The organism is Streptomyces sp. NPDC014676, assembly GCF_043084105.1.
Lineage (GTDB): Bacteria > Actinomycetota > Actinomycetes > Streptomycetales > Streptomycetaceae > Streptomyces.
This window is the reverse complement of the sequence record NZ_JBIBZI010000002.1, coordinates 248,598-304,524: the sequence shown is the minus strand read 5'-3', so window position 1 is coordinate 304,524 and position 55,927 is coordinate 248,598. Positions and strand designations below refer to the sequence as shown.

The window sequence follows — 55,927 nt, the reverse complement described above, 5'->3', positions numbered from 1 at the left end:
ACCTGACATCGCCGCCGAGTCGGGCCGGGGCCTGCTGCTCGTCGACGCGCTGGCGGACCGCTGGGGAGTGACCGAGGGGCGGTTCCCGCGCAAGACCGTCTGGGCCGAACTGGGCTTCACGCCACCGGAACCCGCGCCTTCGCGCTCCGGTGCCGCCGGCGACTGAAAGACAAAGAACTCCGGGGGAAAGCACCCCACCAAACCCCACCCCTCCCGCCCGTGGTCGCACTCACTCGGGCGGGTGAACATCTCCGGTTCGGCTGGATTTCCGGACCGCCCAGGCCCGACGCTCAGCGCAACGCACCACCGCAACCACAGACATGAGACGGCCCCCGCCGGGAGTGCAATCCCACTGCGAGGGCCTGACCACCGAGGAAGATAGAGGCTTCCCGATGGGTACCCAGCACCCTAGCGTGCCCCCGCACGCCCAGGCCCGCCTCGCGGGCAACAAGCACCCGAACCGGGCCCACCGCACCACCGGCGGGCTCCGGCACGACAACACCCGCCACACCACCCGCTTCACGGTGATCGGCAACCACCTCGCCCAGCACCGGGAACTCTCGCTCCTCGCCATCGGGCTCGGCGTACACCTCCAGTCGCTGCCGAAGGGCGCCCCCGCCGACATCAAGAGCCTCACCGCCCGGTTCCCCGAGGGGGCCACCCGTATCGCCGCCGCCCTGCGCGAGCTGGAGCTCCACGGCTACCTGCGCCGCGAATGCGTCCGTACCTCCACCGGCCGCATCGTGACCCGCACGATCTCGTGCAACCAGCCGACCGCGGCCCGCCCTCACCCCGAGGCCCCCTCCCGGGCCGTCGACCGGCCGGGCCCCTCGGCAGCGGCGGAATCACAGCCGCAGGAGGCCTGCGAAGAGGGCGCACCACAGCAGACGCGTGAGCGACGCGCACCGCAGGAGCTTTGCGAAGAGCGCGCACCGCAGGAGACGCGTGAGCGACGCGCACCCCGCAAACCGCTCCCCGCCGTACCGCGTCCCGCGTGCAACGCCCCCGCGCTGTTCCACGCCGCCACCGACCTCCTCGCGGACCTCCACCGCCACGAGCCCCGGCTGCTCCTCTCCACCGGCGACACGGCCCACCTGGCCCCCGGCGTCGCCGCCTGGCTGGAGCGGGACGTCACCCCCGCCGCCGTACGCCACGCGCTGACCGCCGACCTGCCGCCCGGGGGCGTACGACGTCCCGCCGCCTTCCTGGCCCACCGCCTCGCCGACCAGCTCCCGCCGCCGCCCCCGTTCCGCGCGCCGGCCGCCCCGCCACCCGTGCGGCACCCCCTGCAGAACTGCGACGGCTGCGACCGCGCCTTCCGCGCACCCCACCCCGGCCGCTGCCGCGCCTGCCGGACCGACCTCCAGGAGGCCGCCTAGCATGAACGTGACGATCCTTGCCCCTGGGCACAGACGACGAGGAGCGAGCGCCATGACCATCGCACCCGACGACGCGCGGCGGAGCGCCTCCCACGTTTACCGGGCCATGCGAGACGTCGTTCAGTCCTTGGACGACACCGACACGGTCCCGGGCAAGTTCGAGATCACCAGGAAAGGGATCGTCCACGACATGATGGCGCCCATCGGTCCGCACGAGCTGACCACCCTGCACCTGCGTAAACGCCTCGAGAAGGTGATGCCGGAGGAGGTCGTCGCTCATACAGGGGAGCCCGACGTCGAAGACGAGTACGAGGGCATCATGCGACGCCCTGATGTGATGGTGATCGCGTGGACGGACATGGAGGTACCGGGCAGCTTCGATCCCCGGACGCTCATTGCCGCCATCGAGGTCGTCTCCCGGTCCAACCCGGAGAACGACTGGGTGGGCAAGATGGGCGACTATCCGCTGATGGGCGTGCCGGTCTACGCGATCTTCGATCCCCGTACCGGCACCGGCGCCGTCTTCACCGACATCCACTCCACTCCGGACGGCCCCCGCTACGCGGTGCGCAAGGACTTCGTCTACGGCGAGGACGTCACCATCGGCGAGTGGACCATTCCCACGAGCGGCCTGCCGCGCTACCAGGACGGCGGCGCGGACGGGGCCGAGTCCTGAGGGACGTGCTCAGGACCGGGTGATCGGTTCCGAGGGGCCGGCGGACACTCGGAAAGATCTCGCGCCCGGCGGCCCGTTCCGACCGGTCCGGGCCGACGCCTACGCGTCGGCCCCGTACGTCCCGTACTCCGGAAGGCCCGTCGACTCGTAGACGTGCACCGCGATTCCGCTCGGCGTCGTCTCGCTGTGCAGCAGGCGCAGGCCGGCCGGGGCGCCGCCGTCCGGGAACAGGCGTCGTCCGCTGCCCACGACCACCGGGGCGATCGCGAGCCGCAGTTCGTCGATCAGACCGGCGGCCAGCAGGGACCGGCCGAGCCGGGCGCTGCCGTGGATCTGGAGCTCACGGCCGGGCCGCCGCTTCACTTCGGCGACCTGGGCGGGGATGTCACCGGACAGGATCGTGGTCGGCTCCCACCCGGCCTCGGTCAGGCTCCGGGAGACGACGTACTTCGGCGAGCCGTTCAGAATGCGGGCGCTCGGGTGGTCGGTCATCCGCGGCCAGTCCCGGGCGAAATTCTCGTACGTACGGCGGCCGAACAGGAACGCGTCCGCCTCGGCGAGCCAGGTGGCGGCGATCCGGTCGAACGCCTCGTCCAGGTGCGGCACGAACCAGCCGCCCCGGTCGAACCCGTCGCTGGTGTCCTCGTCCGGGGAGCCGGGCCCCTGGGAGACGCCGTCCAGAGACAGGAATTCCTGCAGTACCAACCTCATCACACACCGCTTTCCCTCGGGCGGGGACACATCCGTCCCCGCCCTTCCGGACTCCGGGCCGTGCGGAAACTCATCGGTCGCCCCGCGGCGCGTCCTCGGACGGGCCCGCGTGACGCCCGGAGCGTCAGGGTTTCGGGACGGTCACCCCGCGGGCCGTGAGTTCGGTCACGAGGGGGTGGGGCGGGCTCTGACGGGTACGGAGACTCATCCTCAAGGGAACCCTGACGGTCTTCAGGGACGGCAGTTCGAACAGCGCGGCGCAGTCTTCGAGGGCATAGCAGTGGGAGAGGTCGATCCTGACGAGGCCGGGCATGCCGGTCACGGCGCCGATGTCCTCCAGTTCGGTCAGATGGGCGACGTCCAGGGTGCGGAGCTGCTTCTGGCCCGCCAGGAGGGAGAGGTCCTTCCAGGACACGTGACCCACCGCGAGCTTCTCGAAGGGCCCGGCGGGGATGTCCGTCACCCGTGAGCACTCCGAGAGGTACAGGGCCCGCAGCCCCTCGCACGTGCCCAGGGCGCGCAGCGACTTCAGGGCCGGCAGCCCGCGGAGGACCACCTCGGACGCCGGGGAGCCGGCCAGGCCGTCGACGTTCCCGAGGGCGTGGCATTCGGCCACGTACAGCTTGTCCAGCGACGGGAGGCCGCCGAGGTGGTCGAGGTCGGCCAGGGAGGGGCAGTTCTCGATGCGCAGCTTGCGCAGCGCGGGCAGACCGCCGGGAGCGCCGGGGGAGCGCAGCAGGCGGCACCCGCTGACCTGCAACTCGGACAGACGGGGGAGGCTGCCCAGGGCCTCCAGGCTGGACAGCCGGTCGCACCCGACGACGTACAGGCGTTCGAGGCGGGGCAGGGTCGCGAGGGCGGAGAAGTCCCCCAGTGCGGCGCAGTCCTCGAGGCTCACCGACACCAGGGTGGTGAGTCCCCCGGCGTCCTCGAGGGACGTGATCCGCTCGCACCCGCGGATCGTCAGTGAACTCATCCGCGTCAGGTGGGCCACCGCGCTCACGTCGGTCAGCTCGGGGCAGCCCTCGATGCGGACCCTCTGGAGGTGGGGGTGCGCGCCGAGTCCGTCGACCGTCCTCAGGCGGGGGCAGTCCTCGATCACCAGGCGGCTGAGGGCGGTCAGCGCGTCGATGCCCCGCAGACTGCGCAGTTGGCCGCAGTCGCGCAGGTCCAGCTCGGTGACCGCGGGGACGTCGTGCAGCCCGGCCAGGTCACGGACGCCGGTCCAGCCGAGGTCGAGGCCGGTGAGCCGGGTCAGCCCGGACAACTGCCGCGCGTCCTTGAAGGACCGGCAGCCGCGGAGCGTCAGCTTCTCCAGAACGGGGAACGCCGCGTCGAACCCCTGAGTGGAACGCACCCTGGTCATGCTCAGGTCCAGCTCACGCAGCCGGCTCAGCGTCAGCAGCGGTGTGACGTCCTCCACGGCCCGGCACTGGCGCAGGCTGAGCCGGGTCAGTGCGGTGAGGCGGCCCAGGGGCGCGAGGTCCTCGATGCCCGTGCAGCCGTTCAGGCCGAGACCGGTCAGTCCGGTGAGGGCGCCGAGTTCGGTGAGGTCCGTCACCTCCTTGCAGCGGTCGATCTCCAGCGTGCGGAGCGTGGTGAGGCGGCGCAGGCCCCGGAGCGACGTCATGCGGCGCAGCCGCAGCCCGGTCCGTCCCTCCTGGGCGAAGGCCGGGGCGAGCAGGTGCTCGCAGAAGCCGTCCGGGTCGGCGGCCGTCGGCCATAACCGCAGCAGCGCGTCGGAGCTGTACGCGGCGGTCCGCGCGAACCGGGCGGCCAGTCCGAGCGCCTCCCCGCCGTCGGTGATCAAGGCGAGTTCCCGGATGGCCTTGCGGGCGCCGGCCTGCTTCGCATGGCCCAAGTGGACGCGGTATTCGTCGAGTTGGGTGAGGGAGCCGTGGGTGTCCGAGGTCATGGGGCGGACAGTAGGGGAGGAAGGTGACCACGCCGTGTCCGCGGCCCGCCCGGCGGGAGGGACGGAACAGAATGACGGGCGCCCGGGGTGCGGGCGTGGAGGGCCCCGCGCCTCATAGGGTGGAACCCATGACGGAACTCCCCGACCGGCGTCTGCTGCTGGTGCACGCCCACCCGGACGACGAGTCGATCAACAACGGCGCGACCATGGCGCGGTACGCCGCCGAGGGCGCCCATGTGACGCTGGTCACCTGCACGCTCGGTGAGCGGGGCGAGGTCATCCCGCCCGGGCTGAGGCACCTGAGCGGGGCCGCCCTCGGCGGGCACCGGCTCGGGGAGCTGAAGGACGCGATGCGGGCGCTGGGGGTCGAGGACGTCCGGCTGCTCGGCGGGGCCGGGCGGTACTGCGACTCCGGGATGATGGGGCTCCCCGACAACGACGACCCCGGCTGCTTCTGGCAGGCCGACGTCGACCAGGCGGCGGGGCTGCTCGCCGAGGTGATCCTCGAGATCCGCCCCCAGGTCCTCGTCACCTACGACGACGACGGCGGTTACGGCCACCCCGACCACATCCAGGCCCACCGCGTCGCCATGCGCGCCGTCGAGCTCGCCGCCGACGGAGGGTGGGACATCCCCAAGGTCTACTGGAACCGGGTGCCCCGGTCCGTCGCCGAGCAGGCCTTCGCCCGCCTCGACGGCGACCTGCCCGGCCTGCCCTTCGAGAAGGCGGGCGTCCTCGACGACGTACCGGGTGTCGTCGACGACGAGCAGGTCACCACCGCGATCGACGGCACCGCGTACGCCGCCGCCAAGGCCGCCGCGATGCGCGCCCACGCCACCCAGATCACCGTGGCCGAACCGTACTTCGTGCTCTCCAACGAACTCGCCCAGCCGCTCTTCACCACCGAGTACTACGAGCTGGTGCGTGGCGAGCGTCCCGGGGGGCGGGAGAGCGACCTGTTCGCCGGGATCGGGGAGGCACTGTGAGAGACCGGTCGCCCTCCGTGCTCGCCCAGCCGCTGCGGCCGCCCTCCGCGGGGCGGGTCGTCGCCTGCCTGGGGCTGTTCCTGCTCGGCGCCGTGGTCGGTACGGCCGGGGCGCTGGTGCAGCCCGCCTGGTTCCCCGGCGGGCTGCTGCTCGCCCTCGCCGCCGAGGCGGGGCTGGTCCTGGGGGCCACCCGCGCGCTCCGCAGCCGGGCCGGGGGCGCCTGGGCCGCCGGCGGCTGGACGCTCGTCGTCATCCTGCTCACCACCAGCCGTCCGGAAGGCGACTTCCTGTTCGCCGCGGGCGGCGGCTCCTATCTCTTCCTCCTCGGCGGCATCGTCGTGGCTGTGATCTGCGCCACCCTCTTCTCCGGGCGGCAACCGGACGGCCCTCCCGCCCGACTTGGCAAGTGACGTACCACTTCGCCGCGTCACGGGCGTGCGGGTCCGGTGTGGGTTTCCCCGGCGGTACTGGGATACGGGCCGGACAGGGCCAGTAAGGTGGTGCGCGCCGCCGAGCCTCCCTCGAACCCTCGGCTTCGCCCGAGCTGGGAGGACTCCCACCGTGAGGTCGTGACGGGCGGCGGAGCCAACCGGGAGAACCTGCCTTGAGTCGTGAAACTGACACTCCGTCCTCCGGGCCCGACGGGCGCGGCGGAGCCGCCTACCCGTCGGGCACGCCGCCCTACGGGATTCCGGCGATTCCGGACGCGGGTACGGACGCGGGCCGTTCGGCCGCGCGGCCGGAGGAACGCAAGACCGAGACCACGCTGACCACGCGGGTCCGCATCAACATCCCCGGATCGCGGCCCATTCCGCCGGTCGTCGTCCGCAAGCCCGTCACGGACGCGGAGGGCAAGAGCGGTACCACCGACGCCGAGGCGGCGGCGCCGTCCCCGGCTCCGGCCGCCGACGTGGCCGAGCCTCCCGCCCAGCCCGCACAGCCCGACCGGTCCGACCGGCCGGCGGCCGAGGAGAAGCCGGCCAGCGACTGGTTCGCGCCGCGCAAGTCGGGCGGGGGCAAGGGCGGTCCGGCCGGCGGCTCCGCCAACGGCGCGGGCGCGCCGAATGGTTCGGGCCCCGCCGCGGGCGGCGCCCCGAAGGCCCCTTCCGCGCCCGGTGGCGCGCGGCCGGGTGGCGGCGTCGGCTCCACGGGCGCGCCGGGCGGTTCCCTTCCCGGCGGCACGCGGGGTTCCGGACCCACCGGCGCGACCGGTGCGACCGGCGGACCCGTGGCCCCCGGGCACGGTGGCGGCACCGGTTCCTTCGACGTGACCGAGGCGCTGGCCGCCGGGCCCGCGGGCCCCGGCACGCGTCCGGGTACGGGGCACGGCGACGAGCCGCGCCGCGACGACCTGCCGTTCTTCACGGACGAGGCGTCCCGGCCCGGTCAGCGCGGCCCGCAGGGCCCCGCGGGCCCGACCACCGGGCCGGCGACCGGATCGAGTCCGGTCGCCCGCCAGGCGGGCAAGGGCTCCGGCGCTCCCGCCGTCCCCGGTGGCCCGGGTCTCCCCGCCCTCCCGGTCCGCCCCGGTGCCCAGTCGGGTCAGACCGGTCAGACCGGTCAGGCAGGCCAGGCGGGCCAGGCGGGCCGGGGCGCACCCGCGCGCCCCGGTGCCCAGGCGTCCCAGGGCGCCCCCGCCGGCTTCACCGGCCAGGGCGGCGGCCCCGGCGCCCCCGGCGGCGGTCTGAGCGACGACACCGCGATTCTCACCCCGCAGCGGCCCGCCCAGCCCGGCACCCCGGGCTACGGCCCCCGCCACGACAACGTCTCCGGGCACACCGTCACCAGCGGCATCCCGGTCGTCCCGCCGGGCGCGGACTTCAACGCCCCCGGCACCCCGGCCGACGGCCCGCGGCCGCACACGCCCCCGAAGCTGCCCGAGCCGGTCTCCACGCCCCCGGCGAGCTCCTCGAAGCCGGCGAAGAAGAAGGGGCGCAACAAGCTCGTCCTGCTCTGTGGCTGCGTGGTCTTCCTCGCCGGTGTCGCCTACGGCGCCGGACTGCTGATGAACCGCTCCGACGTCCCGAAGGGCACCACCGTGCTCGGCGTCGACATCGGCGGCGGCACCCGCGACGAGGCCGTGAAGAAGCTCGACGCGGCCCTCGACGACCGGCTGAACCAGCCGCTGAAGCTGTCGGTCGACGGCAAGACCGTCGAGCTGGAGCCGGACAACGCGGGCCTGCAGTTCGACACCGACGCCACCGTCGGCGGGGCCGCGGGCAGCGACTACAACCCGGTCAACGTGATCGGCTCCCTCATCGGCAACGAGCGCGTCGTCGAGCCGGTCATGCCCGTCGACGAGGAGAAGCTGCAGGCCGCCCTGGAGGCCGCCGCGGGCGGCTCCGGCTCGGTGACCGAGGGCTCGATCAAGTTCGAGTCCGGCAAGGCCGTCCCGGTGTACCCCAAGGGCGGCCAGGGCATCGACGTCGCCAAGGCGGCCGACGCGGTGACGGAGGCGTACCGCACCCAGGTCGAGACCGGGAAGTCCACCACGGTGAACGTCCCGACGACCGCCCAGCAGCCGAAGGTCACCAAGGCCGAGGTCGACCGGATGATGAAGGAGTTCGCCGAGCCGGCCATGTCGGCCAACGTGACCGTGCAGACCGACGCGGCGCACTCGGTCCCGATGAGCCCCGAGAACTCGCTGTGGAAGTTCCTCGGGGTCCAGGCCGTCAACGGCAAGCTGGCGGAGAAGCCCGACCTGAAGGCCCTGGAGGAGCTGTACGGCCAGGCGTTCGACGGGGTCCTCATCACCCGGGGCAACGGCAAGAAGACGCCGGTCACCCCCCAAGACGTCTACGGCGCCCTCCGCCTGGCGCTGACCAGCAAGACCGACCGCGTCGCCGTCATCGAGACGGACCCGAGCTGACGCGACGTCCGGAAGGAAGCGGGCGCCCGGTGATCCACCCGGCGCCCGCTTCCCGCATCACGAGCGGAGCGTTCCTCCCGGCGTGACATCGCGCAAGCGGCGGAACACCGGGGAAAGCCCCGCTCGCTTCACCGAACGGCGGCGGGACGCGCCGGCGGCGTCCGGACCACCGGGCGCCCGCCTCCTAGTTGAGCAGCGCCCGCGCCGCCTGCGCCTGGCCCCGGATCCGCTCCGCCGCCGGCCCGTCCACCGCCGCCACCGTCTCCGCGTACGCCTCCAGCTCCCGCGCGCCGTCCCGGAAATCACCGCGCTGCACCAGGAGCTGCGCCCGCTCGTAGCGCAGCCGTGCCGGGTGCGAGGGGAGGAGCAGGGACAGGTCCACCGCCCACAGCCCCACACCGGAGTGCTCGGGACGCGCCGCCGACCACGCCCGGACGTTGTTCAGGATCCGCAGGACGACGTCCAGCGTCCCCGCCGGCGTCAGCATCGACGCGTCCAGCGGCGCCCCCGTCACCCCGGTGACCAGCAGCTCCGCGTCGGCGCCGGTCAGTACCCGTCCCCCGTCGAAGGGGTCGGCGAGCACCTGCCCCTCCGCCTCCCCGAAACCGACGACGAAGTGCCCGGGCAGCGCCACCCCGTACACCGGCGCCCCTGCCCGCCGGGCCACCTCCATCCACACCACCGACAGCAGGATCGGCAGCCCGCGCCGCCGCCGCAGCACCTCGTGCAGCAGCGACGACTCCAGCCGCTGGTAGTCGTCCGGAACGCCGTGGAAGCCGTACCGCTCGCCCAGCAGCTCCCGCAGCGCCCGCGCCCACGCGTACGGCGAGCCGGGCCGGTAGGGCAGCTCACCGGCCAGCCGGTCCAGCTCCACCTCCACGGCGTCCATGCCCGCCTCGTCCAGCGTGCCGTCCGCCTCCGCGCCGACCAGCAGGCACAGCGTGGACAGGTCCGGCCGCTCGCAGCGGGCCTCCTCGGCGAACCGCCGGCGCAGTTCGGCGGAGCGCTCGGGCGACGGGGGGCGTGGAGCGCGCATACCCGGTTCGTGCCCGCTCACGGCGCTCCCTCACCCGCCGGAGCCGACGATTCCGGAGCGCGGTAGTGGTGGTACGCGTGGTGTGCGGCGAAGCCCATGCGGTCGTACAGCGCCCGTGCCCCCGTGTTGTCGTCCTCGACCTGGAGCCAGGCCGCCGAGGCGCCCTCGTCCAGAGCACGCCGGGCCAGCGCCGCCATCACGGCCGTCGCCAGCCCTCGCCGCCGCCGCGCCGGGTCCACCTCGACCGCCGCGAACCCGGCCCACCGCCCGTCCACGACACACCGCCCGATGGCGGCCGGAGCGTCGTCGCCGGGCACGGTCGCGAACCACACCGAAGGCCCGCCTCCCAGCACCCGCAGGGCCACCTCGCTCACCCCCTTGCGCCGGTACCGGGCCAGCCACGCCTCGTCGGCCTCCCGCGACAGCACGACCCCGGACGGCTCCCCGCCCAGGTCGGCGACCGGCGCCAGCGGACCCGTCCACAGCTCGGCGGTCACCTCCCGCACCCAGCCCCGCCGCTCCAGCTCCGCGCAGAGCAGCTCCTGCGTCCCCTCGGCGCCGGTCGCGGTCTGCGCGTACGCGGGCAGCCCCCGCGCGGCGTACCAGCGGCGTACGGCCGTCAGCGCGTCGTCCAGCGGCACGCCCGGGTCGCCGAGCGGCAGGACGGAGTTGGCCCGCCGCGTGAACCCTTCGGCGGCGCGCAGTTCCCACTCGCCCAGCCGCTCGCTCTCCACGGGCCGCCACGCCCGCGCGGAGACCCGGGCCAGCTCCTCGTACGAGGCCGTCGGACCCCGGCGCCGCGCCGGGGCGGACGGGACCACCTTGCCCGCGACCAGCGAGGACTCCGCGACGCGGACACTCTCGCCGCTCTTCCTTGTGATCCGCAGCACACCGTTGTCCCATGATGTGAGAACACCGACCGTGTCGGTGAACCTCTCACCCGAGGGGCCATGTTCGATCAAGCTCCGTACGGAGACCCGTTTTCCCACGTCAGCAGTGGTGATACGGACCTCGAGGCGCCCGGCGGCAGAGATTTCCACAGGTCAGTTCACCCCTCCTGTTCGGATCATGCCCAAGAACGGAGATACTAGGGGCGGGCATCGACGACGCCGCGCTCCCGCGCGCCAGGCGGCGGAGCCTGAGGAGGCCCGCCAGCGCCCTATCGAGGAGGAACGACAGCGTGACCTACGTCATCGCGCAGCCTTGTGTCGACGTGAAGGACAAGGCGTGCATCGAGGAGTGCCCGGTCGACTGCATCTACGAGGGCCAGCGGTCCTTGTACATCCACCCGGACGAATGCGTCGACTGTGGTGCCTGTGAGCCGGTCTGCCCGGTCGAGGCGATCTTCTACGAGGACGACACTCCGGAGGAGTGGAAGGACTACTACAAGGCGAACGTCGAGTTCTTCGACGAGCTCGGCTCGCCCGGCGGCGCCAGCAAGCTGGGTCTGATCGAGCGGGACCACCCGTTCATCGCCGCGCTGCCGCCGCAGGCGTAGCCGTCCCGCGACAAGCGGCCCCGCATCGACGTGCCGCCCCGGTCCCGTACGGCCCGATCCTCCCGATCGCCGTACGGGACCGAGGCGTTCGCCGGACCAGAAAGTGAGCCCGTAACCGTGTCCGCAGTCTCCGACCGGCTGCCCGCCTTCCCCTGGGACAAGCTGGAGCCGTACAAGAAGACGGCCGCCGCGCACCCCGACGGCATCGTCGACCTCTCGGTCGGCACCCCCGTCGACCCGGTGCCCGAGCCGGTCCAGAAGGCCCTGATCGCCGCGGCGGACTCCCCGGGCTATCCCACGGTCTGGGGCACGCCGGAACTGCGCGACGCGCTCACCCGCTGGACGGAGCGCCGGCTGGGCGCCCGCGGGGTCACCCACCACCACGTCCTGCCGGTCGTCGGCTCCAAGGAACTGGTCGCCTGGCTCCCCACCCAGCTCGGACTCGGCCCCGGCGACCAGGTCGCCTTCCCGCGCCTGGCCTACCCGACGTACGAGGTCGGCGCCCGCCTCGCCCGCGCGGACCACGTCGCGTACGACGATCCGACCGAGCTGGACCCGACGAACCTGAAGCTGCTCTGGCTGAACTCCCCGTCCAATCCGACGGGCCGGGTGCTGTCCAAGGAGGAGCTGACCCAGATCGTCGCCTGGGCCCGCGAGCACGGCGTCCTCGTCCTCTCCGACGAGTGCTACATCGAGCTGGGCTGGGAGGCCGACCCGGTCTCGGTGCTGCACCCCGACGTCAACGGCGGGTCGTACGACGGGATCGTCTCGGTCCACTCCCTGTCCAAGCGGTCCAACCTCGCCGGTTACCGCGCCGCGTTCCTGGCCGGTGACCCGGCGGTCCTCGGTCCGCTGCTGCAGATCCGCAAGCACGGCGGGATGATGACCTCCGCGCCGACCCAGGCGGCCGTGGTCGCGGCCCTGGGCGACGACGAGCACGTCCGCGTCCAGCGGGAGCGCTACGCGGCCCGCCGCACCGCCCTGCGCGAGGCCTTGCTGGGGCACGGCTTCCGCATCGAGCACAGCGAGGCCAGCCTCTACCTGTGGGCGACCCGCGACGAGTCCTGCTGGACCACGGTCGCCCACCTCGCCGACCGGGGCATCCTGGTCGCCCCCGGCGACTTCTACGGCCCCGCGGGCGAGCACTTCGTCCGCGTGGCCCTGACCGCGACGGACGAACGCGTCCAGGCCGCGGTGACCCGCCTGACGTCCTGAGACGACCAGCCTGACTGCGGACCGGCCCCGGCCCGGCTGCGGGCCCGGCTGCCCCTGGCCGGCTGTGGACCCACCCGCCCCGGCTGCGGACTTGCCTGCTCCGACCGGTTGTGGACTCGCTCGCCCCCCGCCTGGCTGTGGGCTTACCCGCCCCGGCTGGGGGCCCGCCCCGGCGGCTGTGGGCAGTCGTTCCGCAAGGCGATGGGGGTTCCCCGCTCGAGCGAAGCCGAGTGTGGGGGAGGGCGGGCACAACCGCCGGCACCGGGCCACCGCCCGGGAAACGCTCACCGCACCCCGGCGCGGACACAGAACGACGGGGCCCGGGAACCCCCCAGACCCCGTCGCCGTAAGAGAAGCCGGCCGCAGGCCGGTCCTCAGCCGACCGGCAGCCCCTTCACGGGCGCACCCTTGGTGAGGGACCCGGCGGCCTTCTTCACGGTCTTGCCGGCCGCCGGCGCCACCTTGTCGGCGTCGCCCGTGGTCTTCGTGACGTCCCGCGTCACGTCGTCCACGGTGTCGCCGGCGGCCCCGTCCACAGCGGTCAGCCCGCCGAGGTTCGGCGCGGCCGGCAGCTCCGGAGCCGCACTGGCGGAACCGGCCGCGCCGACCCCGGCGGCCGCTCCCGCAGCAACGAGCAGCGCGGCACGGGCGATCCGACGGGTCAGGGGGAGGGACATGGTGCTCCTTCGACGGGAGAGAACGCTGACGCCGTGACTACCGTCCGACCGCCGGGAAGGTTGCGGCGGGGCAACGCAAAGAGTTGGCAATGCGTCGCATTATCGGCCGTACGCGACGCCCGCATGACGCCTGCGGGTGACTCCCCGCACGCCTGCACGGTCGTACTCCCGCGCGGCCGCGCTACGGCATCGTCGTGATGGTCACGACCCCCGCACCGTCCGTGGCCCCCGAGCCCTCCGTGTTCTTGCCGTCCACCGGCCGCCACTGGCTGTCGGTGTGCCCGGCCGTCCACTCCCGCCCCGCGTACGACACCCGCTTTATGCGCAGCTCGGAGGCGTTGGCCACGGCCCAGTGGGCCAACTGCCAGCCACGCGCCCCGGCGTCGGCGCCCTCCTCGGCGGTGACCGGAAGCCGCACGGTCCCCCCGTCGGACTCCACCGGAGCAGCGCTCACCGAGGGCGAGGGCGAGGACGCGGCCCCCACCTCCGCACCGGCCGGCTCCAGCGCGTCCCGCCCGAAGTCCCGCGTCAGCGCCGCCCGCACCGCGTCCGCACCCGCCGCCCGCGTCGCCGCCGGCCGGCCCTCGCAGGTCAGCGTCGCCGCCGAGCGCCCGGTGAGGGCGGCGGCCAGCAGCGCGGCGTCCGGCTCGTGCTTGGCGTACGCCTGCGGATAGCCGCTGCGCTGCACCCGCTGCGCGGCGACGGTGAGCGGCAGCCGGGTGTAGCCCGGCACCTCCTCCAGGTGCTCGTAGAACTTCCCCGCCGCGTACGTCGGATCCATGATCTCCTCCGGCGTGCCCCAGCCCTGCGAGGGACGCTGCTGGAACAGGCCCAGCGAGTCACGGTCACCGTGCTCGATGTTGCGCAGCGCCGACTCCTGCAGTGCGGTCGCCAGCGCGATCGTCACCGCCCGCTCGGGCAGCTCGCGCGCGGTGCCCACGGCGGTGATCGTCGCCGCGTTCACCGCCTGCTCGGGTGTGAACTCGTACATCGCCCCGTCGCCCTTGCCCGAGACGACCTTGCAGCCGGGAGCGCCCGCGCGGCCGGTGTCGTACTGGACCACGACGTATCCGGCGACCGCGGACAGGACCGCGAGGCCCGCACTCCAGCGGAGGAAACGGCCACGGCGTGTGCGCTTGGAAGGAAGTGACGGCTCTGACACGCGTACAAGGTACTGGAGAGTACGGTTCCCTGTGCGCCAGGTGCGGACAGGGGTCAGGACACCCGGCGCGCTAGGGTCGACGGCATGGCCGACACCCCGCTTGACCTCACGCTGGACGCCGCACGCCTGACCGCGCGGCTCGTCGACTTCCCCTCCGAGAGCGGCACCGAGAAGCCGCTCGCGGACGCGATCGAGGACGCGCTGCGCGCCCTGCCGCACCTCACCGTCGACCGCCACGGCAACAACGTGGTGGCCCGGACGCGGCTGGGGCGCCCGGAGCGGGTGATCCTCGCCGGCCACATCGACACGGTCCCGATCGCGGACAACGTCCCCTCCCGGCTCGACGGCGACGGCGTGCTGTGGGGCTGCGGCACCTGCGACATGAAGTCCGGCGTGGCCGTCCAGCTCCGCATCGCGGCCACGGTCCCCGCGCCCAACCGCGACCTGACCTTCGTCTTCTACGACAACGAGGAGGTCGCCGCCGACCTCAACGGCCTGAAGCACGTGGCCGAGGCGCACCCCGAGTGGCTGGAGGGCGACTTCGCGGTGCTCCTCGAACCCTCCGACGGACAGGTGGAGGGCGGCTGCCAGGGCACCCTGCGGGTGCTGCTGAAGACCACCGGCGAACGCGCCCACTCCGCGCGGAGCTGGATGGGCTCCAACGCGATCCACGCCGCCGCCCCGATCCTCGCCCGCCTGGCCGCCTACGAACCCCGCTATCCGGTGATCGACGGACTGGAGTACCGCGAGGGCCTGAACGCGGTCGGCATCTCCGGGGGAGTGGCCGGCAACGTCATCCCCGACGCGTGCGTCGTCACCGTGAACTTCCGCTACGCCCCCGACCGCAGCGAGGAGGAGGCCCTCGCCCATGTCCGCGAGGTCTTCGCGGACTGCGGGGTGACGGACTTCGTCGTCGACGACCACAGCGGCGCGGCGCTGCCCGGCCTGTCCCACCCGGCCGCGGCGGCCTTCATCGAGGCGGTGGGCGGCACACCGCAGCCCAAGTACGGCTGGACGGACGTCTCCCGCTTCTCGTCGCTGGGCATCCCGGCGGTCAACTACGGTCCCGGCAACCCCCACTTGGCGCACAAGCGGGACGAGCGCGTGGACACCGCGAAGATCCTCGCGGGGGAGGAGCGGCTGCGGTCCTGGCTGACGGCGTGACGCGGGCCGGGTTTGCGCCGCTGTGTTCCGGACATGCTCAGGTCCCTCGTACGTAACCCCTGTGGATCTACGCTGAGGTGGAACGACTGGCACGACGGAGGGAGCGCACATGGCTACCGGCAACCCCGAGGGGAAGCAGCAGCCGCCGGAGGAGAAGCGCCTGGGGCCGGTCCTCCGCCGGCGGGACCAGGTGCAGGCGAGCACCACCGACCAGCGGCTGCTGGACGAGCGGGCGCCCACCGACTGGGTCCACACCGACCCCTGGCGGGTGCTGCGCATCCAGTCGGAGTTCATCGAGGGCTTCGGCACGCTCGCCGAACTCCCGCCCGCCATCAGCGTCTTCGGCTCGGCGCGCACACCGGTGGACTCGGCGGAGTACGAGGCCGGCGTCCGGCTGGGCCGGGGCCTGGTCGACGCGGGCTTCGCGGTGATCACCGGTGGCGGTCCGGGGGCCATGGAGGCGGCCAACAAGGGCGCGTGCGACGCGAAGGGCGTCTCGGTCGGCCTGGGCATCGAACTGCCCTTCGAGCAGGGGCTGAATCCCTACGTCGACATCGGCCTGAACTTCCGGTACTTCTTCGTCCGCAAGATGATGTTCGTCAAGTACGCCCAGGGCTTCGTGGTCCTGCCCGGCGGCCTGGGCACGCTGGACGAACTCTTCGAGGCCCTGACCCTGGTCCAGACCCAGAAGGTCACCCGCTTCCCCATCGTCCTGTTCGGCACCGACTACTGGGGCGGCCTGGTCGACTGGCTCCGCCACACGGTCATCGCCCAGGGCAAGGCGGCGGAGAAGGACCTGCTGCTGTTCCACGTCACGGACGACGTGGACGAGGCGGTGGCCCTGGTCTCGAAGGAGGCGGGCCGCTAGAGGTCTTTCAAAGGGCGCCTTTTGACGTACCGGGTCGGGCGGCGGGTGGGCGAAGGCGGGGGCCCGGGGGCGGAGCCCCCGGGGACGGGACGGGAAGGGCGGCGGGGGCGAAAAAGGCCCTACGCCAGCCCCCTCCGGGCCACCGCCGGCTCCCGCTCCCCCGCGATGGCGGACACCATGTCCAGTACCTGCCGGGTCTCGGCGACCTCGTGCACCCGGTACACCCGCGCCCCCAGCCACGCGGACACCGCCGTGGTCGCCAGCGTCCCCACCACCCGCTCCTTCACCGGCCGGTCCAGCGTCTCCCCCACGAAGTCCTTGTTGGACAAGGAGACGAGCACCGGCCACCCGGTGGAGACCATCTCCCCCAGCCGCCGGGTCGCCTCGAGACTGTGCCGCGTGTTCTTCCCGAAGTCGTGCCCCGGATCGATCATCACCGACTCCCGGGGCACCCCCAGCGACACCGCCCGCTCCGCCAGCCCCACGGTCACGTCGAGAATGTCGGCCATGACGTCGTCGTACGTCACCCGGTGCGGCCGGGTCCGCGGCTGAGCACCGCCCGCGTGGGTGCACACCAGCCCCGCCCCGTACCGCGCGGCGACCTCCGCGAGCCGCGGATCGACCCCGCCCCACGCGTCGTTCAGTACGTCCGCGCCCGCCTCGCACACGGCCTCGCCGACCTCGTGCCGCCAGGTGTCCACGCTGATCACGACGTCCGGGAAGCGCCGCCGCACCTCGGCGACGAAGCCGACCGTCCGCCGCACCTCCTCCTCGGCCGTGACCTCCTCGCCCGGCCCGGCCTTCACCCCGCCGATGTCGATGATCGCGGCGCCCTCCGCCACCGCCTGCTCCACCCGCGTCAGCGCCGGCTCGTCGCGGAACGTGGCGCCCTGGTCGTAGAAGGAGTCCGGGGTCCGGTTCACGATCGCCATGACGACCCGCTCGTGCGGTGCGAATTCCCGCCTGCCCAGCCTGAGCATCCCCTGTGACCTCTTCCTCGTACGATCCCGTCCTCGAGCCGCCTCACGAACGCCCGGCGGCCCGAGGGCCTGTCTTCCGGATCACCCCGGGGCCGGTGCGCGGACCCGCGGCGCTGTCGTCGGTCGCCGACGCTCCGCGCCGACTCCTTCCTCCGCCCCGCGGCCGCACGCACCCGGGCCCGCTCACCGGTGTGTGCGAGGCTCTGTACCCCGGAGTCGGGTTGATCCGAAGGACAGGCCCCGACTGTCAGACTCGCATGGCACGATCGGAGCCACACATCCGACTCCGACTTACATCCGACTCATCCGACCGTGGGGGCCCCGGCGATGGTTATGTTCCTGTTCCTGGTCGTCGCGCTCGCCGTCGTGGTCGCCGCGGTGACCCTCGCCGTGGTGGGCGGCGGCGACAGCGCCCCGCTGCCCGAGGCGGCCCCCGAGCGCCTGCGGGACGCCCTGCCGCCCGACCGGCCGGTCAGCCGCGCGGACGTGGACGGCCTGCGCTTCCCGCTCGCCGCCCGCGGCTACCGCATGGCCGACGTGGACGACGCCCTCGGCCGCCTCGGCGCGGAGCTCGCCGAGCGCGACGACCGGATCGCCGGCCTGGAGTCCGCGCTGGCCGGCGCCCGCGCCGCCGCGGCCCGCGTCTCCATGGACAAGCCGGCCCCGCACCACGAGGACGAGCGGCCGTGAGCGACGAGGCAGCCGCTCCCGCGGGCCCGGACGGCCTCCCGCGCTGCCCCTGGGCGCTGTCCACCGCGGACTACGTGACGTACCACGACGAGGAGTGGGGCCGCCCGGTCCACGGCGACGACGCCCTCTTCGAGCGCCTCAGCCTGGAGGCGTTCCAGTCGGGCCTGTCCTGGATCACCATCCTGCGGCGTCGCCCCGGCTTCCGCGCCGCCTTCGCCGGCTTCGAGATCGCCAAGGTCGCGGAGTTCACCGACACCGACCGCGAGCGCCTGCTGGCCGACACGGGCATCATCCGCAACCGCGCCAAGATCGACGCGACGCTCGCCAACGCGCGCGAGCTGGCCGGATGGGCGCCCGGCGACCTGGACGCCCTGATCTGGTCCCACGCCCCCGACCCGGCCGGCCGCCCGGCACCGAAGACCCTCGCCGACGTCCCCGCGGTGACCCCGGAGTCGACGGCCCTGTCCAAGGCCCTGAAGAAACGGGGCCTGCGCTTCGTCGGCCCGACCACGGCGTACGCCCTGATGCAGGCCTGCGGCCTGGTCAACGACCACTTGGAAGCATGCGCGGCGAGAAGTGCCCCAAAGGGGGGCGGGGCTGTATAGATGTGCGGCTCCGCCGCGTGGGCGCAATCAACCACACTGAACCCGCGGCCTCCGACGGTGCCGCAGCCCCGAGCTCACCGGAGACTCACCGGCCCAGGTACCGAGGCTTCTCCTTGTTCACGAACGCCCGCACCGCGATCGCGTGGTCCTCCGAGGAGCCCGCCCGGGTCTGGAGCTCGTCCTCCTTCTCCAGGGCCGCCTCCAACGAGTGGCTCAGCCCGTACGCCACGGACTCCTTCAGCGCCGCGTACGCCACCGTCGGCCCCTCGGCCAGCGCCCGCGCCACGTTCTCCGCCTCCGCCCGCAGCTCCGCCGCCGGGACCAGCCGGTTGGCGATGCCCAGCTCGTACGCCTCCTGCGCGGAGACGCTGCGCGGGAAGAGCAGCAGGTCGGTGGCGCGCCCGGGGCCGATCACGCGCGGCAGCGTCCAGGAGATCCCGGAGTCCGCGGTCAGCGCGACCCCGGCGAACGAGGTGTTGAACGCCGCCGTGTCCGCGACGATCCGGTAGTCCGCGGCCAGCGCGAAGCCGAAGCCGGCGCCCGCCGCGACCCCGTTCACCGCCGCGACCACCGGCTTCGCGGCCCCGGCGATCGCCTTCACGATCGGGTTGTAGTGCTCGCGCACCGTGCTCATCGTCTGCCCCGAACCGGTCTCCCGGTCCTCGGTCAGCAGCCCGATGTGCTCCTTGAGGTCCTGCCCGACACAGAACGCCCGGTCCCCGGCCGCGGTCAGCAGCACGGCGCGTACGGCGTCGTCGTCCGCGGCGGACCGGACCGCGTCCCGGAGGGCGACCTTCGCCGCGACGTTCAGCGCGTTCATCGCCTCCGGGCGGTTGAGCGTGATCGTCGCGAGTCCGTCGCTCACCTCGTAGAGCACGGTGTCGGCCATGGCGTATCCCTCCGTGTGGCGGCTCGGGACCTACCGGCCGGTACGTCCCCGTCTGCAGGACAGCATGACGGAGATCACCGGCCGTGGCGGGCGGCCGACGTGTGACCTGCGTCAAACAATCCCTGTCCGTTTCCGATCGGCGGATGTGTGCGCGGTGGCGCAGTATCGCAGTCACATCGCCGAATTGGGTGGTTTTGCTCGCGTGCGTTGCCCAAGCGATGCCGACCGATGTTGGTCATCGGGTCCTGCCATGCGGGATAATGACCTGGAAGCAATGTGTTCGATGCCGGTGGCGTGTGTCCTGCTTCAAGGACCGCAGGTGCCCTTCAGTGGGCCGTCGGCTCAGACGGTTTAGCCGGGTTTCAGGAAGGGGAACGAGCATGGCGGCCATGAAGCCGCGGACGGGTGATGGCCCGCTCGAGGTGACCAAGGAGGGGCGGGGCATCGTCATGCGCGTTCCGCTCGAAGGCGGCGGTCGGCTCGTCGTCGAGCTGACCCCGGACGAGGCCGACGCGCTCGGCGACGCCCTCAAGAAGGTCGTCGGCTGACGCGCAAGCGACCATACCCTTTCGGCCGCCCCGGCACCGCACGCGGTGCCGGGGCGGCCGTTTCACGTACGGGCCGAAGGGCGCGCGGACCGGGTCCGCCGGTCACCGCTTGACGGCGCAGAGCAGCCCGTCCCCCACCGGCAGCAGCGACGACACCAGTTCCGTGCTCTCGCGCACGGTCCGCACCAGCTCCCGCAGGCGCAGCACCTCCGTGGGCTGCGGTCCGGAGTCCACCGTGCGTCCGTTCGCGAAGAGCCCTTCGAAGGCGACCAGCCCTCCTGGGCGCAGCAGACGCAACGATTCGGCGAGATAGTCCTGGTACTCCTGCCGGTCGCCGTCGCAGAAGACCAGGTCGTAACCGGCGTCCGCGAGACGGGGCAGGACGTCCAGCGCGCGGCCCGGGATGAAACGGGCCCTGTTCCCGGCGAAGCCGGCGTCGCGGAACGCCTGGCGGGCGGACTGCTGGTGCTCCGGCTCCTGGTCGACCGTGGTCAGCACCCCGTCCGGCCGCATCCCGTGCAGCAGGTGGATCCCGGAGACTCCGCAGCCGGTGCCGATCTCCGCGACCGCCTTGGCGTCCACGCTGGCGGCCAGCAGCCGCAACGCCGCGCCCGTGCCGGGCGACACCGAGCGCAGCCCCGCGTCACGGGCCCGGTCACGGGCCCGGTGCAGCGCTTCGTCCTCGGCGACATAGGCGTCGGAGAACGCCCAGCTCGTCTGCCGGTTGGCGGTAATGACCCTCTCCTGTCCCCGTGGAAGCCTCGGCGTGACTGTATCCGTTGGCGTCGGGAACCCGCAGATGGGACCGGTCGTTTGAAGGGGTGAGCAAGTGGCGTGTGCCGTGACGGGGGGCAGACAGTGGACGAGGACGCCGAGCAAGTGCTGACGCAGCCGTACGAGCCGTGGCAGCCCAGATCAAATTCTCGTAAAACCGCTTATCCGGAGCTAACGGGCGAGGTGGCTATGGTAGGGGCTCCACTGGACACCACCAGAGCCGATAGGGGAGGTGCGGCTGCGCCTGTGGATCGCGCAGGAGTGCTGCGGCGCTTCCTCGGATCGGCGGGCAGGCCGAAATCCGTGAACAACACCGCTGCTGACCATCACCGCGCCGGCGACCCGGCCCAGACCGCGACCTTCTCCACCGACGCGGACGGGCAGGCGTGGACTCCGCCCACCTGGGAGGAGATCGTCAGCATGCACAGCGGCCGGGTCTACCGGCTCGCCTACCGCCTCACCGGCAACCAGCACGACGCCGAGGACCTCACCCAGGAGGTCTTCGTCCGTGTCTTCCGCTCCCTGTCGACGTACACGCCGGGCACCTTCGAGGGCTGGCTGCACCGCATCACCACCAACCTCTTCCTGGACATGGTCCGCCGCAAGCAGCGCATCCGCTTCGACGCGCTGGGCGACGACGCGGCCGAGCGGCTGCCCAGCAAGGAGCCCACGCCGCAGCAGGTGTTCCACGACGCCCACTTCGACGCGGACGTCCAGCAGGCCCTCGACACCCTCGCCCCCGAGTTCCGCGCCGCCGTCGTCCTGTGCGACATCGAGGGACTGTCGTACGAGGAGATCGCGGCCACCCTGGGCGTCAAGCTCGGCACCGTCCGGTCCCGGATCCACCGCGGCCGTTCCCAGCTGCGCAAGGCCCTCGCGCACCGCTCGCCCAAGGCGCGCGCGGAGCACCGCTCCTTCGTGCCGCGTGTTCCCGCACTGGGAGGAGGGGGCGCGAGCGCGTGAGCGGTTCACGGCCGAAGTCTGCCGAGGGACACCTCGCAGAGCAGCACCTGGGAGACCGACTTTCCGCCCTGGTGGACGGAGAGCTCGGTCATGACGCGCGTGAGCGCGTACTGGCGCACGTCGCCACCTGCGCGAAGTGCAAGGCGGAGGTGGACGCGCAGCGCCGTCTGAAGAGTGTGTTCGCGCAGGCGGCGCCCCCACCGCCCTCCGAGAGCTTCCTGGCCCGCCTCCAGGGGCTGCCGGCCGGGGGCGACCTCGGCGACGGCGGCTCGCCGCTGGGCGGCGGAGGGCTGCCGGGTGGCACGTCGGGGCGGCTCGGCGGGGGCTCCGGGGTCTTCGGGACCAGGCGGGGCGAGCGCTTCGAGTTCGCCTACGAGCCCGTCCGGCGGCACGGGGCCGCGCTGCCGGCCACCCCGGGCGGCCGGGGCTTCACCGTCCACGACGTCAGCCGCCACGAGAGCGACCGGCCGTCCTCCCGCGGGCTGCGGTTCGCGTTCGTCGCCGCCGGGGCGGTGTCGCTGGCAGCGATCGCGCTCGGCGGGGTCACCGCCACGGGCACACCCACCGAAACGGAGGCGCGCGGCGCGGGCAAGGGCAGCAACGTCACGCCGGTGCGCACACAGGGCACGGGCGCGGCGGTGCCCGAGTCCCAGCGGCGCCGCGGCGTGGGTCCGCTGCCGGGCCAGCCGACGGGCCGGAGCGCGCCCGCGGACACCCCGGCCGCCCCGACCGCGGTCTCCGCGCCGCTGCTGCCCGGCATCCCGGCGCCGACGGAGCGCCACCCCGCGCCGGGCACGCCGATGACGGGCGGTGCGACGGCGATGTCCCCGCTGATACGACCGCTCACCTCGACCCCGCCGCTCACCCTGACCACGTGGGCCGTCTCCGCCGGGCTCAGGGACCCCGGCCTCCTCACCGCGGGTACGACACCGGCTCCCACGCCCACGTCCCGCTGAACCGTTCGGTGCGCGGGGGCGCGCGACCTGGTTGAATCCAGGGGGCGCGCCCAGGCCCAGCCGGGTGCCGAGCCTGTAGTTTCGCGGCCACCGCCGTCGTGCGGTGCCGTGTCCAGCCGTGGGGAGAGCATGAACGAGGGGAAGCCGGGCCCACCGGGGGAGGAGCCGACCACGCGTCCCGAGGGACACGACGGCGACTTCGAACTGGCCCGCCCGCACCGCGAGCCGGCCGCCGTCGGCGACGGCCACGAGGGCGACTACGAACTGGACCGCCCCCTGCGGCCCGAGGGCTCCGAGGACCGGCCCCTCGAGCCCGCTCCCGGCGTCCCCGGCCCTGTGGCCTCCGCCACACCGCCCCCGGCGCCCGGCGCCTTTGCCGCCGGGACCGGTGTCCCCGACGAGCCCACCCGGGACACGTCCCCGGCCGCTCCGGCCCCCGGTACGGGCGACACCCCGGCCGGGGACGTGCCTTCGTCCATCCCGGCCCCCGGCACCTCCCTCGCGAAGGCCGACGCCTCCGCCGGGTCCCTGCCCCCGTCCGTCCCGGCCCCCGGCGCGTCCGACGCCTCCGCCGGGGCCGCGTCCCCGGCGGTCCCCGCACCCGCGGTCTCCGGCCCGCCGCCGGTGGCTTTCGGGCTCCCCGCCCACGAGCAGCGGACGCCCCTGCACGACCCCGATCCCTACAGCACCCCGCCGTACGGCGAACCGGGCCCCTGGGCGCCCGCCCCGCCCGTACAGCACCCGGCGACGACACCCGCGCACGGCATGACGCTCGCGGCGCCTCCCACGCCCCCGGACCCGACGCCCCGCACCGGTCCCGTACCGCAGGGCGCACCCCCGGCGCCTCCCCCGGGCCCGGGCGCGGCACCGCACGGCGCCCCCGCACCGCACGGCGCCCCCACCGCGCCCGTCATCCCCGCGCAAGCGCACCCGGACAGCCAGGTGCCCCCGGCCCAGGACGCCCCGGCCGCCGACCCCTGGGGGCGTTACGACCCCTGGGCGGCGGCCGCCGCCGCGCCGTTGCAGCAGGCCGGGCCCACCGTGGTCAGCGAGAAGCAGAAGCGCCGGCGGGCCCGGCGGGTGCTCATCGGGGCCGCGCTGGTGCTCGCGCTCGTCTCCGGCGGCATCGGCGGGATCATCGGCACGTATCTGGAGCGCAACGGCGGCGTGGGTACCGTGGAGCTGCCGCAGGCCGGGAAGGAGGATGCCGCACGCGACCCCGGCAGCGTCGCCGGAATCGCCGCACAGGCACTGCCCAGCGTCGTCACCCTGCATGCCAGCGGCGCCGGCGAGGCCGGCACCGGCACCGGCTTCGTGCTCGACGGGCGCGGTCACATCCTCACCAACGACCACGTCGTCCAACCCGCGGGGGACGACGGCGAGATCACCGTCACCTTCCACAACGGTGACACCGCCGAGGCCACCGTCGTGGGCCGGGACAGCGGCTACGACCTCGCCGTCGTGAAGGTGAAGGGCGTCAGCGGACTCACCCCCCTGCCGCTGGGCAACTCCGACAACGTGCGGGTCGGCGACCCCGTCGTCGCCATCGGCGCCCCCTTCGACCTGGCCGGCACCGTCACCTCCGGCATCATCAGCGCTCGCGAGCGGCCCATCACCGCCGGCGGTGAGGAGGGCGACGGCAGCGACGTGTCGTACGTCGACGCCCTGCAGACCGACGCGCCGATCAACCCCGGCAACTCCGGCGGCCCCCTGCTCGACGCCAGGGCCCGGGTGATCGGCATCAACTCGGCCATCCGCTCCGCCGGCGGCGGCGCCGACCCGGACGCCGGTCAGGCCGGCTCCATAGGACTCGGCTTCGCCATCCCCATCAACCAGGGCAAGCGCGTCGCCGAGGAGCTGATCAACACCGGGAAGGCCACCCACCCGGTGATCGGCGTCACCCTCGACATGCAGTACGGCGGCGACGGCGCCCGCGTCGCGGAGAAGGCCGGCGACGGCGGACCCCCGGTCAGCACCGGCGGCCCCGGCGCCAAGGCCGGGATCAAGGCCGGTGACGTCATCACCGAGGTCGACGGCCGGCGCGTCCACTCCGGTGAGGAACTCATCGTCAAGACCCGTGCCCACCGCCCCGGCGACCGCCTCGAACTCACCCTGGAGCGGGACGGCGAGGAGCGGACGGTCACCCTGACGCTCGGTTCCTCGGCGGGCGACTGAGGCGGATGAGCCCCGGGACGGTACCGGACGCACGGGGTGGCCGGGTACCGTGGACCCGGCCCGGACCACGGAAGACCGCAGGCCGCCCCGGGGACCGAGGACCGAAGGCATCGCGAGGAGCTTCAGGTGTTCAATGACATAGGACCGCTCGAGCTGGTGACGCTGATCGTCCTCGCCGTGCTCGTCTTCGGTCCGGACAAGCTCCCCAAGGTCATCCAGGACGTGACGCGCACGATCCGGAAGATCCGGGACTTCTCGGAGAGCGCCAAGCAGGACATCCGGCAGGAACTCGGCCCGGAGTTCAAGGACTTCGAGTTCGAGGACCTCAACCCCAAGACGTTCATCCGCAAGCAGCTGGACAACGACGACCTGGGGCTCAAGGAGATCCGTAACGGCTTCGACCTGAAGAAGGAGATGGCCGAGGTCGCGGACGCCGTCCACGGCCGCGACACCGACTCCCCGTCCTCCGCCCCGTCCTCCTCCGGTGGCCGTGTGGACATGACCAAGAAGCCCGAGGCGCCGGCGGCCGACGACCGCCCGCCCTTCGACGCGGACGCCACCTGAGCCGTCCGGCGCCGGGGCGTACGCCCCCGCGTACGTGATGTGTCTCATACTCCGCCCGGGCCCCGCACGGCCTGATCAGGGCGTCCGCACGGCCCACGCGCCGGGCGGTTTCCCAGCCTCCGACGTCAAGGTGGTTATGCTGCCGAGTTGTTGTGCGGAACGGACGAGTACGCCCGAAGGGGGGCGGGCCGCCCGGTCCGACGAGAGCGAGGAGGCGTCCGGCCACATGGAGACGACGAGTTCGGCAGTCGCGCAGGCGCCGGCCGCGGAGGGCGGAGAACCCGTTCCCTCCGCCCGGCGTACCGTCGACGGCTACCTGCGTGCGCCCTTCCCCTGGTACGGCCTCGACGAGGCCTTCACGGGGCGGCGCTGGCTGATGCAGGTCGGACTGGCGGCCGACGGGGCCGTCGAGCACGGATCGGTCGGGCACGGCGACGAGCCCTCGGTGCGCAGCGAGTACACGGCCGGGACCGACCAGGAGACCAAGGAGAGGTTCGCGGTCGTGGTGACCGTGGCCGCCAACCCGGTGCGCCGCAGCGCCGACGGCACCGGTCTGCTGGAGGCCACCTCGGTCTCCTCCGCCGCCTGGCTCGCCGGGGTGGGGCTGCTGTCCTTCACCTGGCCCGGCCAGATGGACCACTCCCTGCGCGACGACTGGCTGGACCAGCAGACGGAGACCGCGTGGGTCCTCGCGGACGACCTGGAGGGCGAGGACTGGTCGGCGCTGACCCTGCCCGTGGACGGGGTGCCGACGCCGTTCCACTACCGGGAGTCCGAGTTCGGCTGGGTGCTCGCCGGTTCCACGGCGGAGGGCGTGCACGTGGGCGCGTACGGCAGGGGGATGAGCGCGTACGGCCTCGGCTTCGCCGTGGTCAAGGACATCACCGCGTACGACGCCTGAGCGGGTACGTATACGGAAGGGCGCCGTCCGGCAGCGGACGGCGCCCTCGTGCGTGAGAGACCTCAGAACTTGTTGCGCGGGGTGATCCCCAGCGACATGCCCGACAGGCCCCGCTGCCGCCCGCCCAGCTTGCCGGCGATCGAGCGGAGCGCCGAGCCCGCAGGGGAGTCGGGGTCGGACAGCACCACGGGCTTGCCCTCGTCGCCGCCCTCGCGCAGCCGGACGTCGATCGGGATGGCGCCGAGCACCGGCACGGTCGCACCGGTCGTCCGGGTCAGGCCGTCGGCGACGGTCTGACCGCCGCCCGTGCCGAACACGTCGACCATCTCGCCGCAGTGCGGGCAGGGCAGCCCGGACATGTTCTCGACCACGCCGACGATCTTCTGGTGCGTCTGCACGGCGATGGAGCCCGCCCGCTCGGCCACCTCGGCCGCGGCCTGCTGCGGGGTCGTGACGACCAGGATCTCCGCGTTCGGCACGAGCTGCGCGACCGAGATCGCGATGTCACCGGTGCCGGGCGGCAGGTCGAGCAGCAGCACGTCCAGGTCGCCCCAGTACACGTCCGCCAGGAACTGCTGGAGCGCGCGGTGCAGCATCGGACCGCGCCACACCACGGGCGCGTTGCCCGGGGTGAACATGCCGATGGAGATGACCTTCACGCCGTGCGCCGACGGCGGCATGATCATGTTCTCGACCTGGGTGGGACGCCCGTCCGCGCCCAGCATGCGCGGCACCGAGTGACCGTAGATGTCGGCGTCCACGACACCGACCTTCAGCCCGTCGGCCGCCATCGCCGCCGCCAGGTTCACCGTCACCGAGGACTTGCCGACGCCGCCCTTGCCGGACGCGACCGCGTAGACCCGGGTCAGGCTGCCCGGCTTGGCGAAGGGCACCTCACGCTCGGTCTGACCGCCGCGCAGGGCGCTGGCCAGCTCCTTGCGCTGCTCGTCGCTCATGACGTCCAGCGTCACGTCGACCCGGGTGACCCCCTCGACCCGGGAGACCGCGTCCGTCACGCGCTGCGTGATCGTGTCCCGCATGGGGCAGCCGGAGACCGTCAGGTACACGGTGACCGCGACCGCCCCGTCCGCCCCGATCTCCACCGATTTGACCATGCCGAGTTCGGTGATGGGCCGGTTGATCTCGGGGTCGTTCACCGTCGCCAGTGCCTCGCGCACCGCGTCTTCCGTAGCCATACGGACGATGGTACGGCGCCGGGTACACCCGCCGGTAAGGACGTCAGCGGTCGTCTGCGTCACGTCCGGGCGGGTGTTCCGCCCGCATCGCCGGGAAAGTGCCCTGATGGTCCTTGTGGCCGTTCTGCCGTCCCTCCAGTTCCTTGACCATGTCCTGGAGCTCCGAGCGGATCCAGTCCCGCGTGGCCACCTCCCCGAGTCCGATCCGCAGGGCGGCGATCTCCCGGGTCAGGTACTCGGTGTCCGCGATCGACCGCTCGTTCTGCTTGCGGTCCTGCTCCAGGTTGACCCGGTCCCGGTCGTCCTGCCTGTTCTGCGCGAGCAGGATCAGCGGAGCCGCGTAGGAGGCCTGGAGCGACAGCATCAGCGTCAGGAAGATGAACGGGTACTCGTCGAAGCGCAATTCCTTCGGCGCGGACACGTTCCACACCACCCACAGGATGATGACGAACGTCATCCAGACGATGAACCGCCCGGTGCCCAGGAACCGCGCGACGCTCTCCGAGAGCCGCCCGAAGGCCTCCGGGTCCCACTCGGGCAGGAAGCGGCGCCTGGGAGGGCGCGGCTGGTCCAGACGGGGCGTGCGCGGCCGTCCGGCGGCCGTGGCGCCCGCCGGCACGCGCTCGCGCACGCCGTCGCGCTCAGGAGCCATCGGTCACCACCCCCTCGTCCTCGTCCTCGTCGAGGTGGAACTCGGTCTCCCGCCAGTCGTCGGGCAGCATGTGGTCCAGTACGTCGTCCACCGTCACCGCGCCCAGCAGCGACCCCGACTCGTCGACCACCGGCGCCGCCACCATGTCGTACGTGGCGAAGAACCCGGCGACCACGGGCAGCGCCGCGTCCGGGTCCAGGGGCTGGAGGTCGTCGTCGAGGATCGAGCCGACCAGCGTGTACGGGGGGTCGCGCAGCAGACGCTGGAAGTGGACCGTGCCCAGGTACTTGCCGGTGGGCGTCTCCTCGGGCGGGCGGCAGACGTAGATCTGCGCGGCGTGCGCGGGGGAGAGGTCCGGCTCGCGGATCCGGGCGAGGGCGTCCGCGACGGTCGCGTCGGGCCGCAGCACGATCGGCTCGGTCGTCATCAGACCGCCCGCCGTGTGCTCCTCGTACGCCATCAGGCGCCGCATGTCGGCCGCGTCGGAGGGCTGCATCAGGCTCAGCAGCCGCTCCTTGTCCGCCTCGGGCAGCTCGCCCAGCAGGTCGGCCGCGTCGTCGGGGTCCATGGCCTCCAGGACGTCGGCGGCGCGCTCCTCCTTCAGCTTGCCGAGGATCTCGATCTGGTCGTCCTCCGGCAGCTCCTCCAGGACGTCGGCGAGCCGGTCGTCGTCGAGGGCGGCGGCCACCTCCGCGCGCCGTTTGGGGGAGAGGTGGTGCAGGACGTTGGCGAGGTCGGCGGGGCGGAGCTGTTCGAAGGTGGCGAGCAGGTTCTCGGCGCCCTGCCCCTGCTCCTCCAGGGAGAACCCGGTGACCGCGGACCACTCGACGGTCAGCGCCTCGCCCTTGCCGCGCCGGAACGCGCCGCCCTTCTTCCCCTTGCGCACGAAGACCCGGTCGATCTCCCACTCGCGGCGGGCCGGGAGCTGATGCACCGACAGGTCCAGGACGGTGACCTCCTCGCCGCCCTCCACGAGCGTCACCCGCCGGTCGAGCAGCTCACCGAAGACGAGCCGCTCGGTGGGCCGCTGCTCGAAGCGCCGGACGTTGAGCACCCCGGTCGTGATGACCTGGCCGGACTGCACGGCGGTCACCCGGGTCATGGGCAGGAAGATACGACGGCGGGTGGAGAGCTCGACCACCAGGCCGAGCAGCCGCGGCGGACGCCGGCCCGGTCGCAGGATGACGACCAGGTCGCGCACGCGCCCCACCTGGTCGCCGGCCGGATCGAAGACGGCGACACCGGAGACGTGCGAGACGAAGAACCGGGGGGCTCCCCCTGCCATGGCCGCCACTCCTTTCCGTGCGGGGTCTTTCGTTGCCGTGCACTGCCTGCTGCGTCTGTTATCCGGATTGCCCGCTCGGGTGGGCTTCAGGCTAGCCCGTACCGATCATCCGTGCGCCGGCGACCGGTCCGGACGGACTGGCTCCGTTCGGACCGCCCGGCCCCGGTACCCTGCGGTACGCCGTTCAGGTCCCCCGTCAGAGAGGCAGCCCACCTGTGATTCCGATCTACCGGGGCCGTTCCCGCAGGGCCGTGCTGGCCGGCGCCGTGTGCGCGCTGCTCGTGACGGGGACGGTGCTCACGGGATGCTCCGAGGATCCGGACGAGGGCACCAACGGTGTCGGCAGACTGCCCGCCGACCAGATCCGGAGCAGATCCCAGAAGGCCGCCGAGTCGGCCGGCACCGTACGGCTGCACGGCACCGTGGTCACCAGCGGACGCACGTACACCCTGGACATGCGGCTGAAGGAGGAGGGCGGCATCGGCTCGGTCACCACCGGGGGCGAGACGTTTCGCCTGCTGCGGGTCGACGACGAGCTGTACCTGAAGGCCGGTGCCGAGTTCTGGGGGCACGAGGACGGCGAGGCGGACGACGGCAAGGCGGACGCGGCGGCGGCCGGCAAGCTCGCCGAGAAGTATGTGAAGGTGCCGCAGGACGATCCGTCGTACAAGAAGTTCATCGGCTTCACGGACAAGAATGTCCTCCTCGACGGTCTGCTGACCCTGCACGGCGAACTGGCCACGGACGGCCACCACGAGCAGTCGGGCGTCCGCACCATCCGCGTCACCGGCGACGAGGGCTCCGGCGGCACCCTGGACGTCTCCCTGGAGGGCAAGCCGTACCCGGTGCGCCTGGTGCGCGCCGGCAAGGCGGGCACCCTCACCTTCTCCTCCTGGGGCACCGACTTCGACCTGAAGGAACCGGCCAAGGACGAGACCCTCGACTACGGCAAGCAGCTCCCGACGTCCTGAGGGGCGCCGTCCGGGGACGACGGGGCGCGCCCCCTCCGGACGGGGCCCGCGGCCCCGGCCGGATCCGCACGGCACTCCCTAGGCCCGCCGCTTCCTCTTCTTGAGCAGCAGCCGGGGCAGTCCCGCCGGGACGGGGTGCCGGGTCGTCGCCGGTGTCGGCAGGGGGGACTCGGCCAGGGAGCCGTCGGGGAGCGGGGCCGTCGCCCCGGTCGGCTCCAGGCGCAGGACGCGGCACTCACGGGCCCAGCGCCCGGTCATCGCCTCGCCGTCGGGCGCGTTGAGCCGCTTGCCCTTGAGGTCGGCGACCGCCGCCTCCCACTCCCCGGAGCCCGGTGGCAGTTCCACGACCGTCGCCGTCCAGGAGACCAGCCGGCCGCCCTTGTCCTTGCTGCGGACCGTCACCTCGACGGAGGCGCCGTCGGCCAGCCCCGGCAGCGGCTGCTCCCCGGGCCCGTCGCCGACCACGCAGGCGGCACCCTCGTGCCATACGTGCCACAGCGCACGGGCCGCGGCGCCGGGCCCCTTGACCCAGACGAGGCCGGACTTCTTCGTGGCCTCCTCGATGAGGGCCCGGTCGAGCAGCGCACTTGTCATGGGTCCAGCCTATCCAGGCGCTCCCGGGGCGCTCAGAGCCAGCCGTTGCGCTTCAGCGTGCGGTGGATGCCCAGACAGAGGGCCACCGTGATCCCCAGGACCAGCGGATAGCCGTACTTCCACCGCAGCTCCGGCATGTGGTCGAAGTTCATCCCGTACACCCCGCACACCATCGTCGGTACGGCGATGATCGCGGCCCACGAGGTGATCTTCCGCATGTCCTCGTTCTGCGCCACGGAGGCCTGGGCGAGGTTGGCCTGGAGGATGGAGTTCAGCAGTTCGTCGAAGCCGATGACCTGCTCCTGCACCCGGGCCAGGTGGTCGGCCACGTCCCGGAAGTACTTCTGGATGTCCGGGTCGACCAGCCGCATCGGCCGCTCGCTCAGCAGCTGCATCGGCCGCAGCAGCGGCGACACGGCCCGCTTGAACTCCAGGACCTCACGCTTGAGTTGGTAGATCCGCCCGGCGTCGGTGCCGCGCGGGGTGCCCTTGCGGCCCGGCGAGAACACCTCCGTCTCGACCTCGTCGATGTCGTCCTGCACCGCGTCGGCCACCGCGATGTAGCCGTCCACCACATGGTCGGCGATGGCGTGCAGCACCGCCGAGGGGCCCTTGGCCAGCAGCTCGGGGTCGTCCTGGAGGCGGTGCCTGAGGGCCCGCAGGGAGCCCTGCCCGCCGTGCCGGACGGTGATGAGGAAGTCCCGGCCGGTGAAGCACATCACCTCACCGGTCTCGACGACCTCGCTGCTGGCGGAGAGCTCGTCGTGGTCGACGTAGTGGACGGTCTTGAAAACCGTGAACAGGGAGTCGTCGTAGCGCTCCAGCTTGGGCCGCTGATGGGCCTGGACGGCGTCCTCCACGGCCAGCGGGTGCAGGCCGAACTCCCCTGCGATCCCGGCGAATTCGGCCTCGTTCGGCTCGTGCAGACCGATCCACACGAAGCCTCCGTCGCGGCGCACCAGCCGCATCGCCTCGTGCGGGGTGAGCGGGCCGCCCTCGGCCGGCAGGCGGCGGCCGTCGCGGTAGACGGCGCAGTCGACGACGGCGGTGGTCGTCGCGGGGTCGCGGGTGGTGTCGTACGGGCCGCTCTCCTTGCGCAGCGAGACACGGGAGGAGGGACGGACCACGGCGCGCAGGTCGCGGATCATCGACATGGCGGGCTCCTTCGCGGGCGGGCAACGAAAGGCGCCGGAACGACGGGTGGAGCAACCCGGAATGAGGACGTCCTGGACTGCGGATGTTTGGCGCGTCCACAAAGCGGGGAGCACCGCACCGTCGCGGTGGCGGGCTTCGTCGCTGATACAGCTACTGGGGCAGATCAGGCGGAACGAAACAAAGTGCTCTTCCGATGGAGACGCGCGAACGAAAGGCGGGAGCCAGACAGGAGCAGCTACATCAGAGGGCGGAAGAGCGGGTGCTACTGCACGGTCGACTTCGGTCCATGCCAGCCCCACCTCCTCCGGCCGGTCCCCCGTGAGGGACGATCCACAATCCCCCTGGGGGATTCCTCCCTCTGGACGGGGAGTGTCACACAGGCGTTCGGGACGATCGGACGCTTCTGCGTGCTGCCCGAACCACCGGCCAAGCGTATCAGCCGACTGCCATGTCAAGGCTCTGCTTTGCCCGGTACTGACGAGTTCTATGCTCGCCGCATGGCTGATGTTCTTCCTCTGGTCGAGGCCCGGTTGCGTACGACGCTGGGCGAACCGGACGCCCGCGCGGCGGTCACCTTCCTGGGCACGGACCGCATCGAGGTGCTGCGCTTCCACGAGGGAGACCTCGTGCGCTACGCCACCCTCGGCATGTCCGCGCAGCCCATGACCGACCCCACGGCGGTGATCGCGGACCCGGTCAAGGGGCCGCGTGTCGAGCTGGTGCTGTCCGTCCGGGGCGGCGCGGCCGACACCGACAAGGTGCTCCGCCCGCTCGCCGTGCTCGCCGCGTCCCCGCAGGTCGAGGGCGTGGTCGTGGCCCCCGGCGCCTCGCTGGACGTGGGTGAACCGCTGTGGCCCGGTGCCCCGTTCACCTCGGTGCTGGTCGCCGAGCCGGGCGGCCTGGTGGAGGACCTGGAGCTCGACGAGCCCCTGGACCCCGTACGGTTCCTGCCGCTGCTGCCGATGACCCCGAACGAGGCCGCCTGGAAACGGGTGCACGGCGCCCAGGCCCTCCAGGAACGCTGGCTGAACCAGGGAACGGACCTGCGGGATCCGTCCCGCGGGTCCGTTCCGCTGGAGTGAGCGAGGTCACCAACGCACGCCGGATTCTGGTCAGTTGACGAAGGCGGTGACGCCGTCCTCGGCGGCGTGGCGCGGCTGGGGCTCCTGGGCCCCATGGACGAGCGCCCGGCGCCGTACGACGACCACCAGCGCGCCCAGCACCGCCGTGACCGCCGCGACCACGAACGGGACGTGGACGTCGGTCCACTCCTCGATCTTCGGCGCGAAGAAGGGCGCGGCGGCCGCCGCGAACCAGCGCACGAAGTTGTAGCCGGCGCTCGCCACCGGCCGGGGCGCGTCCGACACCCCGAGCGCCAGCTCGGTGTAGACCGTGTTGTTCACACCGATGAGGGCGCCGGACAGGACGGTGCAGACGACGGCCGTGGTGTGGTCGCCGTAGCCGAGGACGAGCACGTCCGCCGCGAGCAGCACCAGCGAGCCGCCCAGCACCTTCAGCGAGCCGAACCGCTTCTGCAACCGGGGTGCCACGAGCACCGAGAAGACGGCGAGCAGCACGCCCCAGGCGAAGAACACCGCGCCCGACCGGTACGGGGACATGTCCAGCACGAACGGCGTGAAGGCCAGCACGGTGAAGAACGTGTAGTTGTAGAAGAACGCCGAGACCGCCGCGGACGCCAGTCCGCCGTGTCCGAGCGCCCTGAGCGGGTCGAGCAGCGAGGTCTTGCGGGCCGGCTTCGGCTGCTCCCTCAGGAACACCGCGATGCACAGGAAGCCGACCGCCATCAGGGCGGCCGTACCGAAGAACGGGTAGCGCCAGCTCGCGTCGCCGAGCAGCGCGCCCACCAGCGGTCCGCAGGCCATGCCGAGGCCGAGGGCGGACTCGTACAGCAGGATGGCCGCCGCGCTGCCGCCCGCCGCCGCGCCGACGATGACCGCGAGGGCCGTGGAGACGAACAGCGCGTTGCCGAGGCCCCAGCCCGCCCGGAAGCCGACCAGCTCGCCGACCGATTCCGAGGTGCCGGACAGTCCGGCGAAGACCACGACGAGCGCGAGTCCGAGCAGCAGGGTCTTCCGGCCGCCGACGCGGCTGGAGACGAAGCCGGTCACCAGCATCGCGAGCGCGGTGATGAGGAAGTACGAGGTGAAGAGCAGGGAGACCTGCCCGGCGGTGGCGTCGAGGCCCTGGGCGATGGAGGGCAGGATCGGGTCGACGAGCCCGATCCCCATGAAGGCCACGACGGACGCGCCGGCCGTCGCCCACACGGACTTCGGCTGGCGGAGGATGCCGCCCGATCCCGTGTCGAAGGGGTCGTTGGGGTCGTCCATGGGTGCTCCAATCCCGGACAGGGAGCTGTTGATTGACTCATACACATAATAGATTAGCTACGCTAATTAATGCAATCTACATCTAGTTTCTCGCGTGGCCGGTTCCGCCCGGACGGGTGATCGTCCTTGACGTGGCGCGGCCGGGGTAGGACCGTGGGGCCCTATGAGGGGCGAACCCAGTTGCCCGAAGTGTGGTGGCCGGGTCAGGGCTCCCGGCCTCTTCTCGGATGCCTGGCAGTGCGCTGCGCACGGCACCGTGCACCCGATGCAGCCCGTGATACCGCCGAGCGTCGAGGCCCTCGAAGTCGCCGTGCGCCGCGCGAAGGTGCCGGTGTGGATGCCGTGGCCGCTGCCGGTGGGCTGGCTGTTCACGGGCGTGGCCAGCGCGGGCGACGACCGCAGCGGGGGCCGGGCGACCGCCGTCGCATGCACCGGGCCGGGACCGCTCGGCGGCATGGGTGAGCTCATCCTGGTCGCCGAGGAGCTCGGCGTGGGCCTCGGCGCGCGGTACGCGGGCGTCGACGGCCCGGACCCGGGGCCGTACATGAACGTCGAGAAGCCGCCCCAGGCCAAGGTGCTGGCCGCCGGCCGCCCGACCCCGCTCTGGCACGTCGCCAAGACACCGGACGACCGCGCCGTCTTCGCGGGCGAGGCGCTCGGAATGTGGCTGTGGGCGGTGGTGTGGCCGGAACAGTCGGGGCTGCTGATGTACGACGAACTGGTCCTCGCCGACCTGCGGGACGCGGGGGCCGAGGTGGAGCTGATGCCCTGCGGTGCGCTGTCACCGCGCCTGCTGGAGGCGTAGGCGTCTGGAGGCATGGACGCCTGGAGGTGCGGACGACTGGAGGTGCGGACGCCTGAAGGCATGACGCCTGGAGGTACAGATGCCGCACAGCGGGCTGGTAGGGGGCGCACGGCGGGTTCGGGTGTGACAGGAGACGTGTGAAAATCCGGTTATCCTGGAGCGTCCCCGTCCGTCCGTCACCGCTTGGAGTCATGCGTCGTGCGTATCGATCTGCACACCCACTCCACCGCGTCCGACGGTACGGACACGCCGGCCGACCTGGTCCGCAAGGCGGCCGCCGCCGGTCTCGACGTCATCGCGCTGACCGACCACGACACCACCCGCGGGCACGCCGAAGCGCTCTCCGCACTCCCGGCGGGACTCACCCTGGTCCCCGGAGCGGAACTCTCCTGCCGGCTCGACGGCGTCAGCATGCACATGCTGGCCTACCTCTTCGACCCCGAGGAGCCCGCGCTGCTCGCCGAGCGCGAGCTGGTCCGGGACGACCGGGTGCCGCGGGCCCAGGGCATGATCGCCAAGCTGAACGCGCTGGGTGTGCCGGTCACCTGGGAGCAGGTGGCGCGGATCGCCGGTGACGGCTCGGTGGGCCGCCCGCACGTGGCCAGCGCGCTCGTCGAGCTGGGCGTCGTGCCCACCGTGAACGACGCGTTCACCCGGGAGTGGCTGGCCGACGGCGGCCGGGCCCACATGGAGAAGCACGAGACCGACCCCTTCGAGGCCCTGCGGCTGGTCAAGAACGCGGGCGGGGTCGCCGTCTTCGCGCATCCCGCCGCGAGCAAGCGGGGCAGGACCGTGCCGGATTCCGCGATCGCCGAGCTGGCCGAGGCCGGCCTCGACGGCATCGAGGTCGACCACATGGACCACGACCCGGAGACCCGGGCGCGGCTGCGCGGCCTCGCGAAGGAACTGGGGCTCCTGGTGACCGGCTCCAGCGACTACCACGGCAGCCGGAAGACCTGCGTCCTCGGCGAGTTCATGACGGACCCCGAGGTGTACGGCGAGATCACGCGGCGCGCGACCGGGGCGTTCCCGGTGCCGGGGACCGGCGGAGTCTGAGGCTCCCCCCTTCCTCCCCGCACCCTTTTCACCTGTTCCCAGCAAGGCTGTCATGCTCGACGTCGCCGTCTTCGGCTCTCTCTTCCTGACCCTTTTCGTCATCATGGATCCCCCTGGGATCACCCCGATCTTCCTCGCCCTGACCGCCGGCCGGCCGGCCGCGGTGCAGAAGCGGATGGCCTTCCAGGCCGTCTGTGTGGCCGGTGGTGTGATCGCCGTGTTCGGGCTGCTCGGCCACCAGATCCTCGCCTACCTGCACGTGTCGGTGCCCGCGCTGATGATCGCGGGCGGGCTGCTGCTCCTGCTGATCGCGCTGGACCTGCTCACCGGCAAGACCGACGAGCCCAAGCAGACCAAGGACGTCAACGTCGCGCTGGTCCCGCTGGGCATGCCGCTGCTGGCCGGGCCCGGTGCGATCGTGTCGGTCATCCTCGCCGTGCAGAAGGCCGACGGCGTGGGCGGGCAGGTCTCGGTGTGGTCGGCGATCCTCGCCATCCACGTCGTGCTGTGGCTGGTGATGCGGTACTCGCTGCTGATCATCAGGGTCATCAAGGACGGCGGCGTGGTGCTGGTGACGCGCCTGGCCGGCATGATGCTCTCCGCGATCGCCGTGCAGCAGATCATCAACGGCGTCACCCAGGTGATCCGGGGCGGCTGAACCCGGCGCCGGACGCGCGGAGCCCCCGTACCGATGGCGGTACGGGGGCTCCGTGGCGTACGTCCTCGGGGCCCGGCCCGTGCGGCCGGCGTCCCGCGTGCTGCGCGTTATGAGGCCGGAGTGTCGGCCGGGCGGATCCACAGGCGCTGCCCGATGGCGGCGGCCTGCTGAACGATGCGGTTGACGGAGGCGGCGTCCACGACGGTGGTGTCCACGGGCGTGCCGTCGACGTCGTCGAGTCGCATGATTTCGAAGCGCAAGGGGCTTCTCCCTTCGTCTGGTCATCCTCCTGGAGGAGAACTACTCGGTGGGGCGGCGCACGGGCCGGTCGAGCCCGTGTTCCATGAAGGGTTCAACGGGATGTGTGAGGCAAACATTCCCTACGCTAAGGAAATTTTTCGATCGACTAAATACTGACCGGTAAGGGTTTCGAAGGAGACCGACCGGGACCGGTTGTGTTCGTAGCGTGACCACCGGGACAATGGAAGTGATGAACGAAGACCTCGCGGCTCTGCACGCCCGTATCGACCGCACCAACGAGCTGCTCCAGCGCATGCTCGCCGAGGTGGCGAAGACACCCTCGACCCACGCCATCTTCGTCGACGCGGGCTACCTGTACGCCGCCGCGGGACGGCTCGTGGCCGGGACGGAGGACCGCCGGGCCTTCGACCTCGACGCCGAGGGACTCATCGACGCGCTCATCGACCGCGCCCGCACCATCTTCGCGGACAGCAGGCTGCTGCGGGTCTACTGGTACGACGGGGCCAGACGCCGCATCCACACCGCCGAGCAGCAGTCCATCGCCGAACTCCCGGACGTCAAGGTCCGCCTCGGCAACCTCAACGCCAACAACCAGCAGAAGGGCGTCGACTCCCTGATCCGCAGCGACCTGGAGTCACTGGCCCGGCACCGCGCCATCAGCGACGCGGCCCTGCTCGGCGGCGACGAGGACCTCGTCTCGGCGGTCGAGGCGGCCCAGGGGTACGGCGCCCGGGTCCACCTCTGGGGCATCGAGGCGCCCGAGGGCCGCAACCAGGCCGAGCCGCTGCTCTGGGAGGTCGACAGCCAGCGCACGCTCGACCTGGACTTCTTCAAGCCGTACGTCTCCCGGCGCACGGCAGCGCCGTACGAACCCGCGACGGGCCGGCCCGTCCGCGAGGACGTCCGGTTCGTCGGCGCGCAGATCGCCGCGAAGTGGCTGGTCGCGCGGGGCCGGGACACGCTGGTGGAGCTGCTTCCCGGCCATCCCTATCTGCCCGGATCCGTCGACCAGGACCTGCTGGTGGAGGCGGAGGGGCTGCTGCAGTACTCCCTGCGGGGCCAGGCGGACCTGCGGCGCGCCCTGCGCGACGGCTTCTGGGACCACCTCCAGGCGCAGTACTGAGCGGCGCTAAGGGGTGGCCGCGAGCCCGTCCCAGAAGTCGGCGAGGGCGCGGGCGGTCGGTGCGGGACGGTCGGCGGCGGGTGAGTGCTCGGCCCCGTCGACGACGGTGCGGTGCGCCCTGAGGCGGAGGGCCATCGCGTCGAGGTCCGGCACCGGCCAGGTGTCGTCGCGCACCCCCGACAGGACGTGGAACGGCAGCGGGACGGCGGCCAGTTCCGCGACCCGGTCCGGTTCCGTGCACAACTGCGCTCCCGTGGCCAGGAGTTGCGCAGGGCTGGTACCCAGCCAGCGGCGCCGCAGGTGCTCCGGACCGCCGGGCCCGCGCGCCGGACCGCCCACCTCCTCGGGCGGGCCCATGGCCAGGATCGCCTCCCAGCACTCCGCCATCGACATCACCGCGAGCGCGTCCCGCAGCAGCTTCACGCGCTGCTCCTGGGAGACGGAGATCCGTGCGGGGCCGGAGGAGACGAGCGTGAGCGAGCGGAAGGGGGAGCGGTCGAGGAGGACGGCGGCGCGGGCGATCTGGCCGCCGAGCGAGTGTCCGACGAGGTGCACGGGCGCACCGACCGCGTCCGCCTGCGCGAGGACGTCCCGCGCCAACTCCTCCTGCGCGTACGCGGATTCGTCGTCCGTGGGCCCGTCCGACTCGTACTGGCCCCGCCCGTCCACGGCGACGGTGCGGTAGCCCCGCGCGGCGAGCGGTTCGTGCACCAGGGTGAAGTCCTCCTTGCTGCCGGTGTATCCGGGCAGCAGCAACGCGACCCCCCGCGCCGTGACGTCGGCGGCCGGTGGCACGTCCACGACGGCGAACTCCCCGCGTGAGGTACGGAGTCGGCGGGCGTGGGCGGAGGGGGAGTGGCTGGTCACGGGGTGAGGGTAGCGGGTGGCGGACACGCCGACGGCCCGGCCCCACGGGTGGGGGCCGGGCCGTCGGTTCGTCGCGCGTCAGCTTTCCGTGGACTCCGCGGCGGCTGCCGTCTTGCGGGTCCGCCGGACCTTGGGCTTCGCCTCGTCCGCGGCCTGCGCCGGGATCTCGGCGACCTTGCGGGTACGGCGCCGAGGCTTGGCCTCGGTGTCCTCGGCGACGGCTTCGGCCTTCTTGGCCGCGGCCTTCCGCGTACGGCGCGGCTTGGCCTCCGCCGCCTCGTCCTCCGGAACCGCCTGCGCCGGAATCCCGACGGCGACGGCCGGCTCCGGCTCCGGCTCGGCGACCTTACGGGTCCGACGACGCGGCTTGGCCTCTTCGACTGCCTCGGTGCTGCCTTCGGCGGTGTCGACGGCGGCTTCGGCCTTCTTGGCCGCGGTCTTGCGGGTGCGGCGGGGCTTGGTCTCGGTCGCCTCGGTCGGCTCGGTGCTGCCTTCGGCGGTGTCGACGGCGGCTTCGGCCTTCTTGGCCGCGGTCTTGCGGGTGCGGCGGGGCTTGGTCTCGGTCGCCTCGACCGGCTCGGTGCCGCCCTCGACGGTGTCGACCACGGTCTCGGCCTTGGCCGCCGTCTTGCGGGTGCGGCGGGGTTTGGCCTCTTCGACCGGTTCGGTGCTGCCTTCGGCGGTGTCGACGGCGGTCTCGGCCTTCTTGGCCGCGGTCTTGCGGGTGCGGCGCGGCTTGGTCTCCGTCGCCTCGACCGGCTCGGCGGTCGCCTCCGCCGTGTCCACCGCCGCGGTCTCCGCGGCCTTGCGGGTGCGGCGGCGGCGCGGTTCGGTGACCGGAGCCTCGGGCTCCGTGACGACCGGGGCCTCCGTGACGACCGGGGCCTCCGTGACGACAGGGGCCTCCGTGACGACCGGAGCCGCCTCGGCCGCCGTGGTCTCCTCGGCCACCGGGGTGACCACGGCCGTCGCCGTGTCCACCGCGCCTCGGCGCGTCCGGCGGCGGCGCGGCTTCGCGGGAGCCGTGTCGGCCTCCGCCGCCGTGCCCTCCGCCGTGTCGACGGCGGACTCCGCGGCCTCCACCGCGGCCGCCGCTCCGTCCGTGACCCCGCCGCGCGTACGGCGACGGCGGCGCGGGGTACGGGCGGCCGTGCCGGCCTCCGCCTCGCCGGCGCCTTCGGCGGCCGGGTCCACGGGCTGCCGCGCGGCCTCGTCCAGCACCGCACCGCCCCGCGTACGGCGGCGGCGTCGCGGCGTACGGGTCGAGGTCTCGCGCTCGGCGGGACGGGAGCCGTCGCGCCCGTCCCGGCCACCGCGTCCGCGCGGTGCACGCCCGCCCGGCTCGCCCAGGTCCTCCAGCTCCTCCGCGTCCAGCCCGGCGCGCGTACGCTCCGAGCGCGGCAGGACGCCCTTGGTGCCCTCGGGGATGCCGAGGTCCGAGAACAGGTGCGGGGAGGTGGAGTACGTCTCCGGCGGGTCGCCGAAGCCCAGGTCCAACGCCTTGTTGATCAGCTGCCAGCGCGGGATGTCGTCCCAGTCGACCAGCGTGATCGCCGTACCCTTCGCCCCCGCGCGGCCGGTGCGGCCGATGCGGTGCAGATACGTCTTCTCGTCCTCGGGGGACTGGTAGTTGACGACGTGCGTCACGCCCTCGACGTCGATGCCGCGGGCGGCGACGTCGGTGCAGACGAGCACGTCCACCTTGCCGTTGCGGAACGCGCGCAGCGCCTGTTCACGGGCGCCCTGGCCGAGGTCGCCGTGGACCGCGCCGGAGGCGAAGCCGCGCTGCTTGAGCTGGTCGGCGAGGTCGGCGGCGGTGCGCTTGGTACGGCAGAAGACCATGACCAGGCCCCGGCCGTCGGCCTGCAGTATCCGCGCGACCATCTCGGGCTTGTCCATGTTGTGCGCGCGGTAGACGAACTGCGTGGTGTTCGCGACCGTCGCGCCCTCGTCGTCCGGGGACGTGGCGTTGATGTGCGTCGGCTGCGACATGTAACGCCGGGCCAGACCGATCACCGCACCCGGCATGGTGGCCGAGAACAGCATGGTCTGGCGCCTGGCCGGAAGGAAGTTGATGATCTTCTCGACGTCGGGCAGGAAGCCCAGGTCGAGCATCTCGTCGGCCTCGTCGAGGACGAGGGCCTTCACGTGCTTGAGGTCGAGCTTCTTCTGCCCGGCGAGGTCGAGCAGTCGGCCCGGGGTGCCGACGACCACGTCGACGCCCTTCTTCAGCGCCTCGACCTGCGGCTCGTAGGCCCGGCCGCCGTAGATCGCGGTGACGCGCACATTGCGCACCTTGCCGGCGGTGAGCAGGTCGTTGGTGACCTGCGTGCACAGCTCGCGGGTGGGGACGACGACCAGCGCCTGCGGCGCGTCGGTGAGGTCCTCGGGCTTCGCGCGGCCGGCCTCGACATCCGCGGGGACGGTGACGCGGTCGAGGAGCGGAAGACCGAAGCCGAGCGTCTTTCCGGTGCCGGTCTTGGCCTGGCCGATGACGTCCGTGCCCGACAGGGCCACGGGGAGCGTCATCTCCTGGATGGGGAAGGCGGTGATGATGCCGACGGCCTCCAGGGCCTCGGCGGTCTCGGGGAGGATCCCGAGCTCTCGGAACGTCGTAGTCAGGGTGCTGCCTCTTCTGTGTGCGCGGTGCGAGGCGAGCGCGGGGGTCGTGTCGGGACCGTGCCGGGGACGTCGGCCGCCTTACGGGCGGGCCGTAGGACACGGGACCACTGCCGACGCTCGAGCGCTCGTACCGCTGAGGGTCCCCCTCCGGAATCCGCACGCAGTGTGGCGTACGACAAGGAGGGCTGTCGGGTCGGAGCCGATCGGGCCTCCGACCGGGCATCCTCATACATGCGGCCTGTCGAGTACGTCAGAGTGCTCAGCAGGCGCATTACCACCATACCCCGGATTCGCGCACACGCCATGGCCGATTTGGTCACGTAGTCGTCGTCACACTGATCGAGCGGGGCCTTCCGGGGTGTGGCAAGCGGGCTATTGTGCGCTTCATGACGAGCTCTGACAAGCCTGACAACGCCGCGGACACCCCCGACACCTCCGCCGGACCCACCGGCATCGCCGCCATGGACTGGGCGGCCGCCTCCGCCGACCCCCAGTACCGGGCCGCCGTCGTGGATCTGCTCGGCGCGCTCGCGTACGGCGAGCTGGCGGCGTTCGAGCGGCTCGCGGAGGACGCCAAGCTGGCGCCCACGCTGGCGGACAAGGCGGAGCTGGCGAAGATGGCGTCGGCCGAGTTCCACCACTTCGAGCGGCTGCGCGACCGGCTCGCCGGGATCGGCGAGGAGCCGACGCTCGCGATGGAGCCGTTCGTCGCCGCGTACGACGGTTTCCACAAGCAGACGGCGCCCTCCGACTGGCTGGAGGGGCTGGTCAAGGCGTACGTCGGCGACTCCATCGCCAGCGACTTCTACCGCGAGGTCGCGGCCCGCCTGGACTCCGACACCCGCGCCCTGGTGCTGGCCGTGCTCGACGACACCGGCCACGGCGGCTTCGCCGTCGAGAAGGTGCGCGCGGCGATCGACGCGGACCCGCGCGTGGGCGGACGGCTCGCGCTGTGGGCGCGGCGGCTGATGGGCGAGGCGCTGTCGCAGTCCCAGCGGGTCGTCGCCGACCGGGACGCGCTGTCGACCATGCTCGTGGGCGGCGTCGCGGACGGCTTCGACCTCGCCGAGGTCGGCAGGATGTTCTCCCGCATCACCGAGGCGCACACCAAGCGCATGGCGGCCCTGGGGCTGGCAGCGTAGCCCTGGGTATGAAGGGGCGCGGGGAACTGCGCGAGGAGGTCCGGGGGCGGAGCCCCAGGGACGGGAAGGGAAGGGGCGACGGGGGCGAGAGAACGTTCAGCCGCCCGGGCGACGCGGGACGCGGAACCACGGGGACGCTCCCGCGGCACCGCGGTTGAGCCGAGCGGATCCCGGTGCCGTGTGCCGCAGAGCGGAAGAGGGCGCCGGGGCCTGCGGGCTCGGGCAGCGCCCGGACGGCACCCCGGGGCGCCGAACCCGGCCGGTTCACCCCCGGCGCCGCCAACGGCGACCGGTCACGCGGTCGCCGAGCGGCGGCGCAGTCTTCCCGCCGGGCGCAGCAGCAGCGACAGGGACGCCACGGACACGATCACCGCGCCGAGCAGAACCGTCAGCATGTTCCCGGCGTCCAGCGCCGTGTGGATGAGGAAGGCACCGAACAGCGCCCCGGCCACACCGGTCGGCAGGACCAGGGCGCGGGCGGGCAGACGATGCGGCAGACGGCGGACGGCCACCCACGCCAGAGCCAGGCCGAGGATCGCGGAGCTGAGCGCTTCCAAGAGCATGTCGGGGTCCCTCCCACATGGCCGGCCTGCTCACATCGGTCGTAGCCCGGTCTACCCCTGACCTGCGGAATTCAATCCTCCTCTGTGGAGGACCTGTGCGCCGTCCGTGAACACGCGAAGGGCCCGGCGGTCTCGCACCGCCGGGCCCTTCGCACAACCACTCGACTGCCGGTCGCGCCTACAGCGCGCCGAAGCCCACCTTGCGCGGGGCCGGCTCGCCGATCTCGACGTAGGCGAGACGGTCGGCCGGGACCAGGATCTTGCGGCCGTGCTCGTCCACCAGGCTCAGCAGCTGCGACTTCCCGGCCAGCGCCTCGGCCACCACGCGCTCGACCTCCTCGGCGCTCTGACCGCTCTCCAGAACGATCTCGCGGGGCGCGTGCTGCACGCCGATCTTGACCTCCACGGCTATGTCCCTCCGACGGTCAGTGAAGTGCGCGACCTTCCGCGCCGTACCAGCACACATTAGCCCGGTGAGGGGACGTACACGCTGCGCCCGGCAACGCCAGGAGCGAACAGCCGACGGGAACAAACGGCCGTCGGCGCCCGCCCGCCTTCCTCAGTGGTGCTGTTCGCTGCCGTGCAGCGGGAATCCCGCGATGCCCCGCCAGGCCAGCGAGGCCAGCAGCTGCACCGCCTGGTCGCGCGGCACGCTGCGGTCGCTGTGCAGCCAGGACCGCGCCACCACCTGGGCGAGACCGCCGAGCCCCGAGGCGAGCAGCATCGACTCCGCCCGCGACAGCCCGGTGTCCTCGGCGATCACGTCGCAGATCGCCTCCGCGCACTCGTTGGTCACCTTGTCGACGCGCTCGCGCACGGCGGGCTCGTTCGTCAGGTCCGACTCGAAGACCAGGCGGAAGGCGCCGCCGTCGTCCTCGACGTACGTGAAGTAGGCGTCCATGGTCGCCCGCACGCGCTGCTTGTTGTCCGACGTCGACGCCAGCGCGTGGCGCACCGACTGGATCAGGGCCTCGCAGTGCTGGTCCAGCAGGGCGAGATACAGATCGAGCTTGCCCGGGAAGTGCTGGTAGAGCACCGGCTTGCTGACGCCCGCGCGCTCGGCGATGTCGTCCATCGCGGCCGCGTGGTAGCCCTGCGCGACGAAGACCTCCTGGGCGGCGCCCAGGAGCTGGTTCCGTCGGGCACGGCGTGGCAGGCGTGTACCCCTCGGGCGTACCGCGTCTGTCTGCTCGATGGCTGTCACGCCGCCTCCCATTGTCGTCCACGTGCGGTGTGAGCCGCGCCGCCATCGTACTTTTCGGTAACCGTGGTGTGCGCGGTGAGAGCGCAGAATTTCACGGACCGGACGGCGGTGAAAGCCATACGGACGGTTTCAAAAGCTGTCAGAGCGGGCAAGAAGTCTCCTCCTCACTGCTCGACGACGGTCCTCGTCGGCGCGCTCGTCACCGGTAGTCGTCCTCGTCGAGGGAGACGATCCTGGCCTGTTCCACCAGGTCCGCCTCACTGGCGCGGTCGGGATCGATGCCGGTCATCGGGTCGTCGCGGTCCGGCCTCACCTCCGTGTGCTGCTCGGCCGCGTCGACCTCGGGCGCCTCGACGTCGAACTCCTCGTCCTCACGGGCGTCCTCGTCCTCCACGAACGTCTCGGGGTCGGTCGGATCTACCGCCATGCCGGGCTCCCTTCCTGCGAACATCTGCTGCGAACGCCCCCGGGACTGCGGGGACGGTATGCGGGTGCCCTCCCTACGAGCCTAGGAGACACCCGATCCGGACGCTATGCGATCCGCGACCGGGGTGTGACAGGGAGCGCACGACGGGTTCCGCGCCCTGCGGCGGTGCGGAACCCGTCCTTCGTGACAGCTTGTGGCGGCGAACACATGAGCCAGTGTGTGATCGTCTCGTAACATTGCCGCATGTCTTCGACCGAGCTGCCGTCCGTGCCGCCCGCAAACGTGCTTCCCGAGGTGGCGGCGGTCAGGGTCGCGGAGGGCGAGCGGCTCAGGTCGGTGGAGCTGCCCGGGATCACCCTGTCGGTACGGTCCCGGCCGCCCGCGCGGGAGGGGCTGCCCCCCGCTCTCCACGTCCACGGACTCGGCGGTTCCTCGCTGAACTGGTCGGCGCTCATGCCGCTGCTGGAGGACGTCGTCGACAGCGAGGCCGTCGACCTGCCGGGCTTCGGCGACTCCCCGCCCCCGGACGACGGCGACTACTCCCTCACCGCGCACGCACGCGCGGTGATCCGTTATCTCGACGCGACCGGCCGCGGCCCGGTGCACCTCTTCGGCAACTCGCTCGGCGGCGCGGTCGCGACCCGTGTCGCCGCCGTACGCCCCGACCTCGTCCGCACCCTCACGCTCGTGTCACCGGCCCTGCCGGAACTGCGGGTGCAGCGCACCGCCGTCCCCACGGGACTGCTGGCGGTGCCCGGCATCGCACCGCTGTTCACCCGGCTCACCCGAGAGTGGACGGCGGAGCAGCGCGTCCGGGGCCTACTGCGGCTCTGCTACGGGGATCCCGCGCGGGTGTCGCCGGAAGGGTTCCGCGACGCCGTACGGGAGATGGAGCGGCGGTTGCGGCTGCCGTACTTCTGGGACGCGATGGCGCGCTCCGCGCGGGGGCTCGTCAACGCGTACACGCTGGGCGGCCAGCACGGACTGTGGCGCCAGGCCGAGCGGGTGCTCGCGCCGACCCTGCTCGTCTACGGCGGCCGGGACCAGCTCGTCGGCTTCCGCACGGCCCAGCGGTCGGCGCGCGCCTTCCGGGACTGCCGGCTGGTGACGATCCCGGAGGCGGGGCACGTCGCGATGATGGAGTATCCGGAGACGGTGGCCCTCGCCTTCCGCGAACTCCTCGCGGATACAACGGATTCGGCGGATCAGGGGGATACTGGTGAGCCGGGCGCGCAGGGTGCTCCGGGTCCACCCGCCGACACCGGTGGGGAGACCACCGTCGAGAACATGAGGGGCTGAGGCGCGACGTGGGACGCCACAGCCGCCGTGGACCCGCCCCGAAGGGCGACGCCGCGGACAGGAGCGCCGTACGGGAAGGCCGTTCGGCACCGGGCGATCCGTCGGGATCCGGACAGGCGGACAGACCGCGGCAGGCGAACGGCCCGGCCCCGCGCCGGACGCCCGCACCCGCACCGCGGCAGGGACCGGCCCAGGGATACGGGACTCCGCCGGCGTACGGAACGCCGGGATACGGGACACCGGCCGGCGGAACGCCGCGTTTCCCGGACGGTACGCCCGCGCACGGCGTCCCGCGTTTCCCGGACGGCACGCCCGCGCACGGCGTCCCGAGCCTGCCGGACGGATGGCTCCCGGGCGGTGCGCCCGCGCAGGGCAGTGTCCCGAGCCTGCCGGACGGAACCCCGGCGCACGGCTTTCCCCGGCTGCCCGACGGGACCCCCGCCCACGGCGTCCCGCAGGCCCGTGGCGGGCATCCGGAGCAGCGGGAGTCCGGGGGCGGCTGGGGAGCACCGGACGGTCGTACGGCGGCCGGGCCCGGGGCCGGGCACGACATGCCGGCGGGGCCGGGCGTGCCCCTCCCGCGGCAGCGGCAGGCGCCTCCCGGAGGGCCGCGCCAGGACTACCTCGACGCCTTCGGCGAGGCCACCGACCGCTTCTCCCCGCGCACGTCCGCTCCCGCGCCCCGTCCCGCGGACCCCTACGCCGCCGTCACCGACTGGAGCGCGGCCCCGGCCGCCGGCACCCCCGCCGCTCCCGATGACGACGACGCGCCGCCGACCGGGCGGCCCGCGCCGGCCAAGGGCGGCAAGGGGCGGACGTTCACCGGGATCGCGGCCGCCGCCGTCACGACCGTGCTGGCCGTCGTCGTGGCCGGTCAGGTCGCCGACGAACGCGACAGCACCGGCGGCGTACAGTCGCAGGCCACCGGCGAGCAGGCACGCGACGTCCGGGATTCCGCCTCGCGCGGGGACGACCGGGAGACGCCCTCCGTGCCCAGCGCCGAACCGCTGACGTACGAGCAGAAGATGGACAGGAAGTACCCGCTGAGCGCCGCGCGCGGAGGCACCGGGAAGTTCGACGCGATCCCCGGCGTCGACAAGGCTCCGGGCAAGGGGGAGAAGGTCACCTACCGCGTCGACGTGGAGCAGGGACTCGGCCTCGACGGCGAACTCTTCGCCGAGGCGGTCCAGAAGACGCTCAACGACGACCGCAGCTGGGCACACAACGGCGCACGCACCTTCGAACGCGTCCACTCGGGCGAGGTCGATTTCGTGATCACCCTCGCCAGTCCCGACACGACCGCGGACTGGTGCGCCAAGTCCGGCCTGGACACCACCGTGGACAACGTCTCCTGCGACTCGGCGGCCACCCAACGCGTGATGATCAACGCGGACCGCTGGGCGCAGGGGGCGGACACCTACGGCGACGAGATGCATGCCTATCGCCAGATGCTGATCAACCACGAGATCGGCCACCGCCTGGGCTTCAACCACGTCACCTGTGACAAGGACGGCGACCTGGCCCCGGTCATGCAGCAGCAGACCAAGTTCCTCGACCACGACGGAATCAGCTGCCGCCCGAACGCATGGCCGTACCCGAAGAGCTGACCGCCTAGCGCGGCGAAACGCGCCCCGCGCGGGAAGGTTACGCCCGTTCACCCCTTTTGGTGGCGTGATGGACAACCGTCCATCACGCCACCTCCTTGTCCGCATACGTTCGTCCCGCTGCGAGCCGCCGGACCAACGGCGGCTCCCCACACGGGAGATCGGGGGTGCACACGTGCGCATCGGACTGCTTACGGAGGGTGGTTATCCGTACGTGGGCGGTGAGGGCGGACTCTGGTGCGACCGCTTGGTACGCGGACTCGACCGGCACGAGTTCGACGTCTACGCGTTCAGCGGCAGTGAGGCCCAGGAGGACGCGGGCTGGGTCCCGCTGCCGCCCCAGGTCGGCCGGGTCCGCACCGCACCGCTGTGGGCGGCCGAGGACGACGGGGTGGTGTACGGCCGCCGCGCACGCCGGCGCTTTTCGGAGCACTACGGCGAACTGGCCGCCGCCCTCTGCGCCGCGACGGACCCCACCGCCCCCGGCCCAGGGCCCGCGGCACCCGAGGCGGACCGTTTCGCCACCGCGCTCCGGGGCCTCGCCGAACTCGCCCGCGACGAAGGCGGTCTGGTGGCCGCGCTCCGCTCCGAGACGGCCGTACGCGCCCTGGAGCGCGCCTGCCGTGCGCCCGGCGCCCTGCGTACGGCGCGGGAGGCCCGCGTACCCGATCTGCTGGCCGTCGCCGCACACCTGGAGCGCGCCCTGCGCCCCCTCTCGCTCGACTGGTACGAGGAGGACGGGCTGGGCGCGGTGGACCTGTGCCACGCCGCCGCCGGCGGAGCGGCGGCCCTTCCCGGCCTGCTCGCCCACCACTTCTTCGGCGTCCCCCTCCTCGTCACCGAGTACGGCGTACGCCTGCGGACGCACTACCTCACCCGCCCCGACGCCCCACCCGCGGTCCGCTCCCTGCTCGCCGCCTTCCACGGCAGGCTCGCCGCCGAGACCTACCGCCGGGCCGCGTTCATCACACCGGGCAACACGCACGCACGCCGCTGGCAGGAGCGCTGCGGCGCCGACCGGGCGAAGCTCCGCACGGTGTACCCCGGCATGGACGCCGCGCCCTTCGCGGAGGCGGGGGAGTCCCCGGAGAGCGCGGACCCGCACACCGTCGTCTGGGTCGGCCGGGTGGAGCCCGCCAAGGACCTGGTCTCGCTGCTGCACGCCTTCGCGGAGATCCGCAAGGAGGAGCCGAGGACCCGGCTGCGGATCATCGGCGGTCCGGCGGACCCGGAGGGCGCCGCCTACCTCGGACACTGCGAGGCACTGGCCGCGCAGCTCTTCCCGGACGAGGCCGAGGGCCCGCACTCCGTGGGCACCAACCCGGTGTCCTTCGAGCGGATCGGCGGCCCGGAGCTGCCCACCCCCGCCGACGCGTACGCCTCGGGCGCCGTGACCGTCCTGTCCAGCGTCGTCGAGGGCTTCCCGGCCGGCCTCGTCGAGGCGATGCTCTGCGGGCGCGCGACGGTCTCCACGGACGTCGGCGCGGTCGTGGAGGCCATCGGCGGCACCGGTCTCGTCGTACCGCCGCGCAATCCGCGGGCGCTCGCCGAGGCGTGCGTCTCCCTGCTGCGCGACCCCGAGCGCCGCGTACGCCTCGGCGCCGCCGCGCGCGCCCGCGCACTCGAGCTGTTCACCGTCGACCGGAACATCGCCGCCTTCCACGGCATCTACCTGGAGATCGTCGCGAGCACACCGGTCCGCCGGCCCCTCCTCGACGGCACCGGCGCCCTCCTGCCCTTCGCCACCCCCGCCGAGGCCCACGTCCCCGGCCACTGGACCGACCCCGCCTCCCGCGCGGTCCCCACATGGGCCACGGACACCCCGGTACCCGCGACGGAGACAGCCCGATGACCGACCTCGGCGAACTGAACCGCAGCGCTCCGCCCGGCGCGGCCGACCCGGTCAAGGCGCTGCTGCACCGCCACCGCGACCTGTGCGAGCAGGCGGTGGACCCCCTGGAGATCGCGGCGGGCCTGGAGGCCCACGGCATCACCGACCGGACCGCCGCCCGCTTCCGCCACCGCGACGTCTTCTCCCTCGCGGAGGAGCTCTACGCCCGGGTCCCCCGCGACGACGCACCACCCCGGCCCGCCCCGGCCGCCACGACTGCGGGGCCACGCGCCGGCTGGACCGTCCTCACCCTGCTCCCCGGCGCCCTGTGCGTGGCGACGGTGACCGCCCTGCGCCTCACCCACGGCCAGACCCGCCTCTACGCGGCGGCCACCGGCATCCTGGCCGTCGCCCTCGCCCTGCGCGCGGCACTGCGCCGGGGCCCCCTGGGCACCCGGTCCGACATCCCGCCCCGCTCCGCCACGACCTCCTGGACCTGCTGGCTCCTCGGCTACGCCCTCCTGGGCGACGGCCTGCTCGACGCGGCGGTCACCGGCGGCCCCGACGGTCTGCCCGACGGCACGGCGGAGGGCGACTGGCCGCTCACCGTCGCCCCGGTCGTGGCGCTCGCCCTGTCCTGCGCGCCCGCCGCCTGGACGGCCCACCTCCTCGCCGCCCGGGTCCGCCGCAGGCTGGCGTCGAGCCGTGGTCTGGAGGACTTCTCGGCCTCGGTACGACCCGCGCTCATCGGCGTGTTCACCCTGTTCCTGGGCGCGGTGGCCGTTCTGCTCACGGCGACGGCCGAGCTCCTCGACGAGCCGCTCACCCTGCCCCCGACGCTCACCCTGGGCGGCCTCCTCTTCCTGGCCCGCCTCCTCACGATCCACGGCTTCACCCACGCGCCGAAGGTGATCCTCACGGTCACGGCGACCGCCCAGGCGACGGCCCTGGCCACGCTCTTCGCGGCCCGGCTCCCCGGCTGCGACGCCCTGGCCACCCCGGTCCAGACCCTGTCCGCGGCCTGGGGCCCCGCCGCCCTCCCCACCCTCACCTGCGGAACAGCGGCACTGATCTTGCTGATCCACGCCTCCCGCACACTCGCCCGAGCCTCGGCGCACATCGGCCCGGAGCCGCGACAGTGACGTCGCGCGCGTTGATGCGGCCCCGCCCCACCCACCGACCGCAGACACCCGCGCCGCAGCACCCACGCACTCGCACCCGCACCCGCATCTGAAGGAGACCCCACATGACCATCCCGGACGCCGAAGGAGTCGCCCGATGAGAGTCCTCCTGATCGGAGCCAACGGCTACATCGGCCGCTTCGTGGCCGACCGCCTCCTCGCCGACCCCGCCGTCCAGCTCACCGCCCTCGGCCGCGGCGACGACGCCGACGTCCGCTTCGACCTCGCCACCGGCAGCCCCGGCGCCCTCACCCGCTTCCTCGACGCCGTCCACCCCGGAGTGGTCGTCAACTGCGCCGGCACCACGAGAGGCGGCGCCCGCGAACTCACCCGGCACAACACCGTCGCCGTGGCCACCGTCTGCGAGGCCCTCCGCCGCAGCGGCTGCGGCGCACGGCTCGTACAGATCGGCTGCGGCTCGGAGTACGGCCCCAGCCAGCCCGGCTCGTCCACGGCGGAGGACGCCGTCCCCCGCCCCGGCGGCCCCTACGGCGTCAGCAAACTCGCCGCCACCGAGCTGGTCCTCGGCTCCGGCCTGGACGCCGTGGTCCTCCGGGTCTTCTCACCCGTCGGCCCCGGCACCCCCGCCGGCTCCCCCCTCGGCCGCCTCGCCGAGGCGATGCGCCGCGCCATGCAGTCCGGCGACAGCGAGCTGAAGCTCGGCGGTCTCGGCGTACAACGGGACTTCGTCGACGTCCGCGACGTGGCCCGCGCCGTCCACGCCGCCTCCCTCTCCGCCGCGCAGGGCGTCATCAACATCGGCTCGGGCCGTGCCGTCCGCCTCCGCGACGCCGCCGGAGTCCTCGCCAGGGTGGCCGGCTACGGCGGCGCCCTCAACGAACTGGACATCCCTCCGGGCCTGCACCCACCGCACGTACCCCACCCCACCCACACCCCCCACCCCACCACCCCCATCCGCACCACGATCGGCCACCCCCGCGCCGACCCCGACCACCACCACACCACCACCCCCGTCGCCTTCCCGTACCCCGACGGCTGCGGCAGCTGGCAGCAGGCCGACGTCCGCACCGCCCGCGACCGCCTCGGCTGGCGTCCCCGGATCAACCTCGAGGAGTCCCTCGCCGACATCTGGATGGAGGCGGCATGTCGCATCTGACCAGCGTCAAAGCCGGCACGGCGAGCACCGGCTTCCGCACGGGCTTCGGCGTCCCCGGCCTCGCGCACCCCCTCGTCGCCCCGACCGGGTGGAGCGAACTCACCCGCCCGGGCATCCCTCTGCACTGGGTCGTCCTCGACGTGGCCGACGGCCCCGGCACCCAGCCCGACCCGCGGTGCCTGGAAGCGGCCGGCCGCCTCCGCAACGCCGGTGTCCGCGTCCTCGGCCACCTCGACACGGCGTACGGCCTCCGTACGTTCGGCGAGGTGCTCTCGGACGCCCACCGCTTCATCGACTGGTACCAGGTCGACGGCTTCCTGCTGGACCGCTGTCCCGCCGACCGGGCCGCACTCCCCGAGGTCCGGCGCACGACCACCACGCTCCGGACCCTCCACGACGCCCACATCGTCCTCGGCCACGGCACCCACCCGTACCCGGGATACGCCGAACACGCCGACCAGCTGGTCACCTTCTCCGGACCGTGGAACGACTACCGCTGGTCGCAGGTGGCGGAGTGGACCGCCGACCACCCGCCCGAACGCTTCTGCCACGTCGTGCACGGAGTGCCCCGCCCGCACCTGGACGAGGCCCTGCGCATCGCCCGCTGGCAGGGCGCCGCGACGATCTACTTCACGGACCACACCCACCACACGGGTCACCGTGCCCGCACTGCCTCCTGGGAGCCCCTGCCCGGCTACTGGGACGACATCGTCTCGCGTATCGGAACGGGTGTCTCGGAATGAAAAAGGCCATGGCACTGTTAGGCGAAGAACAACCGTAGTGATCGACCGACCAACGGAGTCCCAGTGTCGCTGCCACCCCTGGTCGAGCCGGCCCCCGAGCTCACCGTAGACGAGGTCCGCAGGTACTCCCGCCACCTGATCATCCCCGACGTGGGTATGGACGGGCAGAAGCGGCTGAAGAACGCCAAGGTGCTCTTTGTGGGCGCCGGCGGCCTGGGTTCGCCGGGTCTGATGTACATGGCCGCGGCGGGCGTGGGCACGCTCGGCATCGTGGAGTTCGACGAGGTCGACGAGTCGAACCTGCAGCGCCAGATCATCCACAGCCAGTCCGACATCGGCCGCCCCAAGGCCGAGTCCGCGCGTGACACGATCAAGGGCATCAACCCGTACGTGAACGTGGTCCTCCACGAGGAGCGGCTCGAGGCCGACAACGTGATGGACCTGTTCAGCCAGTACGACCTGATCGTCGACGGCACGGACAACTTCGCGACCCGCTACCTGGTCAACGACGCCTGCGTGCTGCTGAACAAGCCGTACGTGTGGGGCTCGATCTACCGCTTCGACGGCCAGGCGTCGGTCTTCTGGTCCGAGCACGGCCCCTGCTACCGCTGCCTCTACCCGGAGCCCCCGCCCCCCGGCATGGTCCCCTCCTGCGCCGAGGGCGGCGTCCTGGGCGTGCTGTGCGCGTCCATCGGCTCCATCCAGGCCAACGAGGCGATCAAGCTCCTCGCCGGCATCGGTGAGCCGCTGGTCGGCCGGCTCATGATCTACGACGCCCTGGAGATGCAGTACCGCCAGGTCAAGGTCCGCAAGGACCCCGACTGCGCGATCTGCGGCGACAACCCGACCGTCACCGAGCTCATCGACTACGAGGCCTTCTGCGGCGTCGTCTCCGAGGAGGCCCAGGCGGCGGCGGCCGACTCCACGATCACTCCCAAGCAGCTCAAGGAGTGGATCGACGACGGCGAGAACATCGAGCTCATCGACGTCCGCGAGCCGAACGAGTTCGAGATCGTGTCCATCCCGGGCGCCCGCCTGATCCCCAAGAACGAGTTCCTCATGGGCAACGCCCTGGAGAGCATGCCGCAGGACAAGAAGATCGTCTTGAACTGCAAGACGGGTGTCCGCAGTGCGGAAGTCCTCGCCGTCCTGAAGTCCGCGGGCTTCGCCGACGCCGTCCACCTGGGCGGCGGCGTGATCGGCTGGGTCAACCAGATCGAACCGGAGAAGCCGGTCTACTGATCACCCCTTCCGCTGACCAGCGGACCTGAAGAAGCCCACGGCTCTGACCAGTTCAGATGCCGTGGGCTTCTGTCGTTGTTGGTCGGCGTCGGGTGGCCTCGGACGGCCCAGGGACGGCCCGGCCGAGGACTCTCGTCAGTGTTCCCCGGTTGCGGGGTTGTGCACTTCGTCGCGCATCGCAGTGCCGGAGGTCGAGAGACGCACCACCGCGCCGTACGTCCACCCCTGGTGGTGCGGATGGAGACCCTAGTACTCGTGCTGGGCGTTGGCCACTAGATCGAGGAAAAAACTCCGAATGAACCCTCGGCGGCGGGTTCCCAAGTACGCTTATCCCAACCTAAAGGGGGATCGAATGATACTGCGTGAATTTCTCTATGTTGACACCGACAAGGTGAGGGCAATGTTGGCCCAGATCGATGGAGGGATTCGGGAGGAGGAACGAGAGACGGAGCGCAAAGAGAAAAGGACCACTGTTGGTCCGCGTGTAGCTGGCCAATATTTCCAGGGCTCCGGGAGTGAAACCTATACGAACAAATCACTAGGGGACGCACTTTTCCCGATGCTGGAAGAAGCGCTGGAGTCGGAGCAACTACTGAACGACATCTCCGAAGAGGCTTCTGACCCCCACGAGTGGTCCTCTGGTGCACTAAGGGAAAAATTCCCCCCGGGCACTCTCGTCAGGGTGACCGCCATGGGGTCACTTTATGACACGAGATATGTGGCGTCTACCTTCGCGGCTTTCTCCTCCGTTATGGCGGGGTTGAACGGTATCGGAGCGCTGCCATCTACGGCGCCGACCAAACCAACGAAGGGGAAGGGTGGTCGACAGCAATCCGGCTCTTTAAGGTCAAGGCAAGCATCGGAAACCCCAGCGATTGAAGATGCAATCCAGGACTTCCCTGATGTCGGCGGGGTGGATGGATCTAGCCTCCGTTCGTACGTACGCGTATCCAAAGGGGTTTTCGCGCCTGGTCTTCATGTCAATCTCGCTCCAGTTGAGGGCATCCTCATTGGCTCGCGCCTGCAAGAAGGACGCCAATATCTGGACGGTGAGGCAGATATCCTGTTTGCTCGATATGGCACCGAGCAGCAAGAGTGGACCGTTGTCGGCAGTATCGGCAGTTACGGCACTAAAGAAACAGCGCTGCCCGAGATGGACTTCACTGACGCCGATGGAAGGCTGAACAGGGCTAAGTTCGCCGAGGCTATGAATGCGCAAATGCGCAACCTAGGGCGTCTCGGGTTCATCGACCTTCCTCAGCATCCGGGATTTTCTATGATCCCACTTGCTGTCTATCGTTCAACTGCTCGAAGCGGTGTCATCGCATTGAGTGAATAAAACGCCTTCGCGGTATCACTAGTTCAAGTCACACGATTCCAGGTCGGCGGAGCGGCTTTGGGCTGGAGCTGCTTTGGGGCGAGTGATCATGGCCCCGTAAGCTTCCGGCGCGTCGGGCAGTCTGTGGACCTGCCCGTTAAAGCACGACGTTGGGGCCATGATCTTCGAGGCTCGCCCCAAAGTGGCTGCCTAAAGCCGTGGAGCCGACCGCCCCAGCCACAGAGGGTGTCTCCCACCTTCATGCCCGCAGCTCGCCAGCGCGCCGCCGGGCGCGGCCAGCCGGGGCGCAGACAGGAGGCAGGCCGCGCCGCAGAGGCGGCGCGCGCCCGCGCCGTGCGCGGGCCTTGATGAAGTAGGGAAAGTCTTACCGCGCTCTGATCGGCAATCGCTTGATGGTGGACTGTCGGCTCTCTGCTCGGCTCGGCTACCGTTCCATGCATG

At 72.3% G+C, this 55,927-nt stretch carries 55 protein-coding genes (1 of these 55 running past the window's edge); 33 read left to right on the top strand and 22 right to left on the bottom strand.

Features of this window, described 5'->3' with window-relative positions:
* The 3 genes from ACF1DX_RS05810 to ACF1DX_RS05800 form a co-directional block, all read left to right on the top strand.
* On the top strand, positions 1–166 hold the 3' portion of the coding sequence (locus ACF1DX_RS05810) for an ATP-binding protein (protein ID WP_391789977.1). Its footprint begins 317 nt before the window's first position; the window shows 166 of its 483 coding nt (coding positions 318–483); the start codon falls outside the window, past its left edge; its stop codon occupies positions 164–166.
* A gap of 226 nt (positions 167–392) precedes the next feature.
* Positions 393–1,379: a helix-turn-helix domain-containing protein gene (locus ACF1DX_RS05805; RefSeq protein WP_391789976.1), complete on the top strand. Its 987-nt coding sequence runs from the start codon at positions 393–395 to the stop codon at positions 1,377–1,379.
* A gap of 52 nt (positions 1,380–1,431) precedes the next feature.
* Positions 1,432–2,055 (top strand): Uma2 family endonuclease, encoded by a 624-nt coding sequence (locus ACF1DX_RS05800; protein ID WP_391789975.1) that lies wholly within the window; start codon positions 1,432–1,434, stop codon positions 2,053–2,055.
* Positions 2,056–2,154: 99 nt separating this feature from the next.
* Here the strand turns inward: ACF1DX_RS05800 and ACF1DX_RS05795 are convergent, their stop codons facing one another.
* Together ACF1DX_RS05795 and ACF1DX_RS05790 are read right to left on the bottom strand one after the other, a co-directional pair.
* Positions 2,155–2,766 carry a dihydrofolate reductase family protein gene (locus ACF1DX_RS05795; protein WP_391789974.1) on the bottom strand — a complete coding sequence of 204 codons (612 nt, stop codon included), beginning with the start codon at positions 2,764–2,766 and terminating at the stop codon, positions 2,155–2,157.
* Positions 2,767–2,890: 124 nt separating this feature from the next.
* Positions 2,891–4,681, bottom strand: coding sequence for a leucine-rich repeat domain-containing protein (locus tag ACF1DX_RS05790; RefSeq protein ID WP_391789973.1), 1,791 nt, complete (start codon positions 4,679–4,681; stop codon positions 2,891–2,893).
* Positions 4,682–4,809: 128 nt separating this feature from the next.
* Between ACF1DX_RS05790 and mshB the strand changes: the two genes are divergently transcribed.
* The 3 genes from mshB to ACF1DX_RS05775 all read left to right on the top strand — a co-directional run bounded on the left by mshB (position 4,810) and on the right by ACF1DX_RS05775 (position 8,536).
* A complete protein-coding gene (gene mshB / locus ACF1DX_RS05785; protein ID WP_391789972.1) occupies positions 4,810–5,667 on the top strand; it encodes an N-acetyl-1-D-myo-inositol-2-amino-2-deoxy-alpha-D-glucopyranoside deacetylase in 858 nt (285 codons plus the stop codon).
* A complete protein-coding gene (locus tag ACF1DX_RS05780) occupies positions 5,664–6,077 on the top strand; it encodes a DUF6113 family protein (RefSeq protein ID WP_391789971.1) in 414 nt (137 codons plus the stop codon). Before mshB ends, ACF1DX_RS05780 begins: the two co-directional genes overlap by 4 nt.
* A 194-nt stretch (positions 6,078–6,271) precedes the next feature.
* Positions 6,272–8,536, top strand: coding sequence for a hypothetical protein (locus ACF1DX_RS05775; RefSeq protein WP_391789970.1), 2,265 nt, complete (start codon positions 6,272–6,274; stop codon positions 8,534–8,536).
* A gap of 184 nt (positions 8,537–8,720) precedes the next feature.
* Here ACF1DX_RS05775 and ACF1DX_RS05770 read toward each other — a convergent pair whose 3' ends face one another.
* Together ACF1DX_RS05770 and ACF1DX_RS05765 are read right to left on the bottom strand one after the other, a co-directional pair.
* On the bottom strand, positions 8,721–9,572 hold the full coding sequence (locus ACF1DX_RS05770) for a tetratricopeptide repeat protein (RefSeq protein WP_391789969.1): 852 nt from the start codon (positions 9,570–9,572) through the stop codon (positions 8,721–8,723).
* A 17-nt stretch (positions 9,573–9,589) separates the two neighbouring features.
* On the bottom strand, positions 9,590–10,612 hold the full coding sequence (locus tag ACF1DX_RS05765) for a GNAT family N-acetyltransferase (RefSeq protein ID WP_391789968.1): 1,023 nt from the start codon (positions 10,610–10,612) through the stop codon (positions 9,590–9,592).
* Positions 10,613–10,752: 140 nt separating this feature from the next.
* On the opposite strand from ACF1DX_RS05765, the gene fdxA reads away from it, so the two are divergent.
* A complete protein-coding gene (gene fdxA / locus ACF1DX_RS05760; RefSeq protein ID WP_004926152.1) occupies positions 10,753–11,070 on the top strand; it encodes a ferredoxin in 318 nt (105 codons plus the stop codon).
* Between the two features lie 117 nt (positions 11,071–11,187).
* Positions 11,188–12,285 carry a bifunctional succinyldiaminopimelate transaminase/glutamate-prephenate aminotransferase gene (locus ACF1DX_RS05755; protein WP_391789967.1) on the top strand — a complete coding sequence of 366 codons (1,098 nt, stop codon included), beginning with the start codon at positions 11,188–11,190 and terminating at the stop codon, positions 12,283–12,285.
* A gap of 374 nt (positions 12,286–12,659) precedes the next feature.
* Here the strand turns inward: ACF1DX_RS05755 and ACF1DX_RS05750 are convergent, their stop codons facing one another.
* A complete protein-coding gene (locus ACF1DX_RS05750; protein ID WP_391789966.1) occupies positions 12,660–12,962 on the bottom strand; it encodes an ATP-binding protein in 303 nt (100 codons plus the stop codon).
* Between the two features lie 181 nt (positions 12,963–13,143).
* Positions 13,144–14,124, bottom strand: a complete 981-nt coding sequence (locus ACF1DX_RS05745) for a heavy metal transporter (protein WP_391789965.1) — start codon at positions 14,122–14,124, stop codon at positions 13,144–13,146.
* Positions 14,125–14,208: 84 nt separating this feature from the next.
* Here ACF1DX_RS05745 and dapE point away from each other — a divergent pair, with 84 nt between their 5' ends.
* Both dapE and ACF1DX_RS05735 read left to right on the top strand, forming a co-directional pair.
* A complete protein-coding gene (dapE, locus tag ACF1DX_RS05740) occupies positions 14,209–15,288 on the top strand; it encodes a succinyl-diaminopimelate desuccinylase (RefSeq protein ID WP_391789964.1) in 1,080 nt (359 codons plus the stop codon).
* A gap of 109 nt (positions 15,289–15,397) precedes the next feature.
* On the top strand, positions 15,398–16,156 hold the full coding sequence (locus ACF1DX_RS05735; protein ID WP_030860079.1) for a TIGR00730 family Rossman fold protein: 759 nt from the start codon (positions 15,398–15,400) through the stop codon (positions 16,154–16,156).
* Between the two features lie 119 nt (positions 16,157–16,275).
* Here ACF1DX_RS05735 and folP read toward each other — a convergent pair whose 3' ends face one another.
* Positions 16,276–17,136 (bottom strand): dihydropteroate synthase, encoded by an 861-nt coding sequence (gene folP, locus ACF1DX_RS05730; RefSeq protein WP_391789963.1) that lies wholly within the window; start codon positions 17,134–17,136, stop codon positions 16,276–16,278.
* Between the two features lie 333 nt (positions 17,137–17,469).
* On the opposite strand from folP, the gene ACF1DX_RS05725 reads away from it, so the two are divergent.
* Both ACF1DX_RS05725 and ACF1DX_RS05720 read left to right on the top strand, forming a co-directional pair.
* The gene (locus tag ACF1DX_RS05725; RefSeq protein WP_391790456.1) at positions 17,470–17,826 is read left to right on the top strand and encodes a DivIVA domain-containing protein; all 357 of its coding nucleotides are present in this window, start codon (positions 17,470–17,472) and stop codon (positions 17,824–17,826) included.
* Entirely contained in the window at positions 17,823–18,431 is a 609-nt protein-coding gene (locus ACF1DX_RS05720; RefSeq protein ID WP_391789962.1) for a DNA-3-methyladenine glycosylase I, read from the top strand. Before ACF1DX_RS05725 ends, ACF1DX_RS05720 begins: the two co-directional genes overlap by 4 nt.
* A gap of 85 nt (positions 18,432–18,516) precedes the next feature.
* On the opposite strand, the gene ACF1DX_RS05715 is transcribed toward ACF1DX_RS05720, so the two are convergent.
* Entirely contained in the window at positions 18,517–19,320 is an 804-nt protein-coding gene (locus ACF1DX_RS05715; protein ID WP_391789961.1) for an enoyl-CoA hydratase/isomerase family protein, read from the bottom strand.
* Between the two features lie 380 nt (positions 19,321–19,700).
* Here ACF1DX_RS05715 and ACF1DX_RS05710 point away from each other — a divergent pair, with 380 nt between their 5' ends.
* A complete protein-coding gene (locus tag ACF1DX_RS05710) occupies positions 19,701–19,868 on the top strand; it encodes a DUF3117 domain-containing protein (RefSeq protein ID WP_003966491.1) in 168 nt (55 codons plus the stop codon).
* Between the two features lie 102 nt (positions 19,869–19,970).
* Here ACF1DX_RS05710 and ACF1DX_RS05705 read toward each other — a convergent pair whose 3' ends face one another.
* Positions 19,971–20,669: an O-methyltransferase gene (locus tag ACF1DX_RS05705; RefSeq protein ID WP_391790455.1), complete on the bottom strand. Its 699-nt coding sequence runs from the start codon at positions 20,667–20,669 to the stop codon at positions 19,971–19,973.
* A gap of 276 nt (positions 20,670–20,945) precedes the next feature.
* Between ACF1DX_RS05705 and sigE the strand changes: the two genes are divergently transcribed.
* The 5 genes from sigE to ACF1DX_RS05680 all read left to right on the top strand — a co-directional run bounded on the left by sigE (position 20,946) and on the right by ACF1DX_RS05680 (position 26,201).
* Entirely contained in the window at positions 20,946–21,605 is a 660-nt protein-coding gene (sigE, locus tag ACF1DX_RS05700) for an RNA polymerase sigma factor SigE (RefSeq protein WP_391790454.1), read from the top strand.
* On the top strand, positions 21,602–22,561 hold the full coding sequence (locus ACF1DX_RS05695) for an anti-sigma factor family protein (protein WP_391789960.1): 960 nt from the start codon (positions 21,602–21,604) through the stop codon (positions 22,559–22,561). Before sigE ends, ACF1DX_RS05695 begins: the two co-directional genes overlap by 4 nt.
* Before the next feature lie 129 nt (positions 22,562–22,690).
* Positions 22,691–24,736: a trypsin-like peptidase domain-containing protein gene (locus ACF1DX_RS05690; protein WP_391789959.1), complete on the top strand. Its 2,046-nt coding sequence runs from the start codon at positions 22,691–22,693 to the stop codon at positions 24,734–24,736.
* Between the two features lie 126 nt (positions 24,737–24,862).
* Positions 24,863–25,300 (top strand): sec-independent translocase, encoded by a 438-nt coding sequence (locus tag ACF1DX_RS05685; RefSeq protein ID WP_391789958.1) that lies wholly within the window; start codon positions 24,863–24,865, stop codon positions 25,298–25,300.
* A gap of 226 nt (positions 25,301–25,526) precedes the next feature.
* Positions 25,527–26,201, top strand: a complete 675-nt coding sequence (locus ACF1DX_RS05680; RefSeq protein ID WP_391789957.1) for a hypothetical protein — start codon at positions 25,527–25,529, stop codon at positions 26,199–26,201.
* Between the two features lie 62 nt (positions 26,202–26,263).
* Here the strand turns inward: ACF1DX_RS05680 and ACF1DX_RS05675 are convergent, their stop codons facing one another.
* The 3 genes from ACF1DX_RS05675 to ACF1DX_RS05665 are packed head-to-tail and all read right to left on the bottom strand — an operon-like array spanning position 26,264 to position 29,334.
* Entirely contained in the window at positions 26,264–27,397 is a 1,134-nt protein-coding gene (locus ACF1DX_RS05675; protein ID WP_006134540.1) for an Mrp/NBP35 family ATP-binding protein, read from the bottom strand.
* A 43-nt stretch (positions 27,398–27,440) separates the two neighbouring features.
* Positions 27,441–28,049, bottom strand: a complete 609-nt coding sequence (locus ACF1DX_RS05670) for a DUF1003 domain-containing protein (RefSeq protein WP_391789956.1) — start codon at positions 28,047–28,049, stop codon at positions 27,441–27,443.
* Entirely contained in the window at positions 28,039–29,334 is a 1,296-nt protein-coding gene (locus tag ACF1DX_RS05665) for a magnesium transporter MgtE N-terminal domain-containing protein (RefSeq protein ID WP_391789955.1), read from the bottom strand. The genes ACF1DX_RS05670 and ACF1DX_RS05665 overlap by 11 nt, the downstream gene beginning before the upstream one ends.
* A 215-nt stretch (positions 29,335–29,549) precedes the next feature.
* Here ACF1DX_RS05665 and ACF1DX_RS05660 point away from each other — a divergent pair, with 215 nt between their 5' ends.
* Positions 29,550–30,305, top strand: coding sequence for a hypothetical protein (locus ACF1DX_RS05660; protein ID WP_391789954.1), 756 nt, complete (start codon positions 29,550–29,552; stop codon positions 30,303–30,305).
* A 78-nt stretch (positions 30,306–30,383) separates the two neighbouring features.
* Here the strand turns inward: ACF1DX_RS05660 and ACF1DX_RS05655 are convergent, their stop codons facing one another.
* Together ACF1DX_RS05655 and ACF1DX_RS05650 are read right to left on the bottom strand one after the other, a co-directional pair.
* Positions 30,384–30,899 (bottom strand): hypothetical protein, encoded by a 516-nt coding sequence (locus ACF1DX_RS05655; protein WP_391789953.1) that lies wholly within the window; start codon positions 30,897–30,899, stop codon positions 30,384–30,386.
* Between the two features lie 32 nt (positions 30,900–30,931).
* Positions 30,932–32,053 (bottom strand): magnesium and cobalt transport protein CorA, encoded by a 1,122-nt coding sequence (locus ACF1DX_RS05650; protein ID WP_391789952.1) that lies wholly within the window; start codon positions 32,051–32,053, stop codon positions 30,932–30,934.
* Positions 32,054–32,551: 498 nt separating this feature from the next.
* Here ACF1DX_RS05650 and ACF1DX_RS05645 point away from each other — a divergent pair, with 498 nt between their 5' ends.
* Positions 32,552–33,136 (top strand): suppressor of fused domain protein, encoded by a 585-nt coding sequence (locus ACF1DX_RS05645; protein ID WP_391789951.1) that lies wholly within the window; start codon positions 32,552–32,554, stop codon positions 33,134–33,136.
* A 30-nt stretch (positions 33,137–33,166) separates the two neighbouring features.
* Here ACF1DX_RS05645 and ACF1DX_RS05640 read toward each other — a convergent pair whose 3' ends face one another.
* A complete protein-coding gene (locus ACF1DX_RS05640) occupies positions 33,167–34,402 on the bottom strand; it encodes an MFS transporter (RefSeq protein WP_391789950.1) in 1,236 nt (411 codons plus the stop codon).
* Between the two features lie 163 nt (positions 34,403–34,565).
* Here ACF1DX_RS05640 and ACF1DX_RS05635 point away from each other — a divergent pair, with 163 nt between their 5' ends.
* The 3 genes from ACF1DX_RS05635 to ACF1DX_RS05625 all read left to right on the top strand — a co-directional run bounded on the left by ACF1DX_RS05635 (position 34,566) and on the right by ACF1DX_RS05625 (position 36,921).
* A complete protein-coding gene (locus tag ACF1DX_RS05635; protein ID WP_391789949.1) occupies positions 34,566–35,207 on the top strand; it encodes a DUF6758 family protein in 642 nt (213 codons plus the stop codon).
* A gap of 198 nt (positions 35,208–35,405) precedes the next feature.
* Complete coding sequence (locus ACF1DX_RS05630; protein ID WP_391789948.1) at positions 35,406–36,263, top strand: PHP domain-containing protein; 858 nt, start codon at positions 35,406–35,408, stop codon at positions 36,261–36,263.
* Positions 36,264–36,315: 52 nt separating this feature from the next.
* Positions 36,316–36,921, top strand: coding sequence for a MarC family protein (locus tag ACF1DX_RS05625; RefSeq protein ID WP_391789947.1), 606 nt, complete (start codon positions 36,316–36,318; stop codon positions 36,919–36,921).
* 107 nt (positions 36,922–37,028) lie between these two features.
* Here the strand turns inward: ACF1DX_RS05625 and ACF1DX_RS05620 are convergent, their stop codons facing one another.
* A complete protein-coding gene (locus ACF1DX_RS05620; RefSeq protein ID WP_106979586.1) occupies positions 37,029–37,181 on the bottom strand; it encodes a hypothetical protein in 153 nt (50 codons plus the stop codon).
* Between the two features lie 230 nt (positions 37,182–37,411).
* Between ACF1DX_RS05620 and ACF1DX_RS05615 the strand changes: the two genes are divergently transcribed.
* Entirely contained in the window at positions 37,412–38,305 is an 894-nt protein-coding gene (locus tag ACF1DX_RS05615; RefSeq protein ID WP_391789946.1) for an NYN domain-containing protein, read from the top strand.
* 6 nt (positions 38,306–38,311) lie between these two features.
* Here ACF1DX_RS05615 and ACF1DX_RS05610 read toward each other — a convergent pair whose 3' ends face one another.
* Both ACF1DX_RS05610 and ACF1DX_RS05605 read right to left on the bottom strand, forming a co-directional pair.
* Positions 38,312–39,172, bottom strand: coding sequence for an alpha/beta fold hydrolase (locus tag ACF1DX_RS05610; protein WP_391789945.1), 861 nt, complete (start codon positions 39,170–39,172; stop codon positions 38,312–38,314).
* A 78-nt stretch (positions 39,173–39,250) separates the two neighbouring features.
* Positions 39,251–41,701, bottom strand: coding sequence for a DEAD/DEAH box helicase (locus tag ACF1DX_RS05605; RefSeq protein WP_391789944.1), 2,451 nt, complete (start codon positions 41,699–41,701; stop codon positions 39,251–39,253).
* A 479-nt stretch (positions 41,702–42,180) separates the two neighbouring features.
* On the opposite strand from ACF1DX_RS05605, the gene ACF1DX_RS05600 reads away from it, so the two are divergent.
* Positions 42,181–42,936 (top strand): ferritin-like domain-containing protein, encoded by a 756-nt coding sequence (locus ACF1DX_RS05600; protein WP_030860131.1) that lies wholly within the window; start codon positions 42,181–42,183, stop codon positions 42,934–42,936.
* A 293-nt stretch (positions 42,937–43,229) separates the two neighbouring features.
* Here the strand turns inward: ACF1DX_RS05600 and ACF1DX_RS05595 are convergent, their stop codons facing one another.
* From ACF1DX_RS05595 to ACF1DX_RS05580, 4 genes are all read right to left on the bottom strand, one after another.
* Positions 43,230–43,499, bottom strand: a complete 270-nt coding sequence (locus ACF1DX_RS05595) for a hypothetical protein (RefSeq protein WP_391789943.1) — start codon at positions 43,497–43,499, stop codon at positions 43,230–43,232.
* Between the two features lie 178 nt (positions 43,500–43,677).
* Entirely contained in the window at positions 43,678–43,905 is a 228-nt protein-coding gene (locus ACF1DX_RS05590; protein WP_019522837.1) for a DUF3107 domain-containing protein, read from the bottom strand.
* Between the two features lie 153 nt (positions 43,906–44,058).
* Positions 44,059–44,703, bottom strand: a complete 645-nt coding sequence (locus ACF1DX_RS05585) for a TetR/AcrR family transcriptional regulator (protein WP_030860135.1) — start codon at positions 44,701–44,703, stop codon at positions 44,059–44,061.
* Positions 44,704–44,902: 199 nt separating this feature from the next.
* Complete coding sequence (locus ACF1DX_RS05580; RefSeq protein WP_391789942.1) at positions 44,903–45,130, bottom strand: hypothetical protein; 228 nt, start codon at positions 45,128–45,130, stop codon at positions 44,903–44,905.
* Between the two features lie 243 nt (positions 45,131–45,373).
* On the opposite strand from ACF1DX_RS05580, the gene ACF1DX_RS05575 reads away from it, so the two are divergent.
* The 8 genes from ACF1DX_RS05575 (at position 45,374) to ACF1DX_RS05540 (ending at position 55,486) form a co-directional block, all read left to right on the top strand.
* Positions 45,374–46,429, top strand: a complete 1,056-nt coding sequence (locus tag ACF1DX_RS05575) for an alpha/beta fold hydrolase (protein WP_391789941.1) — start codon at positions 45,374–45,376, stop codon at positions 46,427–46,429.
* Positions 46,430–46,437: 8 nt separating this feature from the next.
* Complete coding sequence (locus tag ACF1DX_RS05570) at positions 46,438–48,036, top strand: DUF3152 domain-containing protein (protein ID WP_391789940.1); 1,599 nt, start codon at positions 46,438–46,440, stop codon at positions 48,034–48,036.
* A gap of 172 nt (positions 48,037–48,208) precedes the next feature.
* Complete coding sequence (locus tag ACF1DX_RS05565) at positions 48,209–49,885, top strand: DUF3492 domain-containing protein (protein ID WP_391789939.1); 1,677 nt, start codon at positions 48,209–48,211, stop codon at positions 49,883–49,885.
* A complete protein-coding gene (locus ACF1DX_RS05560; protein ID WP_391789938.1) occupies positions 49,882–51,006 on the top strand; it encodes a hypothetical protein in 1,125 nt (374 codons plus the stop codon). The genes ACF1DX_RS05565 and ACF1DX_RS05560 overlap by 4 nt, the downstream gene beginning before the upstream one ends.
* A 136-nt stretch (positions 51,007–51,142) precedes the next feature.
* Positions 51,143–52,162 carry an NAD-dependent epimerase/dehydratase family protein gene (locus tag ACF1DX_RS05555; RefSeq protein ID WP_391789937.1) on the top strand — a complete coding sequence of 340 codons (1,020 nt, stop codon included), beginning with the start codon at positions 51,143–51,145 and terminating at the stop codon, positions 52,160–52,162.
* Positions 52,150–52,905 carry a spherulation-specific family 4 protein gene (locus ACF1DX_RS05550; RefSeq protein WP_391789936.1) on the top strand — a complete coding sequence of 252 codons (756 nt, stop codon included), beginning with the start codon at positions 52,150–52,152 and terminating at the stop codon, positions 52,903–52,905. The genes ACF1DX_RS05555 and ACF1DX_RS05550 overlap by 13 nt, the downstream gene beginning before the upstream one ends.
* A 63-nt stretch (positions 52,906–52,968) precedes the next feature.
* Positions 52,969–54,147: an adenylyltransferase/sulfurtransferase MoeZ gene (gene moeZ / locus ACF1DX_RS05545; protein WP_391789935.1), complete on the top strand. Its 1,179-nt coding sequence runs from the start codon at positions 52,969–52,971 to the stop codon at positions 54,145–54,147.
* 352 nt (positions 54,148–54,499) lie between these two features.
* Positions 54,500–55,486, top strand: a complete 987-nt coding sequence (locus ACF1DX_RS05540) for a hypothetical protein (RefSeq protein ID WP_391789934.1) — start codon at positions 54,500–54,502, stop codon at positions 55,484–55,486.
* Positions 55,487–55,927: the final 441 nt, after the last annotated feature.

Bases quoted from the DNA above. Each gene is read 5' to 3' on its own strand.
- ACF1DX_RS05805 (WP_391789976.1), top strand. From the start codon at position 393: ATGGGTACCCAGCACCCTAGCGTGCCCCCGCACGCCCAGGCCCGCCTC.
- ACF1DX_RS05800 (WP_391789975.1), top strand. From the start codon at position 1,432: ATGACCATCGCACCCGACGACGCGCGGCGGAGCGCCTCCCACGTTTAC.
- ACF1DX_RS05795 (WP_391789974.1), bottom strand. From the start codon at position 2,766: ATGAGGTTGGTACTGCAGGAATTCCTGTCTCTGGACGGCGTCTCCCAG.
- ACF1DX_RS05790 (WP_391789973.1), bottom strand. From the start codon at position 4,681: ATGACCTCGGACACCCACGGCTCCCTCACCCAACTCGACGAATACCGC.
- mshB (WP_391789972.1), top strand. From the start codon at position 4,810: ATGACGGAACTCCCCGACCGGCGTCTGCTGCTGGTGCACGCCCACCCG.
- ACF1DX_RS05770 (WP_391789969.1), bottom strand. From the start codon at position 9,572: ATGCGCGCTCCACGCCCCCCGTCGCCCGAGCGCTCCGCCGAACTGCGC.
- ACF1DX_RS05750 (WP_391789966.1), bottom strand. From the start codon at position 12,962: ATGTCCCTCCCCCTGACCCGTCGGATCGCCCGTGCCGCGCTGCTCGTT.
- dapE (WP_391789964.1), top strand. From the start codon at position 14,209: ATGGCCGACACCCCGCTTGACCTCACGCTGGACGCCGCACGCCTGACC.
- ACF1DX_RS05735 (WP_030860079.1), top strand. From the start codon at position 15,398: ATGGCTACCGGCAACCCCGAGGGGAAGCAGCAGCCGCCGGAGGAGAAG.
- folP (WP_391789963.1), bottom strand. From the start codon at position 17,136: ATGCTCAGGCTGGGCAGGCGGGAATTCGCACCGCACGAGCGGGTCGTC.
- ACF1DX_RS05725 (WP_391790456.1), top strand. From the start codon at position 17,470: ATGTTCCTGTTCCTGGTCGTCGCGCTCGCCGTCGTGGTCGCCGCGGTG.
- ACF1DX_RS05715 (WP_391789961.1), bottom strand. From the start codon at position 19,320: ATGGCCGACACCGTGCTCTACGAGGTGAGCGACGGACTCGCGACGATC.
- ACF1DX_RS05710 (WP_003966491.1), top strand. From the start codon at position 19,701: ATGGCGGCCATGAAGCCGCGGACGGGTGATGGCCCGCTCGAGGTGACC.
- ACF1DX_RS05690 (WP_391789959.1), top strand. From the start codon at position 22,691: ATGAACGAGGGGAAGCCGGGCCCACCGGGGGAGGAGCCGACCACGCGT.
- ACF1DX_RS05680 (WP_391789957.1), top strand. From the start codon at position 25,527: ATGGAGACGACGAGTTCGGCAGTCGCGCAGGCGCCGGCCGCGGAGGGC.
- ACF1DX_RS05675 (WP_006134540.1), bottom strand. From the start codon at position 27,397: ATGGCTACGGAAGACGCGGTGCGCGAGGCACTGGCGACGGTGAACGAC.
- ACF1DX_RS05670 (WP_391789956.1), bottom strand. From the start codon at position 28,049: ATGGCTCCTGAGCGCGACGGCGTGCGCGAGCGCGTGCCGGCGGGCGCC.
- ACF1DX_RS05665 (WP_391789955.1), bottom strand. From the start codon at position 29,334: ATGGCAGGGGGAGCCCCCCGGTTCTTCGTCTCGCACGTCTCCGGTGTC.
- ACF1DX_RS05655 (WP_391789953.1), bottom strand. From the start codon at position 30,899: ATGACAAGTGCGCTGCTCGACCGGGCCCTCATCGAGGAGGCCACGAAG.
- ACF1DX_RS05650 (WP_391789952.1), bottom strand. From the start codon at position 32,053: ATGTCGATGATCCGCGACCTGCGCGCCGTGGTCCGTCCCTCCTCCCGT.
- ACF1DX_RS05645 (WP_391789951.1), top strand. From the start codon at position 32,552: ATGGCTGATGTTCTTCCTCTGGTCGAGGCCCGGTTGCGTACGACGCTG.
- ACF1DX_RS05640 (WP_391789950.1), bottom strand. From the start codon at position 34,402: ATGGACGACCCCAACGACCCCTTCGACACGGGATCGGGCGGCATCCTC.
- ACF1DX_RS05635 (WP_391789949.1), top strand. From the start codon at position 34,566: ATGAGGGGCGAACCCAGTTGCCCGAAGTGTGGTGGCCGGGTCAGGGCT.
- ACF1DX_RS05625 (WP_391789947.1), top strand. From the start codon at position 36,316: ATGCTCGACGTCGCCGTCTTCGGCTCTCTCTTCCTGACCCTTTTCGTC.
- ACF1DX_RS05615 (WP_391789946.1), top strand. From the start codon at position 37,412: ATGAACGAAGACCTCGCGGCTCTGCACGCCCGTATCGACCGCACCAAC.
- ACF1DX_RS05605 (WP_391789944.1), bottom strand. From the start codon at position 41,701: ATGACGCTCCCCGTGGCCCTGTCGGGCACGGACGTCATCGGCCAGGCC.
- ACF1DX_RS05600 (WP_030860131.1), top strand. From the start codon at position 42,181: ATGACGAGCTCTGACAAGCCTGACAACGCCGCGGACACCCCCGACACC.
- ACF1DX_RS05595 (WP_391789943.1), bottom strand. From the start codon at position 43,499: ATGCTCTTGGAAGCGCTCAGCTCCGCGATCCTCGGCCTGGCTCTGGCG.
- ACF1DX_RS05580 (WP_391789942.1), bottom strand. From the start codon at position 45,130: ATGGCGGTAGATCCGACCGACCCCGAGACGTTCGTGGAGGACGAGGAC.
- ACF1DX_RS05575 (WP_391789941.1), top strand. From the start codon at position 45,374: ATGTCTTCGACCGAGCTGCCGTCCGTGCCGCCCGCAAACGTGCTTCCC.
- ACF1DX_RS05560 (WP_391789938.1), top strand. From the start codon at position 49,882: ATGACCGACCTCGGCGAACTGAACCGCAGCGCTCCGCCCGGCGCGGCC.
- ACF1DX_RS05555 (WP_391789937.1), top strand. From the start codon at position 51,143: ATGAGAGTCCTCCTGATCGGAGCCAACGGCTACATCGGCCGCTTCGTG.
- ACF1DX_RS05550 (WP_391789936.1), top strand. From the start codon at position 52,150: ATGTCGCATCTGACCAGCGTCAAAGCCGGCACGGCGAGCACCGGCTTC.
- ACF1DX_RS05540 (WP_391789934.1), top strand. From the start codon at position 54,500: ATGATACTGCGTGAATTTCTCTATGTTGACACCGACAAGGTGAGGGCA.